The following is a 57,671-nucleotide window of genomic DNA, read 5'->3' as shown; positions in this document are numbered from 1 at the left end:
CCTGACCGGGGGAGTTGAAGTTGGCAGCCTGAACGGTTCCCTCCGGGGATGCTTCGGCCAGAAGCGCTTCGACGGCGCTGTCCTGCATGCCGATAAGCGCAGCCATGGAGCCGGGATTCTCCTCTCCGGCTTTCTGCATCAGTTCCCCTCTTCTGGCGACAATACGCATGGCATCCTCAAATGAGATGGCGCCGGCAAAACAGAGGGCGCTGTATTCTCCGAGGCTGTGTCCGGCAGCCATAGCTATGCCCTCGTTGCCGATCAATGCGGCTATAGCCATGCTATGGAGGAAAATGGCCGGCTGGGTATACCTTGTCTGGCGGAGATCCTCTTCGCTTCCATTGAACATGATGCCGGTCATGGAAAATCCGAGGATAGCATCGGCTTTTTTCATAAGCTCTTCCGCTGCAGGAAACGCTTCGAAAATATCCCTGCCCATGCCGCAATACTGGGACCCCTGCCCCGGAAATACGAATGCTTTCATTTATGGCTGGTTCTGATGTGTGAGTAAATGGATTACTGCCACCGGACGTACATGCCGCCCCAGGTATAGCCCGCTCCGAAACTGACAAGCACGAGATTCGATCCTTTGTGCAGTTTTCCCTGTTCTTCAAGCTCTGCCAGGCAGATCGGTATGGTGCCGGCCGTGGTATTGCCGTAATGAGCTATGTTAGACATGACCTTTTCGTCGCTTAGGCCCATGCGTTCGGCTGTGGCATGAATAATACGCTGATTTGCCTGATGAGGTACCAGCCATGCGATGTTTTCAGCATCGAGGTTGTTGCGGAGCATGATTTCGGCAGCGGTATCCGCCATGGCAGTTACTGCGGACTTGAATACCTGCCTGCCATCCTGATGGATGTAGTGCATCCGCTTGTCAACGGTTTCGTGCGTTGCGGGATGCAGGCTTCCTCCGCCGGTCATTAGAAGATGATCTTTTCCGTTTGTGCCGTCAGAGTAAAGTTTCGTATCGAGAATGCCGTAGCCGTCGTCGGCAGGCTCAAGAATCACACCGGCTGCGCCGTCGCCGAAAAGGATCGCCGTCGACCGGTCAGAATAATCGACGATCGAAGACATTTTATCGCCTCCGATTACCATGACCTTTTTATGTGCTCCCGATTCAATGAAGCTTGCACCTGTGCTGAGCGCGAAAATAAAACCTGAACAGGCTGCGTTCAGATCGAACGCCCATGCGTTCGATGCTCCGATAATGCTTTGTACGAGGCAGGCTGTTGACGGGAAGAGCATATCGGGGGTCATTGTAGCCACAATGACAAGTTCGATTTCTTCTGCTGAAATGCCACGCTTTTCGAGAAGCTGCTTTGCGACCTCTCCGCAGAGAAACGATGTCGCCCTGGCAGGATCTTTTTCGATTCGACGCTCGCTGATTCCTGTTCTGCTGCGGATCCAGTCGTCGTTTGTTTCAAGAAGCTTTTCGAGGTCGAGATTGGTGATAACGCCGGAGGGAAGGTATTTGGCGGTAGCCGTTATTGCAGCTTTCATGCGTTCTAAGAGGTTATTTCTGTACAGGGTTGTCATGTTCTTCCGCATGAATGCCGATCCATGCAGCAGTTGATGCGATGATGGGAAAGGTCGCTACTCTTCGGAGAGCATTTCCGCAATGTGGGCGTTGACCTTCTTTTCAATCATATGCTCAGCCATGAATATCATGTTTTTAATGGCGCGCGACGATGACCGGCCATGGCCGACAATCGAGATGCCGTCAACCCCCAGGAAGGGGACGCCTCCGAACTTCTCGACGTCGAAAGGTTCAAACATGCTTTTAAATACGGACGAAGCCAGAGTTGCGGCTGCCGTGTCAAGTTCTCCGGACGCGACAAGCTTCTGCAGGGCAGGTTTGAGCAGGGAACCGAGAAATTCGGGAATGCTTTCGCCGAACTTCAGGATGGTGTTTCCAACGAGGCCGTCACAGACAACGATACTGACATTTCCCTTGAGAATGTCGTGCCCTTCGATATTGCCGGCAAAAGAGATTTTTCCCTTACTGTCGGCTTCTTTCAGAAGCCTGTATGCCTGTTTGAGAACTTCCGGTCCTTTTCCTTCTTCTTCGCCGATATTGAGCAGCCCGGTAACCGGTTGTTCGATGCCTGCAGCGAAACGCTGATAGATGGTAAGCATTTCGGCAAACTGCACAAGATGCTCCGGTTTGCAGTCCATGTTCGCCCCGACATCGACAATGTTCGTGAGTCCTTCCTGGATTCTCGGGAAATAAGCGTAAATCGTAGGGCGCTGGACGCCCGGCAATCTGCCGAGCACAAAAAGGGATGCAGCCATCTGCGCTCCGGTGTTTCCGGCGCTTACATAGGCATCGGCTTCTTTGGCCTTACACATTTTAAGGCCCCTGACCAGAGATGATTCCTGTTTCGTTTTAACGGCAATGGCAGGAATGTCATCCATGGTAACCACTTCAGGAGCATGCACAAACCTGAGGTTCAATCCTTCAGTATCCTGTCCGGCAAGCAACGGTTCGACTTTTTCTGCCTGTCCGATCAGTACGACGGAAAACCGGTTGCCGCTTTCCCGAAGAGCCTGAATGGTTCCTTCAATTACGCAGGCTGGAGCGTTATCTCCGCCCATGGCATCAACGGCGATGGTCAGCATGACGGGTAATCCTGTATTTGTTTAATCAGCTGTTGGCGGATTTGGTCACGACAGCTCTGCCGCGGTAATGGCCGCAATGACGGCAGGCGCGGTGAGGCAGCGTCGGTTCGCCGCAGTTCGGGCAGACGACAGTCATCGCTGCTTTGGTGCGGGCATTGAACTGGGCACGTCTTTTATCCCTTCTGGATTTCGACATTTTGGCTTTCGGATTTGCCATGGTTGTCCTCTGATTTTATAGTCGGTTAACGATACTTGTTTTTCAGCTTTTCGAGAGAATCCTGCCAGGTACTTTTTTCATTTTCAGGCGGATCTTCCGGTTCCGTGTTTCCAACGAACAGTCTGCAGTCGGGATTATCCGTACAGGTAACTTTCATCGGCACAGAAAGCAGGAGGGTTTCCCGCACATCTTCGGTAAGATCGATCGATATGGCGTTCCTGTCGATCATGCGGTAATCTTCGTCGCTGTTTTCCGGATTTTCAGGTTCGGTGTCGAAAAGATAATCAATGCGATACTCTCCGGTGAGTTCCCGTTCAAGCGGAGCAAGACAGATATCGCAGGTGAAATCGGCTGTCGTTGCGGTTCTTATGATAACCGTGATTTCGTTTTCGGTTTTTTCTGCGATTACCTGTACCGATATGTCTCTCGAAAAAACCGCGTCGTTCAGCCCCTTATCCATGAAATCCTCAGCCCTGCAGGTAAAATCGAACGTATGGGATCCCTGCATAAGACCCGCTATCCGGATCTCTATCAGTGCTTTTTCTTTACGCATATGCCTTCTTTTCAATAAAAGAACACCAATGTACGAAAATTATTATGGAAAATGAAAGCGTCAGAATGCGCAATCGGGATCAAAAGGTGAAAAAAATGACGATTGATCTTTGGAAAAAAAGAAACGGATTGTATATTTACAGCCCATTCAGCGGGATATACTCCGCGATAGCTCAATGGTAGAGCATTCGGCTGTTAACCGAAGGGTTGTAGGTTCGAATCCTACTCGCGGAGCCGAAAAAAGGCAGAAGTACCTGAAAGCGCTTCTGCCTTTTCCTGTTTATCGGAAGTTCTGCAAATCAGGCGTGATCTCGATGTCCGAAGCAGTATCCGCCAGCCTGCTGCCTCTGTATTTTCTGCTTCGAACCAGGGGACTTCTTATTCCACATCATTATCACCCGATTCCGAGCACCGGATCCCGAACGAAGAGTTGTATGCCACAACAGCCGGAGAGCGTTTATACATCTTGTTGTCGCCAATGGATGCTGTTATTGGTAAGGCGCTATGCGCCACGCGATTCCGCTCCGTCCGCCTTGCACTCCGGGTGCTCACGACACTTTTTCGAGGTACCCTTGAGTGTGATATCGCCGAAACGCGTTGATGTCCGCCGCTTTGTTCCGTAATGAGCGAGTTCATGGCAATTTATGCGGCTTACTGTTTGCTGAATGGTATTACGTTTTTCTTATATTGGTAAGATTAACAAAGCCGGTCATTACGATTCCCGTGCTTTGTCGGTTATGCTTCCGTGGTGCCGTTATCAAGCAACTTGTAACCCCCAGGTGCCGTGCTTAGCGATATTCTTCTCATCAGCGAAAAACATAAAAAAGCCGCAGAGGCGATTTCTGAACGAGTCCTTGTCGAAAAGCAGGCGAAAGAGGAGGAGTTTCCGGGATATCGCTTCATTGTGGCTATTTCAGGGGAGTCCGGCGCAGGTAAATCCGAGCTTGCGCACTCCCTGGCTCTTGTCCTGAAAAAAGAAGGGATAAGGGTCAAGATTCTGCACACGGATAACTACTACAGGGTTGAGCCTCAGTTGCGTCGTGCCGAGCGTGAGCGGAACAATTTCGAGTCGGTAGGTCCTGACGAATATGACCATGCATGGCTGAATCGCAATATCGAGGATTTCAGGAGGGGCCGTAAGGCCAGCATGCCTTGTGTCGATATCATCACCGAAGATGTGGATCTGCTTATTACCGATTTTTCATCTATCGACATGCTAGTCATCGACGGTCTTTATGCAATTGCGACGGACGGTATCGATCTCGGCGTCTATATCGAACTGACGTACCACGAGACAAAAAAGAATCAGTTGCTCAGGGGAAAGGAGTCGACCGATGAGCATCGCTGGCAGGTGCTGGAAAAAGAACACCAGAGCGCACTGAAGCTCAGGCGTCTTGCCAATACATTTGTCAGCCGGGAATACAAGGTGCTTTTCTGTGATTGATCAGGACGGCTGACTGTTCCTGAAACAGAACTGTCGGTTCCGGCAGATCCGTTTCCCGTCGATAACCAAGGTATCGTTCAAGCCATCAATATACTCTCTTATGCCGAAAAAGGGTGACGGGACAACGGTTCTTATTGCCGATGACAGTGCGCTTGTCCGGCAGGAAATATCCAGGATCGTATCGAATCTCGGCTATCGCCCCGTTATGGTTTCTGAAGGCGACGAGGCAATTGCGCTTTTGCGTACTTCGTCTTTCAACGCGATGCTTCTTGATGTCCATATGCCGGGTAAAAGCGGGATGGATGTATTGCGTTTTCTCATGGAGAGCAACGATGTGATGCCGGTTATCATGATATCGGGTTCCGGCGATATCGATCTTGTTGTGCAGTGCATTAAAATGGGCGCATACGATTATCTCACAAAGCCGGTCGATTCCAACCGTCTGGCGGTTGTTCTGAAAAACGCATTTTCAGAATGCGCTCTCCGTCAGCAGGTCAGACTGCTGTCTGCGGCTGTTGACCAGAGCCCGGTAGCAGTTGTCATTACCGATGCCGGGGGAAACGTCGAATATGCCAACAGCGCCTTTTCTTCTGTGTTCGGCGCTCTTGCTCCTGATGCCGATACTGCGTTTGCCCGATGCGATTCGGCAGAACTTCCTTCAAATATCAGAAAAGCCATGGTTGCCGGAAAGGTCTGGCAGGGCGATTTCTGTAACAGAAATGCAGCCGGCGGTCATTGCTGGGCGCATGCCATAATCAGTCCTGTCGGCAATAAGGGCAGGATTCCGTCCCATGTTCTCGCGCTGATACAGGATATAACCGATGTCAGAAAGAATAAGGAGGCTCTGCTTCGAAGTACACGCCGTTTCAGGGATCTTGCCGATCTCCTGCCGCAGCCGGTTTTTGAAACGGACAGAAAAGGCTTCGTCACCTATTCTAACCGGGCAGGGTTCGTAACCTTCGGGTATAGCAGGGAAGAGATGAAAAAGGGGCTTCATGCGCTCAATTTTTTCGCTCAGGGCGACAGGTCCAGGGTGCTGCGGGGCCTGAATGCAAAAAAAATAACCGGCAGGCTGGGCAGTCATGAATTCAGGGTATTCAAAAGGGACGGCTCCTGTTTTCCGGCGCTTGTGTATGCTGCGCCCATATCCGACAGAAACGGGTTCTCAGGTTTTCGGGGTATCGTTGTCGATATTACCGAACTTAAAGAGGCCGAGCAGAAGCTTGACGAAAATCGGAAAAAATATCTGAATCTTTTTCGCGCTATTCCTGACGCCATTATTGTCGCCGACGCCGAAAGCGGAACTCTTGTCGAATGGAACACCCAGGCAGAGAGGTTTTTCGACTATTCTCCTGAAGATCTTTCCCGACTGCATGTCGGGGATCTTTACCCGGAGGAGCTGCGTGAAGAAGCTGCGGCATCGTTCGGCAGCGATGGCCTGAGCCAGCCAAGGATGCTTGAAACACAGATAGTGACCGGTCATGGACTCCGAATCGATGTTCACCTGACTTCGGCAATGTTCATGACAGAGGGGAACCTGTGGTTTGTCGGTATTTTCAGGGATATTACCGAACAAAAGCGTTCAGAGCGGCTTGTCAGAGAAAATATCAGGATGAAAAACGATTTTATTTCTACGGTATCCCATGAGTTGAGAACGCCGCTTTTCTCGATTCTCGGGTTTACCGGTACGTTACTCAGGGAGCAGGACGAACTCGATCGTGCGACAAGAATGGAATTTCTCTCCATTATTCATGATGAAAGTAAAAGGCTTTCCTCTCTTATAGAGGATGTTCTGATGATTTCACGCATAGATTCCGGAAGGGTATCCTATAAAAAAAGTGAAATCGATCCGTCTGTTACGATTTCGGAAGTTTGCAGGAACCTGAAAATCAGGGCCGATGAAAAAATGATCGAACTGCATTTGAAGGTACATGCTCCTTCAAAGCATCTCTATGCAGATCCGGATGCCCTGAAACAGGTTGCCATCAATATTATCGGCAATGCGCTGAAATTTACCCCTTCGGGCGGCAGGGTTGACGTCTTGCTCTCATATGATGATAATTCGATGTTTTTCAGCGTAAAGGATAACGGGCCGGGTATTCCCGAAGAGGATCTCGAAAAGGTTTTCGAAAAGTTTTACCGGGTCGAACATTCAGAAACCGCTGTCGATGGCACAGGTCTGGGTCTTTCTATAGCCAGGGAAATCGTCGAAGCCCATGGAGGTACTATAACGGTAAAGAGCAGAGTATCGGAAGGGGCGGAGTTTCTTGTTCGTCTTCCTTTGCCTGAGCAATCTGATAAACCCTGACAATCAAATCCTGACATGAAACGACACGTCATACTTATTGTCGATGATTCCGCAAACATACGGCGGCTTCTGGCGCATAACCTCGGACGGAAGTTCACCGTACTGACGGCGGGCGATGCCGCCGCGGCACTTGAGATACTCGAAAGCGGCGAAAAACCCGATCTCATCGTTGTGGATATCTCCATGCCAGGCATGGATGGATTTTCACTGACTTCTCTTATCAAGGGGAATCCGGATTATTGTGCGGTGCCCCTTGTTATGCTGACAGCAAAGGACAGCAGCGAAGACCGCGAGAAAGGATTGCAGCTCGGCGCCGTGGATTATATTACCAAACCCTTCAATCTCGAGGAGTTCGCAGACAGAATAGGGCTCCTGCTTCGATGATCTGCAAGCTGTTTTCATAAGGAAAAAAGAAACAGCGCCTTTAACTGGAGCTGTTTCTTTTTTTATCTGCGCTTATCTTCCGCGGCGCTCGTCGTAGGGTTCAAAAAGCGTTTTATCCACACCGCATACCGGGCAGACCCAGTCTTCGGGGAGATCCTCGAAAGGCGTTCCGGGTTCGATGCCGCTGTCGATATCTCCGACTTCGGGATCGTAAACATACCCGCAAGGAGTACAGACCCATTTTTGCATATTGTTACCTCCGTTTAAGTTGCTGTTTGTTGTTCCTGTGTTCAGATGTCATGCAGGTAATGCCTTCGGCATGACTATGTTCACGAACGGGAATCATAACGCAGAGTCGGTGCCAAAAAGTTCTTACGGGGATGCCCGAAAATTTTCCCGTCAATCGACTCTGCCGTCCGAAAAAGGGTTCCGCACCCTACCTGCCCTGCTTCGGGATTGCCTTATACCCATCCACGAAGCTTCATTGCTTCTACAACCCGTTCAATGGCGACGATATAAGCGGCAAGGCGATTGTGGATACTGTATTTTCCTGCAGTTTCATGAACTTTCAGGAATGCCGCTGTCATTTTTTTATCAAGCAGTTTATGAATCTCCTCCTCCTCCCAGTAGAATCCATAGGTATTCTGCACCATTTCGAAGTACGACACGGTTACGCCTCCTGCATTACAGAGAAAATCGGGAATGACGTATACTCCGTTATTGTAGAGGATGTTGTCGGCTTCGGGAGTTGTCGGGCCGTTGGCAAGTTCAGCTACGATGCGTGCTTTGATGTTTGCCGCATTCGTGCTCGTTATCACCGATTCGAGCGCCGAAGGAAAAAGAACGTCGACATCGAGTTCAAGCAGCTCTTCGTTCGAAATGGCCGAACTTCCGGGAAAATCGTTTACCGAGCCGGTTGCCTGTTTATGGGCGATGACCTCCGTGTAATCAAGGCCGTCAGGATTATGGATGCCGCCTTTTGAGTCCGAAACGGCAACGACCTTCATACCGAGGATATCTACGGCAAGTTTATGCGCATAATAACCTGCGTTTCCATATCCCTGTACCGCTGCTTTTTTTCCGGCAAGGTTCATACCGATAACTTCCGCCGCATCACGAACGCAGTAGATTCCTCCGCGGGCAGTGGCGTCAGTCCTTCCGGCAGAACCGCCAAGCGCGATAGGCTTGCCGGTAATGACTCCGAATTCGTTGTTTCCCTGCATAAAAGAGTACTCGTCCGCCATCCAGGCCATAATCTGGGGTGTTGTGTAGACGTCGGGAGCAGGAACGTCTTTTTCAAGACCGAGCATGCGGCCCACCTGGCGGATATAGGCTCGGGATAACCGTTCGAGTTCACCGCTCGACATGGATTTGGGGTCGCAGATCACCCCGCCTTTACCACCTCCGAGAGGAAGATCCAGTACCGCGGTTTTCCAGGTCATCCATGCAGCCAGAGCCCTTACGGTATCGATCGTTTCATCCGGATGAAAACGGATTCCTCCCTTGTTGGGTCCACGGGCATCGTTGTACTGAACACGGAAACCATGAAAGATTCTGGTGGTACCGTTATCCATTTTTACCGGCATAGCCACGTGCAGTTCCCGGAGCGGCCAGCGGAGGATTTCATGCGATGCATGGTCGAGGTTCATGATCGCGGCGGCTTCATCCAGCTGTTTTCGTGCAATCCGGAATGGATTGTTGTCTGAAAAGCCGTCTGTTTCGATGATCATGTCAGGACAGGTGCATTGCGACGATTCGTTTCTTTCATTCATTGTCGGCGTTATTTAATGAAAGGAAATAAGACGGAATAAGCTCATGAGAACAGAACGGGGGAGGATGCTGCTCAGATAAGTAATCGGAAATATACAGAAATGTAGAAATTATTTATCGGGTTTCTGACGGCCCGTTAAGGTCTTGTAAGCAGGGTCTTTATATGGTAAACCGGAGAGTGAGAAAATGAAGGGTTCTGTCGTGTTCGAAACGGAAGGGCGACGATTCCGTGCCGCGATTTCGAGAGCACGGAAATATGATCGTAATAAAGGAGGTGAGCTTATGGCTCATGTCTCGGACAAAGGCAGTTCCAGCGTGCCCCGATAGATGATTTTTGCCGGGCCTGTCAGCGTTACCGATGTAAGATTCTCGCTGAATGACACTGTAAGGGTATCGCCGCTCCTTACCCTGACGCTGACGGTCGGGCTCGATACTCTGCCGAGCCGATAACTCATGATCGCAGATGCCACCGCACCGGTTCCGCAGGCCAGGGTTTCGTCCTCAACCCCTCTTTCAAATGTTCTTACGTTTATGCTGTCCGGAGCGACGATTTCAAGAAAGTTGACATTGGTGCCGCCAGGAAAAATATCCGTTCTGTGTCTCACTGCGCGGCCTTCGCTGTAAACGTTGATCCTATCGAGTTCGCCATGGGGAGAAAATATGACGGCATGCGGAGATCCTGTGTCCACAAAGTGGCAGTCGAATCCTTCAACGGCAAGACTGTCGCGGAAATCATGCGGGTCAAGCATATGCAGTTTTACTATCTCCCGGTCTGTAACCGAGGCATCGTAACGGTTGCCGTTCGCTTCGAAAACGTAAACATTATGATCTGCCGAAGGAATTCCGATCGAGTGCGCGAAATAGACGGCGCACCGCCCGCCATTGCCGCACATGGAACCAGGCAGGCCGTCGGCGTTATGGTATTTCATGCGGAAATCGAACTGATCCGACTTTTCAATCAGGATAAGTCCGTCCGCGCCGATTCCCGTTCGTCTTGCGCAAAGCGACCGGATCTGTTCTGCAGAGAGCCTCAGCGATAAGCTTCTGTTGTCGATAACGATAAAGTCGTTTCCTGCTCCCGAGAGTTTTATGAAATCGATCTTCATGGCGAAAAGGTTCAGTTCTCTTATGATGTAGCAATAACGTATCCCTCGTTGACACATGAGGGAATACCATGGTTTTCAATGACTTAGATGGGCTAAAATACAGAGGTGCATGCGGAAAGCCGCGGCAAAAAAATTTATTATTAAATAATTTTTCTTATTTTATTTGCTACTGTGTCAAGTGATTTATAGGGCGTACGGCCTTTCGAAATCAGTAGATCTGTTCTGTATTCCTTGTTTGTTTTTCATGAGGAACATATGACGACTGCCTTCCAGACCGGCATTCATCATGCGTTTAATTATCTGAAAACGGACCGGTGAGTGCCGGTGACTCAAGGCATAACGCAAAGATTTTCTTTTCGGTTTCTTCAACCTGAAATACGACCAAACAAAGGAGAGAATACAATGGCTGAACAAGTGAATCCTGCAGGAGTCAAGCCAAAGGGATCTGTCCCACCTCCCAAGGGGAATGCTCCATCCCCCAAGGGAAATGGCGCACCAGGCAGTCCGTCCGTTATCAAGGAACAGGATGCCGCCAAAATGAGGAGATTTCTGTTCCAGAGGACAGAGACGAGAACTACGAAGTGGTATCAGGTTTTCGATACCGACAAACTCGATGACGAGCAGGTTGTCGGCGGTCATCTCGCCCTTCTCGGCGTCATGGGCTTTCTCATGGCAATTTATTACATCTCCGGTATCCAGGTATTTCCCTGGGGGTCGCCAGGTTTTCACGACAACTGGTTCTATCTGACCATCAAGCCAAGAATGGTATCTCTCGGGATCGATACCTACAGTACCAGTACCGCCGATCTTCAGCAGGCGGCCACCAATCTTCTCGGGTGGGCTCTTCTGCACGTCATTTCCGGTTCGATTCTGCTTTTCGGAGGCTGGCGTCACTGGACGCACAACCTGACGAATCCCTTTACGGGAAGGGCAGGCAACTTCCGTGACTTCCGTTTTCTCGGCAAGTTCGGCGATATGGTTTTCAACGGCACCAGCGCAAAGACCTACAAAGACGCTCTTGGACCGCACACCGTCTACATGTCTCTGCTTTTCCTCGGCTGGGGTCTGATGATGTGGTTTGCTCTCGGAATTCCTCCGATTCCCGATTTCCAGACGATCAATTCCGAAACGTTCATGTCCTTCGTCTTTGCCGTCATTTTCTTCGCGCTCGGCATCTACTGGTGGAACAACCCTCCCAATGCGGCCATTCATCTCAACGATGATATGAAGGCGGCTTTTTCTGTACACCTGACCGCGATAGGGTACATCAATATCGCTCTCGGCGTGATTGCTTTCGTGGCATTCCAGCAGCCTTCTTTCCATGCCTACTACAAGGAACTCGACAGTCTCGTTTTTTATCTCTATGGTGAGCCGTTCAACCGCGTCAGCTACGATTTTATTGAGGAAGGCGGCAGGATCATTTCCGGTAAAAAGGAGTTTGCCGAATTTGCGCCATACGCTATTCTTCCGAAAAACGGCGAAGCCTTCGGCATGTCGAGGGTTGTTATCAACCTTATCACATTCAACCACATCATCTGCGGCGTTCTCTATGTATTCGCCGGCGTCTATCATGGCGGTCAGTACCTGCTCAAGATTCAGCTGAACGGCCTCTACAGCCAGATCAAGTCCATCTGGATCACCAAAGGTCGCGATCAGGAAGTTCAGGTCAAGATTCTCGGTACCGTCATGGCGCTCTGCTTTGCCACAATGCTTTCCGTTTATGCGGTTATCGTATGGAATACCATTTGCGAGCTGAACATCTTCGGCACAAACATCATGATGTCGTTCTACTGGCTGAAGCCTCTTCCGATGTTCCAGTGGATGTTTGCCGATCCAAGCATCAACGACTGGGTAATGGCTCACGTCATAACCGCAGGTTCGCTGTTCTCGCTTATCGCTCTTGTACGCATAGCGTTTTTCTCTCATACATCGCCGCTGTGGGATGATCTCGGACTGAAGAAGAACTCCTACTCCTTCCCCTGCCTCGGCCCGGTTTACGGTGGTACCTGCGGTGTCTCCATCCAGGATCAGCTCTGGTTCGCCATGCTTTGGGGAGTCAAGGGTCTTTCGGCTGTCTGCTGGTACATCGACGGCGCATGGATCGCTTCGATGATGTACGGCGTACCTGTAGCCGATGCGAAGGCCTGGGATTCTGTAGCCGGTCTTGCTCATCACTATACCTCCGGAATCTTCTATTATTTCTGGACGGAAACGGTGACGATTTTCTCGAGCTCTCATCTTTCCGTGATTCTCATGATCGGTCACCTGGTATGGTTCATCAGCTTCGCTGTCTGGTTTGAAGATCGCGGATCCCGTCTTGAAGGTGCCGATATTCAGACCCGTACGATCCGCTGGCTCGGAAAGAAGTTCCTCAACAGGGATGTTTCGTTCCGCTTCCCGGTTCTGACGATTTCCGATTCGAAGCTTGCCGGAACCTTCCTTTATTTCGGCGGCACATTCATGCTGGTGTTCCTCTTTATCGGTAACGGATTCTATCAGACTGATAAGCCACTGCCTCCGCCTGTAGCTGATGCTACAGTGTCGGGACAGCAGATGCTGACCCAGGTCGTTGACTTCCTGATCAAGCTTGTCGCCTGAGTTGTCCATTCCGGAGGAGCCTCCGCTCCTCCGGGTTATTTTGGCCCGTTAACGCTTATTCCATTTGTCAATTTAAGAGGAGGGTTTTTATGGCCGAGCCTGTCAAACAGCCAGATATATCTCCAAAGCCTGCCGCGCCAGCAGCCAAAGCGGCGCCTGCCGCCCCAAAAACGCCCGCACCGGCAGCCAAGCAGCAGGTTCAGGCGAAACCAAAGGCTTCAGCACCAAAGCAGACTTCAGGAAAGCCGCGCCTTGATCCGTTGAATGTCAATCTCGGAAGAACCGGGCTCCCTCAGGAATCGGCGCTTCCGGTTAAAAAGGCCGCTCCCAAGCCGGCACCCAAACCTGCTTCCGGCGGGGCTAAACCTGCACCTGGAGCCAAACCGGCTGCTCCTGCGGCCAAAGGCGCGCCTGCAGGAGGCGCAGCACCTGCTCCCAAGGGCGCACCAGTAGCAAAAGCGGCACCAAGAGCAAAAAAGCATTATTTCATCATTGAAAATCTCTGCGTCGGCTGCGGTTTGTGTCTGGACAAATGCCCCCCGAAAGTCAATGCCATAGGTTACAAGTTCTACGGCGACGTTCAGGAGGGCGGATTCAGATGCTATATCGATCAGGATGCCTGCATATCATGCTCGGCATGTTTTTCCGGCGATGAGTGTCCTTCAGGCGCATTGATAGAGGTGCTTCCGGATGGAGCGGTACTTGATTTTTCCTATACCCCTCCGGAACGGCTCGATTTCGATCTTCGGTTTCTGCACCGGTTCCATCGAGAGGTTCGTTGATGAGGTCTGCCTGATACTGAATGAGAACATGAAAAGCATTGCCCCCTGGAAAGGGCAATGCTTTTTTATTTGAACAGGTACTATTGCCCTATGACGGAAACAAGAAATCAACCGGATGACCTGCCGGAAGTTAGCGAGATGATGCCTGCGGGCAGTATCCGTTCGGATGTGCTTGTTATCGTTCCTACCTATAACGAGTCGGAGAATATAAAGCGAGTTATCGAAAAGGTGTTTAACCTCTATCCCTCCGGCCTGGATGTGCTTGTTATCGACGACAATTCGCCAGATGGAACGGCTGGTATTGTAATGGATCTGCAGAAGAGTTATGCCGGTCTTGGCCTCATGCAGAGAGAGCGCAAGCAGGGACTTGGTACGGCTTATCTTGCGGGTTTCAGATATGCGCTGCAGAACCATTACGGCTATATAATAGAAATGGATGCCGATATGTCCCACGATCCCGAAATGATATCTTTATTGCTTGGTGCAGCAAAACATTCGGATCTGGTTATAGGATCGCGCTATATGAACAATACGGTTAACGTCGTCAACTGGCCGCTAAGCCGTCTTATACTGTCGAAGGTTGCAAGCCTCTACACTCGTCTGATAACCGGTATGCCGGTTTCAGATCCGACCAGCGGATTCAAATGCTTCAGGCGCAGAGTTCTTGAAGGGCTGGATCTTGATCGAATCAATTCGCAAGGGTATTCCTTTCAGATCGAGATGAATTTCAGGGCATGGAAAAAAGGCTTTCTGATCAGCGAAGTACCGATAGTCTTTACCGACAGGACTGTCGGCAAATCCAAAATGACGAAAAGAAACATTCGGGAAGCCGTATGGATAGTCTGGTGGCTTAAATTCAAGTCTGTTGCCGGTGTTCTCTGAGAATTGAACAAGTAAACGGGTTGGCTCGTGCTAACCCATTTACTTGTATTTTCAGGTATATCCCTTCCGGAAAGGGCGTCAATGTTGTTTGTTTTCAGCAATTACCTGTTGCATGATATCCTGTGGCGCTTCCTCATAATGACTGAAGCTGTAGGTGTATTTAGCTCTGCTTTGCGTCAGCCGCGTCAGTGACTGATGGAACGATGCAAGAGACGCCTGTGGTATCAGGGCTTTTACTACCTGAAAACGGGCATCGGTATCCATACCGAGAATTTTGCCTCTTCTGCTGGATATGTCACCGACAATTTCACCCGTATACTGTTCGGGAGCATGAACCGTAAGATCGAAGAACGGCTCGAGCAGAAGCGGTTTGGCTTTTTCGAATGCCGCTTTGAATGCCATGCTTGCCGCTATTTTAAAGGCGAATTCCGAACTGTCTACAGGGTGGTAGGAGCCATCGTAGGCGATTGCCTTGAGGTCGATAACCGGAAAACCCGCCAGCACACCAGATGCAATGGCTTCGCGGACGCCCTTTTCAACTGCCGGGAGGTAACGTGTGGGGACAACTCCACCCACTACCTCACTGGAGAAAACAAAACCACTGTCTCTTTCTGCAGGTTCGAGCCTGAGCCAGACATCTCCGTATTGCCCCCTGCCGCCTGATTGCTTTTTATACTTACCCTGTGCCGTCGCGCTAAGTCGGATGGTTTCGCGGTAAGGAATTCTTATGGGTGCTGTTTCGACCTGAACATTGAATTTATTCTGCAGTCGGCTGATGATGATTTCAAGATGCGTTTCGCCCAGAGTTTTGATGATGGTCTGATTGAACTCAATGTCGTGGGCAATGGCGAAACTCGGATCTTCTTCGTGGAGATGGTGCAGACCGGAAGAGATTTTTTCTTCGTCTCCCTGGGAAACAGGTATGATTGCTGACGCGAAAACGGGTTCCGGAAACGTGATAGGGGTGATTCGGCAATTGGAGCCCTTGTCTGCGAGAGTGTCATTGGTATGTGCATCCTTGAGCTTCACTACCATGCCGATGTCTCCGGCAAGCAGTTTTTCCACAGGGGTTTTTTTCTGCCCGAGCATGGTATAGACCTGACCGATCTTTTCTATCTGTCCTGTCTGGACGTCGATCAGCTCATGACCGGTTTCGATGTGTCCGGAGTATACCCGCAGATAGGATATTTCGCCTACTCTGGGTTCTGACATGGTTTTGAAGATAAATGCGACCGTCGGGCCGTCAGGATCGGGCTGCAGAAGTTTATCTGTTTCATCGACAGAACAGGTCGAATGCTCCGGGCCTCGTTCCATCGGAGACGGACAGAGGTTTACGATACCGTTCAAAAGCCGTTCAGTGCCGATGAGATGCAGCGGAGATGTGCAGAAAACAGGGAAAAACGTTCTGGTCAGCAATGCGGATTTAATGCCCGTACGCAGTTCGTCCTCGGTCAGCGTGCCGACTTCGAAGAACCTGTTCATCAGCTCCTCGTCGGTCTCGGCAACGGTTTCGACAAGCTGCTGATGGAGTTCTTCAGCACGTTTAAGATAAAGATCCGGTATGGGAGATATCTTCATGCTTCCGGGTGTGTCGGGACTGAACTCCAGTTGTTTCATCATCAGAACGTCGATCAGAATATGGTGGCCGAGTCCCTCTTCTGCAGGGAACTGTATCGGCGTTACCTGATGGCCGAAATGGTCTCTGAGTTCGTCAAGAGTATTATTGAAGCTTGTTCTGTCGGCATCGAGTTTTGTGAGCACGAACATTGTCGGCTTGTAGTACTCCCTGGTATATTCCCAGACCGAGTCCGTACCGACCTCAACGCCAGTCGATGCGTTAACGGCAATAATCACGGTATCGGCAACCCGCATTGCCGATTTGACGTCGCCATGGAAATCCAGCAGGCCGGGAGTATCGATGGTGTTGATTTTACAGTCATTCCAGAAGCCGTGTATGAGACTGGTGTTGAGACTGTGTTTTCTCTGGATTTCGTCTGCGGCATAATCGGAAAGCGTGTTTCCGTCGTCGATGCTTCCCAGTCGGTTGATGACGCCCATCGCGAGGGCAAGCGATTCACAAAGCATGGTTTTACCCGATCCGGCATGGCCGGTGATGACAATGTTGCGCAGTTGTTCTGGTCGGACTGCTTGCATGGCAGGACTCCTTGGTTGAATTGAATTGCGGTCTTGCGGGCCAGTATTAAAAGAGCGGCAGGCTGCTGCAGGATATACTCCGGTAGAAACAGCTCATTACTCCAATAAACAAAAAAAAGCATTATTAGGTGATGCGGTGGCAATGAAATCGCATGGAAATTGGATAAATTAGTTGAATTAACCCATATTTTCGAAGATGCCGTTGACTCCGGCCGGATATCGTCTCATCACAACCAAAACCATACTGAGCCATGCCTGTAATCAGTAAAATTCTTGCCCGCCAGATTCTTGATTCAAGAGGTAATCCTACCGTTGAAGTCGATGTGTATACCGAAAATTCGTTCGGCAGAGCAGCAGTGCCGAGCGGCGCATCCACCGGCGTTCATGAAGCGGTCGAGCTCAGGGATGGCGATGCGGGCGCGTACCTTGGCAAAGGGGTACTCAAGGCGGTAGATAATGTCAATACGGTTATCAACGAGGCGCTGAGAGGGATGCTTGTGACCGAACAGGAGGAGATCGATGAGGCGCTGCTCGAACTCGACGGTACGGCCAACAAATCGAAACTTGGCGCCAATGCCCTGCTCGGGGTTTCTCTTGCCTGCGCAAAAGCCGGCGCCGAATATTCAGGACTGCCTCTTTACCGATACATCGGCGGCACCATGGCAAATACGCTGCCGGTGCCGATGATGAATGTGCTGAATGGTGGCGCCCATGCCGACAATACCGTGGATTTTCAGGAGTTCATGATCATGCCTGCCGGATTTGCTACATACAGCGATGCTCTCCGTTGCGGTGCCGAGATTTTCCATGCCCTGAAAGCGCTGCTCAAAAGCAAGGGGCTCAGCACAGCAGTAGGCGACGAAGGCGGTTTCGCTCCGAATCTTTCATCGAATGAAGAAGCTATCGAACTGGTTATCGAGGCTATCGGCAAGGCCGGTTACCGGCCAGGTTCTCCGGCATTTTCGGGAGGACTCGGCGACGGCCAGGTCATGATTGCGCTTGATCCGGCGAGTTCTGAATTCTACGATGCACAAAAGAAGAAATATGTATTCAAGAAGTCTTCAGGAAGGGAGCTCGATTCCCTTGAGATGGCAGAATACTGGGAATCATGGGCAAACCGTTATCCGATCATCTCTATCGAAGACGGGATGGCCGAGGATGACTGGGAGGGATGGAAAATTCTTACCGACAAGATCGGGGGACGCGTACAGCTTGTAGGTGACGATCTTTTCGTAACCAACAGCAAACGGCTTGCATCGGGAATCGATCGCGGGGTCGGTAACTCGATACTCATCAAGGTCAATCAGATAGGGACACTCACAGAAACGCTGCAGGCGATCGATCTGGCGAAACGCAACGGATATACTTCGGTCATCAGCCACAGGAGCGGCGAAACCGAGGACAGTACCATAGCGCATATAGCCGTTGCGACTAATGCAGGTCAGATTAAAACCGGCAGCATGTCGCGTTCGGATCGAATGGCAAAGTACAATGAACTGCTTCGTATCGAAGAGGAACTCGGCAGACAGGCAAAGTACCCCGGAGCTGCCGCTTTCAGGGTATGATGCAGCGAGGGAATCCGGTGACACGGGTTCCTTCTGCATTTTCAGGAGATTTTCGCTTTTCCGGAAAATATCGTCAACTGTTTTTCACGTTATCGGGTCCAAAGCAATGCGGATTTTTCAGGGTTTATGGGATGTTATCAGTTCCAATCCAAAAAAATTTCTGTTTCTGATCGTGTCCGTTTTCATGATTATCTGGTTCATCTTCGATGACTACGGTCTTGTGAAGAGAATCAGGATGGAAGCTGAGCATCGAACGCTGCTTGAACGTCACCGGGAAGAACAGCAGCGCATTATCGAAAACGAGCAGCGTATCAGAAACGCTTTTCACAAAGACAGCATTGAAAAAGCTGCGAGGGAAAGGTACAATTTCCGAAGGGAGGGAGAGACTCTTTACATAATTCGCGGCAAAGAATGAATCAATAATCATATCATCGTTTCAATTTTTTCTTTTCCATGTATCATTACCGTCGCCGTTTTACCAGAGAGGTCAGTTTCGGTCCGATAGCGCTTGGAGGATATCAGCCTATCCGGGTGGAGTCGATGACCAATACCCATACTATGGATACCGCGGCTTCAGTCGAGCAATGCAGGAAGCTCTATGAAGCGGGCTGTGAAATTATAAGACTGACCGTTCCTACCGAGCGGGATGCTGAAAATCTTCGTGAAATCAGAGCGCAGCTTCGTCGCGACGGCATCGATACTCCGCTTGTCGCCGATATTCATTTTTCCGCACGGGCAGCCATGAAGGCCGTGGAGTATGTCGAGAACATACGTATCAATCCGGGTAATTATGCGAACCGGAAAAAATTCTCGAGCGAAGGGTATACCGAGGACGAGTACCGGATGGAGGTTGACAAAATCAGGAACGAGTTTCTTCCCCTTGTCAGGAGGGCGAAAGAGCTTGGCGTTTCCATGCGGATCGGCACCAACCATGGGTCGCTATCCGACAGGATAGTAAGCCGTTACGGTAATTCGCCGGAAGGAATGGTCGAAGCCGCGCTTGAATTTGCCCGGATTTGCGAAGAGAGCAGTTATTACGATCTGCTTTTTTCCATGAAGGCTTCCAATGTCCGGGTGATGATTCAGGCATACCGGCTGCTTGTCGAAAAAGCCGACGGCGAACTGCGCCACGCCTATCCGTTGCATCTTGGCGTGACCGAGGCCGGAGACGGCGATGAGGGGCGGGTCAAATCCGCAATGGGTATCGGAGCCCTGCTCGAAGACGGTTTGGGAGATACCATCAGGGTTTCCCTGACGGAAGATCCTGTCAACGAAGTGCCGGTCGGCTTTGCAATCGTAAAAAAATATAACGATTACCATCTTGTAAAAGGGGACAGGGGCCATCTGCCGGTCAAGCATGTTGTTGAGAGCCGATTGGGGACGACACCTGAACACGCCCCCCCATTCGATCCGTTCCGATACAACAGACGCCGGTCGAAAACAGTGGTTGTAGCCGATATCAACACCGGAGGAGATAACGTCCCAAGGATTGAAACTGCCCTGCGCGCCAATCCTGCAGATACTGACGAGGCTTGCAGGGAAGTGCTGCAGCGATTGGCTCCGGAAAAATCCATGGATGCGATTCGTTCGGAACTGGTAAGCCTTCAGCTTTGCAGTGCGGAAGAACTTGTTCTTCTCGATGCCCTGTTTACCCGACTCGGGGATGTTTCCCGGCATGTCGCGGTCTCTACGGAAAATGTCGAGCTGTTTTCTGTCTTGACCGAAAAGGCGTACAAGGTCAGGCTCGATATCCGGGAGGGAGAGTCGCTCGATCCTGGTTTTATTGCAAAGCTTGATCCGCATTCTCCAGCTGCCCTTGAATTCTGTTTCATTCATGAACAAACCGGAGAGAGGGTACCTGCAGCGGTTCTTGTCCGTCTTGCCGAAAAGCTTCTGGAGCGAGGTATCGATCGCATCTTTTTTTCCATACGTTCCTGTTCGACGGTTTATGTATACCGGCATCTTGTGCGTGAATTCAATGCGAAAGGCATCGACTATCCGCTTGTCGTCCGGTTCAGCAGCGCTGATGCAGACCGGTTGGGTACCATCATTGAAGCATCGATCCAGACCGGAACGCTTTTCTGCGACGGCATCGGCGATATTCTCGCCCTGGAAACCGCTCTGCCGCTTTCCGGGGAGGTCGATCTTTGCGCCAATATTCTGCAGGGGGCCAGAACCCGCATGTCGAAAACAGAATTCATTTCATGTCCGGGCTGCGGCAGAACCTATTTCGAACTTGAGAAGGCTACGGCCGCAATCAAGCAGAGGCTTTCGCATCTAAAGGGCTTGAAAATCGGCATCATGGGCTGTATCGTGAACGGTCCTGGCGAGATGGCCGATGCCGATTTCGGCTATGTCGGATCAGGAAAAGGACGCGTCAGTCTTTATGTCGGAAAGGATTGTGTCGAGGATAACATTCCCGAAGCCGGAGCTGTTGAAAGGCTTATCGGTCTCATAAAAGAGCGGGACAGATGGGTCGATCCGGAATAACCGGAAGACCGGAGCCTGTTATTACACGATGCATTCCGAAGAACTGAAACGGCGGCCGGTTACGCTTGTAACAGGAGCGTCGATGGGGATCGGCCGTGCGCTTGCCGAAGCATTTGCCGGAAAAGGTCATCATCTCCTGCTTGTTGCCCGATCCGGGGATCTGCTTGAGGCATTGGCGGAGGAACTTCGTGACGGTTACGGCGTCAGGGTGTTCTGCTGTGCGTCGGACCTCGCTGAACAGCATGGGCCGGAACGGGTCTTCAGCTATGCTGAGGAGCATGACCTTGCGATAAGACTTCTGGTCAATTGCGCAGGAATATCGCGTGCTGGAGTTTACAGCGATCTGCCTTTTCATGATCTCGATGCAATCATGGCGGTCAATGTAATTGCTTCCGCAAAACTGATTCGCCTGTTTCTTCCGGACATGCTCTCCGAGAGAAAAGGAACAGTAATCAGCATAGCTTCCCTTGGCGGCGCGCAGGGCGTTCCCGGACTTGCCCTCTACTCGGCGACGAAATCATTCATGATCACCCTGACCGAGGCGCTTCATGTCGAACTTGACGGAACCGGAATAAACGTTATCGCGGTCTGTCCGGGATTCGTCGATACCGGTTTTCTTGAAAAGGCAGGCCATAACCGTCAAGGCATAAGGTTGCCGGTATACGGTATTGCTATAGTCGTAAGAGCGGTTTTACGCAGCATCGAAAAGCCTCGAATGCTGGTTTATCCGACTTTCCTTGATTTCTTTCTGGTTTTTTCGCAGCGATTCACTCCTCGCGCAGTAGCGGCCAGGATATCGGGGTTTCTTGCGGCAGCAAAAGGGAAGCAGTAAAATGTTTCTTTTTTCTTTGTATTTAAAAAAACGAAGGGTATATTACCTGCCCTGTTTTTTACACGAGCTGCTGGTGTAGCTCAATTGGTAGAGCAGCTGATTTGTAATCAGCAGGTTGCGGGTTCGAGTCCCATCACCAGCTCTGATCATAATGGGTAGATAGCGAAGTGGCCAAACGCAACAGACTGTAAATCTGTCGACATATGTCTTCGGAGGTTCGAATCCTCCTCTACCCACAGATGTTTTATAGGTTGATTTCCGAGAGGCTGATGTAGCTCAGTCGGTAGAGCACTTCCTTGGTAAGGAAGAGGTCATCGGTTCAAGTCCGATCATCAGCTCCGCGCTGTTTTGCGTTGTTTGACAGACGTCAGTAGCTTAATTGGTAGAGCAGCGGTCTCCAAAACCGCAGGTTGGGGGTTCGAGTCCCTCCTGACGTGCCGGTTATCATGAATATTTTCACGATTCTTGTTGCGGGCTGTGTATATGAGTAAAATTACTGGAAAGATCGGTCAGTACTATCGTGATGTAGTGGGTGAGATGCGCAAGGTTACCTGGCCGACCAAGGACGAGACGAAAGATCTTACCATAGTGGTGTTGACGGTTTCGGGTATACTGGCCTTGTTTACCTTTGCTGTCGATTGGGTGATAAATTCAGTTATGAGCCGGTTATTATAATAACCACTGTTGAGGTATCGAGATGGGTGTGAGAAAAAAAAGTGCTGACGAGCAGATGATTCCGGTCCCGAGATGGTATGCACTCAGGATTTATTCCGGTCACGAGCGTAAGGTTAAGGAGGGAATTGAGGCTGAGGTGCTGCGGTGCGGTCTCGAGGATAAAATTCTTCAGGTTTATGTTCCTTACGAGCGGTTCGTCGAGGTCAAAAACGGCAAAAAGCGGAGTCTTACCAAAAACGCCTTTCCGGGTTATGTGCTCATAGAGGCAGTTCTTGACAAGCAGACGCGAAATCTTATCCTCGACATACCTTCTGTCATGGGGTTCCTTGGTGTCGATGATAATCCCACCCCGCTTCGTCCCGAAGAGGTTGAGAAAATACTTGTGCCTGAAAGTGCCGTTGAGCATCGCTCTGTTATCGAGGCGCCGTTCAGGGTCGGCGACTCGGTCAAGGTTATCGACGGTCCGTTCAGCTCTCTTACAGGCGTTGTTCACGATGTCTGTACGGAGCGCATGAAGGTTAAGGTCATGATCAGTTTTTTCGGTCGCAGCACTCCTACCGAATTGGATTTTTCACAGGTTAAGTCAGTTTCACAATAATAAAGGGGCTTGAGTTTCTTTAGGCTTCCGAATAGAAAGAGGTTATGGCAAAAAAGGTAATCGGTTTTATCAAGCTTCAGATTCCTGCCGGTGGAGCTAATCCTGCTCCTCCCGTTGGTCCCGCGCTCGGTCAGAAAGGCGTCAATATCATGGAGTTCTGCAAGCAGTTCAATGCGAAGACCCAGTCTGAAGCCGGTATGATCACTCCTGTCGTGATTACCGTTTATTCCGACAAATCATTCACGTTCGTCACCAAAACGCCGCCAGCCGCAGTGCTGCTTCTGAAAGAAGCAAAGCTTCAGAAAGGTTCCAGCGAGCCGAACCGGAACAAGGTCGGTACCGTTACGTCCGAACAGGTTCGTAAAATCGCCGAGCTCAAAATGCAGGATCTCAATGCGGTTGATCTTGCCGGTGCCGAACAGATGGTTATGGGTACAGCAAGAAGCATGGGGATTACTGTACAGGATTGATTGACTGTATGCGCTGGTGTGGGAGGCCTTTGGCCGCTTTTTTAACCACTATATCATAAATAAAAGAATGGCCGGAAAAAAATACAGGGAAGCTTTGGCAAAGCTCGACAGAACCCAGGAGTACGATCTTGCTGAAGCTGTCGGAAAAGTTGTTGAAATCACCAACGTAAAGTTCGATGCGACGGTTGATGTCGCCTTGAAGCTGGGCGTTGATCCTCGTCATGCCGATCAGGTTGTCCGCGGTACGGTAATGCTGCCTCACGGTACGGGTAAAACCGTCTCGGTTCTGGTTGTGTGCAAGGAAGCCAAGGCTGAAGAAGCAAAAGAAGCAGGCGCAGATTTTGTCGGTTTCGAGGATTATATCGAAAAGATCCAGTCAGGATGGACCGCCGTCGATGTTATCATCGCCACACCCGACGTGATGGGACAGCTTGGCAAGGTTGCCAAAATTCTTGGCCCTCGCGGCCTTATGCCGAACCCGAAATCCGGGACGGTAACCATGGATGTCGCTAAAGCCGTTAAAGAGGTGAAAGCCGGAAAGATCGAATTCAGGGTCGATAAAGCCGGAAACGTTCATGCTCCGGTAGGGAAAATTTCCTTCCAGCCCGAACATCTGGTGGAGAATATTACCAGTTTCGTCAGAGAGGTGGTACGTCTGAAGCCTTCTGCCGCCAAGGGACAGTACCTGCAGGGAATTGCGGTATCAAGTACGATGTCTCCGAGCGTTAAGGTCAGGAAAGAAAAATTTGTTGCCTAACATAAACGGTTTATACGATGAAAAGGGATAAAAAAGAGCAGATTGTCCAGGAGGTAGCCGAAAAGATCGGCAGGGCCCAGGGCATATATTTGACAGAGTACCAGGGTCTGAATGTCGCAAAGATGGCCGAGCTTCGCAATGAGTTCAGAAAAGCAGGCATCGAGTATAAGGTTATTAAAAACACCCTTGTCAAGAAAGCTCTTCAGGAGATTTCGCGAGGCGACAGGCTTGATGACGGATTGAAGAGCACCACTGCTGTGGCGTTCGGGTACGAGGATCCGATCGCTCCAGCGAAAATCATCAGGAAGTTCAGCAAAACAAATGATGCGCTGAAGTTCAAGATGGCTTCGATCGACGGCGTCGTTTACGGTGAGGATAAGCTCAATCTGCTTTCGGAGATGCTCGGAAAAACCGAGAACATCGGCCGCACCGCAGGGCTCATCAACAACGTTATTACTTCCGTACCGATGGTTGTCAATGCCGTTGCAAGGAATCTCGTTTCGGTTCTCGATCAGATCGCCAAACAGAAACAGTAGTCAGAAAAAAGTCTATTACGCACTCAAGTTTATACTTTATTACATAACAAACAGGAGAGGGAAATAATGTCCATCGAAACACTTGTAGAGGAAATTGGTAAGCTTACCCTTACAGAAGCATCTGAACTCGTAAAAGCCCTGGAAGAAAAATTCGGTGTCAGCGCTGCTCCAGCGATCGTGGCAGGCATCGCCGCTGCGGCTCCTGCCGGTGACGCGCCTGCAGTTGAAGAGAAAACCGAATTTGACGTTGTGCTGACCGCCGCAGGCGAGAGCAAAATCAACGTGATCAAGGTTGTTCGTGCCCTTACCGGTCTTGGACTGAAAGAAGCGAAGGATCTTGTCGACGGCGCTCCGAAGACGGTTAAAGAGGCCGTATCCAAGGATGAAGCGGAAAAAATCGCCAAAGAATTGAAAGATGCCGGGGCAGCTGTAGAGCTGAAGTGATCTTTCAAGCGAGTCATTTCCACAACAAGCTCCGTCTCCCAGAGAGACGGAGCTTTGTCCGTTTGTATTAGTTTCGCCCGGATGACAGTTTCCGTTGTGATGTGCGTGAGGCTCCGCCGGATGCTCTTCTCCGGCAAAGTCTTTACGGTTCTTTGTTATGATTTAAATCTGTAAGAAATTCATGCAATTGATAAAAGCGAGGTGCATGTGAAAGTGGCTGATGCAACAACTACACCGTCTATTGACTTTTCGAAAATTCAAAGCATTATCGATCCTCCCGATTTATTAAAAGTCCAGTTAGATTCATTCCATAATTTTATTCAAGACAGTGTTCCTCTCGCAAAGCGTCGCGATCAGGGTCTGGAAAGAGTGCTTCGCAGCGCTTTTCCGATAACCGACACGCGCGGCCTGTATCTGCTTGAATATATCTCATACAGTTTCGATAAACCCAAATATACCGTTGAGGATTGTATAGAGCGTGGACTCACCTACGATGTTTCGCTCAAGGTTAAGCTCAAGCTCTCCTACAAGGACGAGCCGGATGAAGCCGACTGGAAGGAGACCATCCAGCAGGAGGTCTATCTCGGCAGGATTCCCTATATGACCGAGCGAGGCACCTTTATTGTCAATGGTGCCGAGAGGGTCGTGGTTGCCCAGCTTCACCGTTCTCCGGGCGTCGTGTTCAGCGAAGCTATACATCCGAACGGCAAGAAGATGTACTCGGCCAAGATTGTTCCTACCAGAGGTTCATGGATCGAGTTTCAGACAGACATCAATAACCAGATTTTCGTCTATATCGACCAGAAAAAGAACTTTCTGGTCAGCGCTCTTCTTCGTGCGATCGGTTTTGCCAGGGACGAGGACATTCTCGCCCTTTTCGACCTCGTCGATGAGGTGAAGCTGAGCGCCGGAAAGAGAGAACAGCTGATCGGACAGTATCTTGCTTCCGACATTGTCGATATGCAGACCGGAGAGGTCGTCAGCGCAAGGACCGCCATTACCGAAGATATTTTCGAGCAGATCCTCGCGGCCGGCTACAAGACCGTCAAGGTCATGAAGAGTTACGCCGGCAACGACAAGGGGCAGGACAAGTCAATCATCATCAATACCATTCTCAACGACAGCTCGGCAACCGAAGAGGAAGCTCTTGAAATCGTTTACGAAGAGTTGCGTGCCAATGAGGCACCTGATATCGATGCAGCGAGAAGTTTCCTTGAAAGAACCTTTTTCAACCAGAAAAAGTATGATCTCGGAGATGTCGGACGTTACCGTATCCGCAAGAAGCTCGGTACGGAGTTCGAGGAGCTTCGGTCATATCTTGTCGGCAAATCCGAACTCAAAGAGCTTTCGGACAGAATCTACGAGAAAATCCTGCAGACCATCCAGTCTTTTTCCGAAGAGCCGCTGGGTGAGGATATCCTTGTACTGACGCACTATGACATCATTGCCGTCATCAACTACCTTATCAAGCTGGTCAACGGCCAGGCTGAGGTCGATGATGTCGATCACCTCGCAAACCGCCGCGTCCGTTCTGTGGGCGAGCAGCTCGCCGCCCAGTTCGTGGTCGGGCTTGCAAGGATGGGAAAAAATGTTCGCGAAAAGCTCAATTCACGCGATTCAGACAAGATCGCTCCTGCAGACCTGATCAACGCGCGCACGGTATCAAGCGTGGTGTCGAGCTTCTTTGCCACAAGCCAGCTTTCGCAGTTCATGGACCAGACCAATCCGCTTGCCGAAATGACAAACAAGCGCAGGGTTTCGGCGCTTGGCCCCGGCGGTCTTACCCGCGAGCGTGCCGGCTTCGAGGTTCGCGACGTCCACTATACCCATTACGGCAGGCTTTGTCCCATCGAGACGCCTGAAGGCCCGAATATCGGTCTGATCTCTTCGTTGTCGGTTTATGCGGAAATCAACGACAAAGGGTTCATACAGACTCCCTACAGGGTGGTGGAGAACGGGCAGGTTACCGATACGGTGCTGATGCTTTCCGCAGAGGATGAGGAGAACAAGATTACCGTACCGGTCAGCATTCCGCTCGACGAACAGAAGAAGATCGCTGTTGAGTCCGTGCAGGCGAGAACGAAGGGCGACTATCCGCTCGTGCCTGCCGAGGATGTTAACTACATGGACGTTTCTCCGGTACAGATCGTCAGCGCAGCGGCGGCGCTTATTCCCTTTCTTGAGCACGATGACGGCAACCGCGCGCTCATGGGCGCGAACATGCAGCGTCAGGCAGTACCGCTGCTTACCTCCGAGGCGCCTGTCGTTGGTACCGGCATGGAGGCTAAAGTAGCAAGGGATTCCCGTTCGGTCATTGTTGCCGAAGAGTCCGGTGTCGTTGAAGAAGTTACCGCAGACTGTATCATGGTCAGGTACGATATCGATGCTGAAAACGGGGGCCATATATCGATGCTCGATCCCGACGAGGGTCTGAAAGCCTACAAGCTCATCAAGTTCAAACGTTCGAACCAGGATACATGCATAACCCAGAAACCGCTCGTGCGGATTGGCCAGAGAGTGCAGAAAGGTGATGTGCTTGCCGACAGCTCATCGACGGAAGAAGGCGAACTGGCTCTCGGAAAAAACGTGCTGGTGGCATTCATGCCATGGCGGGGGTACAACTTCGAGGATGCAATTATCCTCAGCGAACGGCTTGTCTACGATGACGTGTTCACTTCGATCCATATTCACGAGTTCGAAGCCAATGTGCGCGACACCAAGCGAGGAGAAGAGCAGTTTACCCGTGACATATACAACGTCAGCGAGGATGCGCTCAGGAACCTCGACGAAAACGGTATCGTTCGTATCGGCGCCGAGGTCAAAGAGCGCGATATACTTGTCGGCAAGATCACGCCGAAAGGCGAGAGCGACCCCACGCCTGAAGAAAAGTTGCTTCGCGCGATTTTCGGCGATAAATCCAGCGACGTAAAGGATGCCTCGATGCATGTTCCTGCAGGCATGAAGGGTATCGTTATCAAAACAAAGCTGTTCAGCCGCAAGAAAAAGGTCGGCCTCGACGTCAGGGAACGCATCGAAGCTGTCGACAAGCGGTATGATCAGAAAGAGTACGATCTTCGCAAGCGGTTTGCAAAATGGCTCGGCCAGATTCTCGAAGGCAAGAAGAGTTCCGGTATCTACAGTGATAAAGGCAAGGTGCTGGTTCCTGAAGGCACGGTTTTCGATGAGAGTATTCTTGCCCGTTTCAGCGGCCTGCCGTTCCTCGAGTCGATCGATTTCTCCAAAGGTATTGTCGAGTCGAAGAAAGCGAACGACAATCTTATCCGTCTTGTCAAGGAGTTCCGTTTCAAGCTCAAAGACATTGCCGACGAGAGAGAAAACGAAAAATACAAACTCAATGTGGGAGACGAACTGCCTCCCGGCATCGAGGAGCTTGCAAAGGTCTATATTGCCCAGAAGCGCAAGATTCAGGTCGGCGACAAGATGGCCGGTCGTCACGGCAACAAGGGCGTTGTAGGCAAAATACTGCCCATCGAAGATATGCCGTTCATGGAAGACGGCACTCCGGTCGATATCGTGCTCAATCCGCTTGGCGTGCCGAGCCGTATGAACATCGGACAGTTGTATGAAACGTCGCTCGGATGGGCTGCCAAAAAACTCGGCGTCAAGTTCAAAACTCCGATTTTCAACGGTGCGACCTATGAAGAGGTGCAGCAGGAGCTTGAAAAGGCCGGACTGCCTGTACACGGAAAGGTTCGTCTGTTTGACGGACGTACCGGCGAGAAGTTCGATGACGAGGTGACGGTAGGCTACATCTATATGCTGAAGCTGAGCCACCTGGTCGACGACAAGATCCATGCCCGTTCAACGGGTCCCTACTCGCTCATTACCCAGCAGCCGCTTGGAGGAAAAGCCCAGTTCGGCGGCCAGAGGTTCGGTGAAATGGAGGTCTGGGCGCTCGAAGCCTACGGCGCGGCCAATATTCTCAGGGAGATGCTGACGGTCAAATCGGATGATGTGATCGGCCGCAACAAGACCTATGAAGCTATCGTCAAGGGTCAGAACCTGCCGGAACCCGGCACGCCCGAATCATTCAACGTGCTGGTTCGCGAGCTTCAGGGTCTCGGTCTTGAAATCCGTATCGATGACAGAGTTCCTTAGTAAGGTTGCTGTAAAACGGTATGATCATTAACGGGATATAAAAACGGTCGTTTAACGAAGGATATTGACTATGATTTTTTCACAGGGAGCATCACCGTTAAAAGGTGATTTTTCAAAGATAAAATTCAGCATAGCGTCTCCTGAAAGCATACTCGCCCATTCGCGGGGCGAGGTGCTCAAGCCGGAGACCATCAACTACCGTACGTTCAAGCCTGAGCGCGATGGCCTGATGTGCGAAAAAATATTCGGTCCGACAAAGGACTGGGAGTGTTACTGCGGTAAATACAAGCGAGTTCGCTACAAGGGCATCATTTGCGACCGCTGCGGCGTGGAGGTTACCACGAAAAGCGTCAGGCGCGAGCGTATGGGCCATATATCGCTGGCCGTACCGGTCGTGCACACCTGGTTTTTCCGATCCGTGCCCAGCAAGATAGGGGCACTGCTCGATCTTTCAACCAAGGAACTCGAGAGAATTATATACTATGAAGTCTATGTGGTCATCAATCCGGGAGAGCCCGGCGAAAAACAGGGCATCAAAAAACTTGACCGCCTGACCGAGGAACAGTATTTCCAGATCATCACCGAGTACGAAGACAATCAGGATCTTGATGATACCGATCCTGCAAAGTTTGTCGCAAAGATGGGAGGGGAGGCCATTCACCTGCTCCTGAGAAACATCGATCTGAACGAAACCGCCGTCACGCTGCGCAAAGTGCTCCGCGAGAGCAGTTCCGAGCAGAAACGGGCCGATGCGCTCAAACGCCTCAAGGTCGTCGAATCGTTCAGGAAAAGCTATGAACCCCAGAAGAAAACCCGCAGAAAGAGCGTTGCGCTCTTTCCCGAGGATGAACTTCCCGAACCCTATGTCTATGAAGGCAACAAGCCCGAGTACATGGTTATGGAGGTCGTTCCGGTCATCCCCCCCGAGCTGAGGCCGCTGGTGCCGCTTGAGGGAGGACGTTTTGCCACTTCGGATCTTAACGATCTTTACCGTCGGGTGATCATTCGCAACAACCGCCTGAAAAAGCTGATCGATATCCGTGCACCGGAGGTGATTCTCCGGAACGAAAAGCGAATGCTGCAGGAAGCGGTCGATGCGCTGTTCGATAATTCCAGGAAAGCAAATGCGGTCAAGACCGGCGAGTCGAACAGGCCGTTGAAGTCGCTTTCCGATGCCCTCAAGGGAAAACAGGGTCGTTTCCGACAGAACCTGCTCGGCAAAAGGGTGGATTACTCCGGCCGTTCGGTTATCGTTGTCGGTCCCGAGCTGAAGCTGCACGAATGCGGTCTTCCGAAAAGCATGGCCATCGAACTGTTTCAGCCATTCGTTATCCGCCGTCTTGTCGAACGCGGCATAGCAAAATCGGTTAAGTCAGCCAAAAAGCTTATCGACAAGAAAGATCCCGTTGTCTGGGATGTGCTCGAGAAGGTGATCGACGGACGTCCCGTCCTCCTGAACCGTGCTCCGACGCTGCACCGTCTCGGTATTCAGGCTTTCCAGCCGGTGCTTATCGAAGGCAAGGCTATCCAGATTCATCCGCTGGTCTGTACGGCGTTCAACGCCGACTTCGACGGTGACCAGATGGCTGTGCACGTTCCGCTCTCGCAGGAAGCGCAGCTCGAAGCGTCGCTGTTGATGCTGTCGTCGCACAACCTCATTCTGCCGCAGTCCGGCAAGCCGGTTACCGTTCCTTCGCAGGATATGGTTCTCGGCATGTACTACCTCACAAAATCGCGCTCCGGCGAAGAGGGCGAAGGCCGTATCTTCTACAGTACGGAAGACGTGCTGATCGCCTATAACGAACAGCGAGTGGGGCTCCATGCGCAGATTTTCGTAAGCTACAGCGGACTGATCGACCAGAAGTTCGATCCTCTCAGAGTGCTCGATACCATCGTCGATAACAAGAGCGAAAAATACGCATGGCTGCGTTCACAGCTCGAAGAAAAGAAGATGCTGCTCACAACGGTCGGCAGGGTCATTTACAACCAGCATGTTCCGGCATCCATCGGCTTCATCAATCGGGTGATCGATAAAAAGGTGGCCAAGGAGCTTATCGGCCGGTTGAGCAGCGAAGTCGGCAACGTGGAAACGGCGCGCTTCCTCGACAATATCAAGGAGGTAGGATTCCATTACGCAATGAAAGGAGGTCTTTCGGTCGGTCTTTCGGACGCAATTGTGCCAGAAACCAAAGTCAGACACATCAAGAGCGCCCAGAAGGACAGCACAAAGGTCGTCAAGGAGTACAACCGCGGTACGCTTACCGATAACGAGCGCTACAACCAGATTGTAGACGTCTGGCAGAAAACCTCCAACATCGTTGCCGAAGAGTCCTACCAGAAACTCAAGAGAGATCGCGAGGGATTCAATCCGCTCTACATGATGCTCGATTCCGGAGCCCGAGGCTCCAGGGAACAGGTGCGGCAGCTTACCGGTATGAGAGGTCTTATCGCCCGGCCGCAGAAATCCATGTCCGGCCAGCCCGGCGAGATCATCGAAAACCCGATTATCTCGAACCTCAAGGAGGGTCTTACCGTGCTCGAATACTTCATTTCGACCCACGGTGCACGTAAAGGTCTTTCCGATACTTCGCTGAAAACCGCAGACGCGGGTTACCTTACCAGAAGGCTGCACGATGTGGCTCAGGATGTCATCGTCACCATCGACGACTGCGGAACGACAAGGGGATTGCATGTGCATCGTAACATCGAGGAAGAAACCAGCGGGCAGATCAAATTCCGCGAGAAGATCCGCGGACGCGTAGCGGCTCGCGATATATACGATACCCTGAACAATGTCTCTGTCGTCAAGGCCGGAGAGATCATAACCGATGAGCTTGCCGATCTCATTCAGGAGACTGCGGGAGTCGAAGAGGCGGAAATACGTTCGGTGCTTACCTGCGAATCAAAAGTCGGCATCTGTTCGAAATGCTACGGTACGAACCTTGCCGTACACAAGCTTGTCGAAATCGGTGAAGCTGTCGGCGTCATTGCCGCCCAGTCCATCGGCGAGCCGGGTACCCAGCTGACGCTTCGTACCTTCCACCAGGGCGGTACGGCACAGGGTGGTATTTCCGAAACCGAAACCAAGGCATTCAACGAAGGCGTTGTCGAATTCGAGGACGTCAAGAGCGTCGAACACAGCAGCGTCAACGAGGACGGCATCGAAGAGATTCGCACTATCGTGATACAGAAGAACGGCAAGATCAATATCGTCGATCCCGATTCCGGCAAGATTCTGAAGCGCTACGTGATTCCTCATGGCGCCCATCTTGCCTGCAGGCACGGCGAGATGGTAAGAAAGGATCAGGTGCTTTTCAGCAGCGAGCCCAACAATACCCAGATCATTGCCGAAATTCCTGGAACGGTGCGGTTTGCCGATATTGAAAAAGGCGTTACCTACAAAGAGGAGGTCGATCCGCAGACCGGTTTCGCGCAGCATACCATCATCAACTGGCGTTCGAAGCTGCGTGCTAACGAGACGCGCGAACCGCGTATCATGATTATCGATACGGCAGGCGAGATCAGGAAGACCTATCCGGTTCCGATCAAGTCGAACCTCTATGTCGAGGACGGTCAGAAGGTTCTTCCGGGTGATGTTGTCGCGAAAGTTCCCAGAAACCTCGATCGCGTCGGCGGCGACATTACCGCGGGTCTCCCGAAAGTGACCGAGCTCTTCGAAGCTCGAATTCCGTCAGATCCCGCTATCGTTTCCGAGATCGACGGATACGTGAGTTTCGGTTCGCAGCGCAGGAGCAGCAAGGAGATCAAGGTTAAAAACGATTTTGGCGAAGAAAAGATTTATTATGTCCAGGTCGGCAAGCATGTACTCGCCAACGAGGGCGATGAGGTCAAGGCGGGTGATCCGATGACTGATGGAGCTGTGTCTCCACAGGATATTCTCAGGATTCAGGGTCCTAATGCCGTTCAGCAATATCTCGTCAACGAAATTCAGAAGGTCTACCAGATCAACGCCGGCGTCGAGATCAACGACAAGCACCTTGAGGTCATCGTCCGCCAGATGCTGCAGAAAGTTCGCATCGAAGAACCGGGCGACACCGAGCTGCTTCCCGGCGATCTTATCGACAGGAGCGTTTTCATGGAGGCTAACGAGAGCGTTGCAGAGAAGGTAAGGGTAACCGACAGGGGAGATGCTCCGGCAAGGATTCAGGATGGACAGCTGTACAAAATGCGCGATATTACCAAGCTCAATCGCGAACTTCGTAAAAACAGCAAGAAAATGGTTGTCTTCGAACCTGCGCTTCAGGCAACCTCTCACCCGGTGCTGCTTGGCATTACCAGTGCAGCTCTGCAGACCGAGAGCGTTATTTCTGCCGCGTCGTTCCAGGAGACCACAAAAGTTCTGACCGATGCCGCCGTTTCCGGAAAGATAGACAATCTTCTCGGACTCAAGGAGAACGTTATTGTCGGCAAGCTCATTCCTGCAGGTACGGGCCTGAAGCGTTACCGCAGTATCAGATTGAGCGGTGAAGCCCAGAAAGCCGCAGACCGCGTGGAAGAGCCAGTGACGACGACTGAAGGGGAAGGCGAGGAAACAGGAATGTAAACGCACTGTCCGGGTCCTGCGTAAAAAGCCGTAACCGTTGCTTATTAAAAAAGTTAAAGGGTGAATTGTCATGACGTCATGGCAGTTCACCCTTTAACTTTGTATTGATGCCGGAAACAGAAAGGGCTGCCCCGATTCAGGACAGCCCTTTCTGTTTCCGGGAAACGTTCTCTGTTTTCGTCGAATTACCCGTCAGGCTACTTTTTTTCGAACCTGAAAGAGTCGAGGAAAGAGGTATCGAAGTCGCCTCCGATAAAGACAGGAGAGTGCATGACCTGCTTATGGAAAGGAATGGTGGTTTTGACTCCGGTAACGATGAATTCGTCAAGGGCCCTTGACATTCTTGCAATAGCCTCGTCGCGGCTTTGTGCGGTTACGATGAGCTTTGCAACCATCGAGTCGTAGTTAGGCGGGACGACATAACCGGCATAGGCATGCGAATCCACTCTGACGCCATGTCCGCCCGGGGTATGGAATACCTGCAGTTTCCCTGGGGACGGCCTGAACAGATGTTCCGGGTCCTCGGCATTGATACGGCACTCGATGGAGTGCCCTTTCGGAGTAAAGGTGCGTCCGGCTATGGATCCGCCGGCAGCAATCATAATCTGTTCCTTCACGATATCGACATTGTACCGCTCCTCCGTAACCGGGTGCTCAACCTGGATACGGGTGTTCATCTCCATGAAATAAAAACGCTTGTGCTTGTCGAGCAGAAACTCTATGGTTCCTGCGCCTTCGTAATTGATTGCCTTTGCGGCGGCAACGGCAGCTTCTCCCATTTCCATGCGCAATGCATCGTCCACTGCTGGAGAAGGGGTCTCTTCGATGAGTTTCTGATGGCGTCGCTGTACCGTGCAATCCCGTTCACCAAGGTGTATGGTATTGCCATGCTGGTCCGAAAGTATCTGAATTTCTACATGGCGAGGTTTTTCAAGAAACTTTTCGATGTAGACGCCGCTATTGCCGAAAGCCTGCTCGGCTTCGTTTCTCGCAGTCAGCAGCGCCTTTTCAAGCTGCCCTTCTTCGTGTACTACCCGCATTCCCTTTCCTCCGCCTCCGGCAGTAGGCTTGATAATGACCGGGTAACCGATTTTTTTTGCGGTTTCAAGCGCTTCTTTCGGGTCGATGACGAGCCCCGGGCTTCCGGGAACTACCGGTACGCCAGCTGCGATCATGGTGGATTTCGCAGTGTTCTTGTCGCCCATAAGGTTGATCATGCGCGCTGTCGGTCCGATGAACTTTATGTTTAAAGACGAACAGACTTCGGCAAAGTCCGCGTTTTCAGCCAGAAAGCCGTATCCCGGATGGATTGCGTCTGCATTGGTCAGTTCGGCGGCGGCGATGATGCGCGATATGTTCAGGTAGCTCTCGCGCGATGAAGGAGGCCCGATGCAGACAGCTTCATCGGCATATTTTACATGAATGGAATCGGCATCTGCAGTAGAATAGACAGCAACGGTGCTGATGCCGAGTTCACGGCAGGTCTGCATGACACGCAATGCTATTTCGCCGCGATTGGCGACAAGTATTTTGTTAAACACGTTTTCTTAAGTGGCGAGACGTTATGGTTTTACTCGGAACAGCAGCTGGTTGTACTCGACAGGCTGTCCGTTTTCGACAAGAATTTCAACAACAGTACCCGACATCTCCGCCTCTATTTCGTTCATAAGCTTCATCGCTTCTATGATGCAGAGCACATCGCCTTTCTGGATGCTGTCGTTGACGTTGACGAAAGGAGCCGCATCGGGTGAAGCGGACCGGTAAAACGTGCCGACAATCGGAGAGCATATATCTATAAGTCCCGAAGCAGCCGCAGGGGATTGGTCCGATTCAGCCGGGAGACCGATTGCCGAAGCCTGGGCCGGAGCTGAGGTACCGGAAGCAGCTGCCTGTGCCGCCGGAACGGCCGGTATCATCTGGGTGGTCGTGCCTGTGGAATACTTGCGAAGGGTTATTTTAAAAGCCCCTTCTTCAATGATGGTTTCCTGCAGGTCCGAGCTGTTGACGATGTCAATCAGCTGTTTGATTTCATTCAGGTTCATGGCAATGTTTCCTTGGAATAGTGAACACTCGGGCTGGAAGTTGTTGAAATGCTATTTTTTGACACGTTCGATGTACTCTCCTGTGCGGGTATCGACGCGGATGATGCTGCCGATCTGGATGAACATGGGAACACTTACCTCGGCACCTGTTTCAATCGTTGCCGGTTTTGTTCCGCTTGTTGCCCGGTCATCCTTCGTGGCAGGACTTGTTTCAATGACCTCGACTTCCACGAAGGTCGGCAATTCGACATCGAGAATCGAGCCGTCATCGGAAAAAATAATGAACATCGTAATGCCGTCCTTGAGAAAGCGGGAGGATGAACCGATGGTGAGTTCCGGCACATTGATCTGATCGAAGGTATCGGTATCCATCATGACATAGTCATCTCCGTCACGGTAGAGGTACTGGTACTGCTTCCGTTCGGTCACAATCAGGTCGACCGATTCCGAAGCGCTGAACCGGTATTCTACGTTTCTGCCGCTTTTCAGGTTTTTCATGTTCGCCTGGTAAAATGCACGCAGGTTTCCCGGTGTACGATGGACAAGACTTTCGATAATATGGGGCTCCCCCTTGAAACGGATGATAGAGCCTTTCGAAATATTGCTGATGGACGTCATAAGCTCGATGAAGCGGATTACTGTTTGCAAAAAGAACTTGAAATATAACACCGGGCGGGGACGATTTCAAATGCAGCAGGAGTAATGAGGCTGTTTGCTGAAAAAGTCATTGCAACTTAATGGGTGGCTGTTTAAATTCACTCAATTAGTAGCTCTTGTAAAAGTTTTCTTTAACAATAACAACATGCCATATGTCAAAAGCTGAGTTAGTAGAAAAAATAGCCTCACAGGCAGGATTGACTAAAGCCGATGCGGAGCGTGCAGTGAATGCCTTTATCAATGCTGTTACAGCATCATTGAAAAGCGGTGAAGATGTGACGCTTGTCGGTTTCGGCACTTTTTCAACCGGTGACAGGGCTGAAAGACAGGGCAGAAATCCTCAGACAGGCGAGTCTATTACGATTGCGGCCAAGAAAGTCGTCAAGTTCAAGCCAGGCAAAGCCCTGAAAGACGAAGTCGGCGCCTGAGCGAAAAGAGCTGGAATCCTGAGTTCATGAAGAGTCCATCATCGGCTTCGGCATGATGGACTTTTTTTATCAATACTATTTTTCTGACATGGCATCCAAGGTTGTTCTTGATTTTGAAAAACCGCTGTTCGAACTCGAAGCCAAGCTCAATGAAATGCGGGTTTATCTCAGAGGCAGCGCGAAAGAGCAGAGCGGACAGGAGGCTGATACTCTCAACAGGGACATCGAGCTGCTCGAACAGAAGGTTGACGCGCTGAGACGATCGATATACCGCAATCTCACCCGTTGGCAGAAAGTCCAGCTTGCCCGGCATTCCGAACGTCCCTATACGCTCGACTACATCTATATGATGACCAGCGATTTTACAGAGCTTGCCGGTGACCGTCATTTCGGAGACGACAAGGCGATTGTCGGCGGTTTCGCACGTCTCGAAGAGAGCGTTTCGGGCTTTTCAGAAACAGTCATGATTATCGGGCATCAGAAAGGACGCGACACCAAGTCGAATCTCTACAGGAATTTCGGTATGGCCCAACCCGAAGGGTACCGAAAGGCGCTGCGCCTGATGAAGCTTGCCGAAAAATTCCGAAAACCGGTCATTACCCTGATCGATACTCCCGGGGCATTTCCAGGCATCGAAGCCGAAGAGCGCGGTCAGGCTGAAGCCATTGCAAGAAATCTCTTTGAAATGGCGCGACTTACCGTGCCTGTTATCTGCGTTATCATTGGTGAAGGGGCCAGCGGCGGCGCTATAGGTATCGGAGTCGGAGACAGGATTCTCATGGCCGAGAACGGCTGGTATTCGGTAATCTCGCCAGAGAGCTGTTCGTCGATTCTCTGGAGAAGCTGGAACTTCAAGGAACAGGCTGCCGAAGCGCTCAAACTCACAGCAGATGACCTTCTCCGCCAGGGAATCATCGACAGGATCATACCGGAACCGCTTGGCGGTGCGCATACCGATCCGGAAACAATGGCCGGAACCCTGAAGGCCATGCTTGTCGAGGAGCTGCGGACGCTTATGCCGAAACCGTCCGATCTGCTGGTCAGCGAAAGGATACAGAAGTTCTCGTCAATGGGCGAATGGATCGAGCAATAGCTCCGGAGAGATTGTACTCTGATTCGAGACATTCATGATTTGAAACGAAAAAAGCCGGCATTGCTGCCGGCTTTTTTCTCTCGTGTGTCAATGCCGGATATGAGCGATTCAGTTAATCGTCCAGGTGCTGCTCCCCGAGAGCAGTTCCTCGAATGAGCCTTCTCCCTTCTCCTGCGCTTTTTCGATCTGAGCATCGAGTGCTGCTTCGTAAGTGATTCGATCTTCCACATAAAAAATCCCGAACGGTCTTGGCAGAGCGTCTGGCGTTGTATCGGGATCGTCGAAGAAACGCGCGAGCATATTCGCCTTGATGAAATCCTTTTCGTCATGGATCCAGAGGTCATCCTTCGAAACCGACGGATCGCTGAGATCGACAATGACCGGAGTGAACCCATCGAGTTTGATTCCCTTCCGGTTGTCGTTGCCGAAAACCAGCGGCTTTCCCTGCTCGAGATAAAGGGTGGTGTCGGCCTTCCGATCCTTGTTGCTGAACGCGTCGAATGCGCCGTCGTTGAAAATGGGACAATTCTGGTAAATTTCCACAACCGATGTACCCTTGTGCTCCGCAGCGCGTTTGAAAATATCGCGCATGAACTTGCCGTCGCGATCCATGACTCGCGCCACAAAGGATCCGCCTGCGCCGAGGGTCAGTGCGACGGTATTGATGGGGTGATCAACCACGCCGTTCGGGGAGGTTACGGTCTTGAGCCCTACTTTCGAAGTCGGAGAGTACTGCCCCTTGGTCAGTCCATAAATTTCGTTGTTAAAGAGGATGACATTCATATCCAGGTTTCTCCGAACGGTATGAATGTAATGGTTGCCGCCGATGGAGAGCGCATCGCCGTCGCCGGTTCCGACCCATACGCTGAGATCCGGGCGTGCGGTCTTGATGCCGGAAGCCATGGCCATGGCCCTTCCGTGGATGCCGTGAACGCCGTAGGTCGCCACGTAGTAGGGAAGTCTCGAAGAGCAGCCGATACCTGAAACCACGACAACTTCTTCAGTTTTCAGGCCGAGGTCGGCCATCGCGTTCTTCAGTTGCTGCAGGACGGCGAAGTCGCCGCATCCGGGACACCATTTCGGCTCCTGGTGGGAAGTGAAATCCTTTGCAGTCAGTTGTGCAAGTGTATCGGTCATGATTAAAGCTCCTTTAAGATATCGGTGATTTTTGCTTCGATTTCCATTTCATTGAACGGCAGGCCCTGTACCTTGCTGAACCCGACAGGCTCGATAAGGTATTTGTCCCTTATCAGCGAGAGCATCTGTCCGGAATTGTTCTCCGGAATCAGCACCTTTTTGTAATTGCCCATGAGCTGGCCAAGATTTTTCGGGAATGGATTGATATAGCGCAAGTGGGCGTGGGCGACGCTGCAGCCTCCTTCAAGCACCTGCTCCACGGCTTTTTTGATGGCGCCGTAGGTCGAACCCCAGCCAAGCACAAGCAGATCGCCCTGTTCCGGGCCGTTGTCGATGGTAAGGTCGGGAACGATCTCCGCTACTCGCGCGACTTTTTCGGCGCGCATTTTCGTCATGAGCGCATGGTTTTCCGGATCGTGCGAAACGTTGCCGGTTTCGTGGTGCTTTTCAAGTCCGCCGATACGGTGCTCGAGCCCTTTGGTGCCGGGAATAGCCCACTGACGGACTCCTTTTTCATCCCGCTTGTAGGGGAGATAGGGCGGATCATCGGCGTTCCTTGCAGGAGAAAAGACCGGAGTGATCGATGCCAGGGCGTCGGGCGAAGGCACCAGCATCGGTTCGGAGCTGAGCGCAAGATAGCCGTCTGTCAGGCAGAGAACGGGGGTCATGTACTCAACCGCTATTTTTGCAGCTTCGTAAGCGGCGTAGAAGCAGTCGACCGGCGATTTCGCCGCGATGACCGGCATCGGCGCATCTCCATGCCGTCCGTACATGGCCATCAGCAGATCGGACTGTTCAGGCTTTGTGGGCAGACCGGTTGATGGACCGCCTCTCATGACGTTTATGACGACCAGCGGAATTTCAAGAATGACGGCCAGTCCGAGACCTTCGGATTTCAGGGCGAGTCCGGGTCCGGAGGTGTTGGTGGCTGCAAGCGCTCCGGCATATGCCGCGCCGATGCTGGTAAGCACGCCGGCAATTTCATCTTCAGCCTGGAAGGTCTTGACGCCAAACTTTTTCATATCGGCAAGGGTCTGCAGTATCTCCGATGCCGGGGTGATGGGGTAAGAACCGAGGAAAAGCTCAAGACCGGCTTTTTTCGCAGCGGCTGCAAGCCCGATAGCCGATGCCTCGTTGCCGGTAACGCGGCGGTAGACGCCTGGTTTTTTATCCGCAGGGGCAACGGAGAAACGCCCGTGCTGCGAAAACATCTCGGTTTCGTCGCCGAAGTTGTACCCGGCCTGAACCGCCTTGATATTTGCATCGGCAATATCCTGTTTGTTGCGGAATTTCGTCTGCAGGGTTTCGATCGTGGTTTCGATAGGCAGGCTGTAAAGCCAGTAAAGAACGCCGAGCACGAACATGTTCTTGCATCGGTCGATGAATTTCGTGCTCAGGCCGGTGTCGGCCAGCGCCTTGCGGGTCAGGCTTACTACCGGGATCTTGAAAACGGTATAGTCTTTCAGGGTGCCGTCTTCGAGCGGATTGTTTGCCTCTCCGTATCCGGAAAGGTTAAGGTTTTTCGCATCGAAACCGTCCGTATCGGCGAGAATGATGCCGCCGTAATGCAGGTTTTTCAGGTTTGCCTTGAGCGCAGCCGCGTTCATGGCGATCATGACGTCGAATTTCGCTCCGGGCGTGTAAACGCCGGCGGTGCCGAACTGCAGCTGGAATCCCGAGACGCCTGAAATGGTGCCTGCCGGTGGACGGATTTCGGAGGGGAAGTTCGGAAACGTATTGAGATCCGAGCCGTAAACGGCGACCGTATTTGCAAACTGGGTTCCCGTTAGCTGCATGCCGTCGCCTGAATCTCCGGCGAAAAGTACGGACACGCTGGTTTTAGCTGTTACCATATCTTTTTTGTTTAAGATTGTTGTTTCGTTCATTCGTTCGTTTTCCTGCTGCGTTAAAAAAAACACAAACCAATAAAAACCCCATGTGAACGAACCATTGGTTCATTGCCTTGTGGAGATATTGGCTGTCTGTGAAAAGAAAAAATAGATACGGAGGGCTGGAAACGGTCAGAAAGATCTAACGACGGTTTTCCACAAAGGAGTAAAGATATGTTGGTCGGAACCGAAAACCAAATACTAAAAAAATTAATTTTCGTCGTCCTTTACTATGACGATATTGTTTACCCTGAGATATTCCTGCCACTCATACTCTTCCCTGACCGGACAGTCTGGCGAGAGGTCGCAGAAATCGCATCGCATCATGCCGTACATCTGCTCCATCCAGCAGCCGCTCGCGCTTTTGCTGACCTCATTGACGTAGTTGGGATTCTCCTTGACGATTTTTTCGGATATTTTCATGAGTTCCAGAATATCCTTGCGTCTTTTTTCATCTTCAACGCCCCAGCTCATAGACGGATTCCTTTTTGTTAAGCCGATAAAAAGAAAAGCGGACAATAACCTCATTTTAATATAAATCTTTTTCATAAAGATCCTGCGAAATCAGCTTGACGGGCACCGCACACAATGCTGCCTGCCGTGCCGGCGCGGGGAAAATTAAGTTGGAATCGAGCTTGAAAAAAGGTTAACTTTGAGCCCGAAAGAGGCACTCCCGATGTATCGTCGCAGTATCGGGGAGACCACCGCAACAAGACTACAAGCTCTATGAAATCCAGTGCAATCAGGCAGTCCTTTTTAGATTTTTTTGCCGCAAAAGGCCATAACATCGTGCGTTCGGCTCCGGTAATCCCTGCAGACGACCCGACACTGCTCTTCACCAATGCAGGCATGAACCAGTTCAAGGACGTTTTTCTCGGAAAAGGAACACGCCCTTACAACAGGGCGGCCGATACCCAGAAATGCATAAGGGCTTCAGGAAAACACAACGACCTCGAAGACGTGGGCCGCGATACCTACCATCACACGTTTTTCGAGATGCTCGGCAACTGGTCGTTCGGCGACTACTACAAAAAAGAAGCCATCTCCTGGGCCTGGGAACTCCTGACCACGGTATGGAAGCTGCCGAAAGATCGTCTGTACGCCACGGTCTACAAGGACGACGACGAAAGCTGTCATCTCTGGCAGCAGGAGACCGACATTGAGCACGACCACATCCTGCGTTTCGGAGAAAAAGACAATTTCTGGGAGATGGGCGAAACCGGTCCCTGCGGACCCTGCTCGGAAATCCATATCGATCTTACCGCGGACGGTTCCGGAAAAACGCTCGTCAATGCCGGCGACTACCGGGTCATGGAGCTCTGGAACCTTGTTTTCATCCAGTACAACAGGCAGGGCGACGGCAGGCTCGAACCGTTGCCGCAGAAGCATGTCGATACCGGCATGGGTTTCGAGCGCGTTGCAGCCGTATTGCAGGGCAAAGGCTCGAACTACGATAGCGACGTATTCCTTCCGATTTTCGATCGGATAACCGAAATTACAGGCGTTACGTATAAGGGAACTCTTGACGGCCAGGAAGATATCGCCATGCGGGTACTGGCCGATCATTCGAGAACGCTGACCTTCGCGCTCGCCGATGGAGCCATGCCCTCCAACGAAGGACGCGGCTACGTGCTTCGGCGGATTCTTCGCCGCGCGTTGCGCTATGCCAGGACGCTCGGCAGCCACGAACCAATTCTCTACAGGATTGTCGAAACGCTTGCCGGCGCGATGGGCGATGTTTTTCCCGAACTCAGGAGCAGGCAGGATACCGTTGCGAAAATCATCAGGGCGGAAGAGGAGAGTTTTCTTGGCACTCTGGACCGCGGAATAGAAATTTTCAACGAGGTTGTCGCATCAATCAGGCAGGCAGGCGGATCGGCCATTGCCGGCCAGGATGCATTCAGGCTTTACGATACCTACGGGTTTCCGCTCGATCTCACCAGGCTCATGGCATCGGAAGCCGGGCTGCTGGTGGACGAAGAGGGCTTCGAACACTGCATGCAGGAACAGAAATCCAGAGCGCGTCAGGACCGCAAGGAGAAACAGCAGATCCAGGAGGGCGAGGGCGAGTGGGTCTGGTTCTCCTCCGACCGGGCAACGCGGTTCACCGGATACCTGTCGCTCGAGGAGGATTCCGTTATCGTCGGGTACTGCCGGATGCCTGACAGGTTGCTCGTCGTGCTCGATCGTACCCCGTTTTATGCCGAGAGCGGAGGGCAGGCCGGAGATTGTGGATGGATCGGGACCGGAGAGTACCGTCTGCAGGTAACCGACACCCGAAAAGATGGCGACGTCATCGTCCACGTCGTAACCGCAGCTCGCGATGTCGTACGCGACTGCGCTGTCGATCCGTTCGATGTAGAACCCGACAGCGCAAAACGCGCCTGCAGGGCATCGGTCGATCGCGTAAACCGCGAGGGAACTGAACGCAACCATACCGCAACCCACCTTCTTCATGCAGCACTGCGCAGGATTCTCGGCGAACATGTGCAGCAGAAAGGCTCGTTCGTGTGTGCCGATCGGCTCCGGTTCGATTTCAGCCACTTTTCAAAGCTAAGCCCTGAAGAACTCGATCGTGTCGAATCCGAGGTGAACGCCGCTGTCAGAAGCGCTGAACTGGTGGTGAAACACGAGGATCTGCCGTATGAGGAAGCCATCGAAAAAGGCGCGCTTGCCTTTTTTGGCGACAAGTATGCCGACCGCGTCAGAATGGTTGAAATACCCGGAGTTTCAATGGAACTGTGCGGAGGAACCCACGTAGACAGCATCGGCCAGATAGGCCTGTTCAAGATCGTCGGCGAATCGTCGGTCGCATCCGGCGTGCGTCGTATCGAGGCCTTAACGGGCAGGGCTGCCGAGCAGCTCATGTGGAAAGAGTACCGCGAGTTGCAGGAAATCCGCCAGATGCTCAAACTGAAGGCGGACGAAGAGGTCAAGCCGAAAGTCGCCGAACTGGCCGAGTCGAAAAAAGAGCTTGAAAAACAGCTGCAGGAATACCGCATCGCAGCGCTTGCCGATACGCTTCTTTATGCGCTTGAGTCATCCGAAGAGGTCAAGGGCATTCGTATTATGTCGCGGACTCTTGAAAACGTCGATACCGAAGCTCTTCGTCAGGCAGCCCTCTCGTTGCGCGAACATGTGCCGGCATCGGCAGGGATGCTTTGCACGGTCGAGTACGGAAAGGTGTCGCTTATCGCATTTGCCGGAGAACTTGCCGTCAGGGATTTCGGCATCGATGCCGCAAAGCTTGTTCGTGAAGCGGCAAAACAGGTGCAGGGCGGCGGCGGCGGGAAGCCTGAGTTCGCCACAGCCGGCGGCAAAGATCCTGCAGGAGTTCAGAACGCGCTCGATTTCTTTATTACCGCAGTCAGAAACAGGGTTACAGCGGTATAGTTACAATCATATCCATCCATGAAAAAAACAGTCGATGTTCTCGTTATAGGCGGAAGCGCCGCAGGAATTGTAGCCGCTTCAACCGGGAAGGCGTTTTACCCTTCCAAAAGTTTTCTTATCGTCCGCAAGGAGCCCGAAGCCGTCGTTCCATGCGGTATCCCATATATTTACGGCACGCTGGAGAGCATCAGTCAGAACATTATACCCAGTGCACATATCCAACAGGCCGGCGTCGAGCTGATGATCGATGAAGTGGTTTCGGTCGATACGGCGGCGAAGCTTGCCATTACGGCGAGCGGCACCGAAATCGCCTTCGACAAGCTCGTTTTTGCAACCGGTTCGCTCCCCAAGGTTCCCGCATGGCTCAAGGGAACGGAACTCGGCAACGTCTTTACCATTCCCAAAGATCGCGACTACCTTGAAAACCTTCGCCTGAAACTCGAAGGGTGCGATTCGGTTGTCATTATCGGCGGCGGTTTCATCGGTGTGGAGCTTGCCGACGAACTGCACAAAAAGGGTAAACGGATCACTCTTGTAGAGGTGTTCCCTCATATTCTGCAGGCGGCTTTCGATTCCGACCTGTCGATGAAAGCCGAGGAAATTCTCGCCAAAGAGGGAGTTACCCTGAGGACCGGTGAAAAAGTACAGGAACTGGCAGGCGAAACAACGGTTTCCGAAGTGCTGCTCGAAAGCGGCGAACGTCTCGCTGCAGATGCGGTGATTCTTGCAACAGGTTATGCGCCGAATGTCGAACTTGCGCGCAATGCCGGCGTTAAAATCAACGAGCTTGGCGCCATCAGGGTTGACGAATACATGCGCACCGAAAACAAGGACATTTTCGCAATCGGCGACTGTGCCGAAAAATTCTCGTTCATCACCCGTATCAGTAAAGGGCTGATGCTTGCCTCGACAGCCTGTTCCGAAGCACGCATAGCCGGCATGAACCTCTACGGACTTTCGCGGCTCAGAACCTTCAGCGGCACTCTCTCGATTTTTTCGACGGCTATCGGCGGCATAACCTTCGCCGCTGCGGGCGTCACCGAACAGCTGGCCATCGAAAGAGGATTCGACGTCATTTCGGCATCCGCCGAAGGCATTGACAAGCATCCCGGAACGCTGCCCGGCACCGCCAAACAGTTCGTCAAGCTGATCGTCAACCGCGAATCGGGCCTTGTGCTGGGCGGAGCCGTTGTCGGCGGTCCCAGCGCCGGCGAGCTCATCAATGTGATCGGAGTCATCATCGAAAACAAGATGACCATCCACGAAGTGCTCTCGCTTCAGGTAGGAACCCATCCCCTGCTGACCGGCCCGCCAACCGGATATCCGCTCATAAAAGCCGCTGAAGCAGTGGTGAAAAAGATCAGGGCCGATCGCTGATGCTTGTACTCGACTGTTTTTTCGGGCGATGCGAAAAGCCCTCCTGCGACGGCTGCCTCTGCAGGCCCGTCCGATCGTTGCGCCTGACGCTGAAGTCCCGCGCCATGCAGAAATGCCAGGACGAATCGGTCGATACCGAAGGAGTATGGAAAAAAGAGGTGGAAAGCGTGCTTGCCCACCACAAGGCGCCCGAAAAGAGCCAGCAGCCGCCTGCGCTCAAACGAAAAAAACGGCTGCTTGCGCCGCGCGAAGAGATTCCGTGGTTTCCCACCATCAATCCCGACCTCTGCAACGGCTGCGCCGACTGCAAGGTACTCTGCAAGCCGGGCGTTTTCGAGCCCGGCCCGCCGGATCCGGAGGGCATTCACCGGCCCAAGTTCCTCGTGGCCCATCCCTACAAATGCCTTGTGCTCTGCGACCGATGCGTGCCCATCTGCACCTCCGGCGCCATAAAACTTCCGCCGAAAGAGGATTTCGAGAAATACGTGGAATATGTGGATTGATAGAACGAATACTGAACGGAGCGAACCATGAGCGGTACACCACCCCCTGCAAAGAAAAAAAAGCGCCTGCTTGCGCCGCGCGATGAGATAGCCTGGTTTCCCGTCATCGATGCGGAACTCTGCAACGGATGCGAAGCCTGCGCAGACCTCTGCCGGCCCGGCGTGTTCGAGCCCGGACCGGTCGATGAGGGTGACGACGTGGTGCGCCGTCCGAAAATGACCGTCGCCAATCCTTATAATTGCATCGTGCTCTGTACCCGCTGCGAGCCGGTCTGCCCTTCCGGCGCGATCACCCTGCCCCGACCGGAAGATTTCGAGCGGTTCGTCGAGTATGTCGATTGAGCGGCAGATCAGACTGGCGTGATTCTGTCGTCAATGTGGGTTCCATTTCAGCTGTTCACGCATCCAGCCGGATCTGGTGACATTTTTTCCTGATCAGCTCCTTGTAGGCCGCCTGATTTTCATGGTCAAGAAAACTCTTTTCTATCAACAGATCCCACAGAGGCAGAACATTTCTGAACTTCCTGAACATTCGTTCCTGAACCACCTCGTCAATCGTCAAGACGCCGAAAGCCGCTCTGAAATCGTTCAGCGTGATCTTTTTTTTCTTTCCGTCAAGCGTCAAGGCCAGGTCTTCCTTATCGGAAGGCATAACCAGTCCTGTCGAGACGAGATCATAGGCCGGGGCAAGGCTGTAGCCACCTTTTGCTTCGATATCGATCAGTGAAAAATTCTTCAGATGCATATCCGCATTTCCGGAAAGAAAGCAGAACAGCACCACCTCAAAAAAATTGATGACATCGAGACCCGGATTTGCAGAGTAACGATGTATGGCTTTCGCTATCTGTTCATATGAACCGTGATATTTATTCTCCGTGAGACGTCCGGTGATCTGGCACATATCCTCCATGTGCAGCTTGCCTTTCCCTGTACGATCAATACGGCGCGTCACGTATGCAAGGGCTCCCGACCGCATGCGAATCAGGGTGTGCGGAACCGTATCGATACGCGCCGCTTCAGCCATGCGCATCGTCAGGTCCTCTATTTCCGGCAACTGCCGAAATCGATGCGAAGGGGGCTTGAGTATGTACCCTCCCCACAGGCCAACAATGGTGAATCGCTGCGGAGCATGAGCCTTTCCTGCCGGTTCCAGATGCAGCGACAGTTTCGGCTGCACCCCCGTAATGGCGGTCTGGCTCCGGATGACCTCCAGAGCGAGTTCGTCGAGCTGGTTTTCATCATAGGGTAACTGTGGAGGGAGAGACGTTCCGAACATTTTCCGGCTGCACTTCCGATGGAAATCACCCTCCCCGGAGGCCAGCGGCTCATAGCAATAAAGACAGCGACGATCCATCGGCTCACTCCATGATTACAGGATGTACACTCACCGCCCCGATGCAATCCCTGCAGCAGTTCAGCAAGAGACCCATACGATCTCGCGGATCGAGCTTCCAGTTCCTTTCGGCAACGGCAAGCAGCCACCCTTCGGGTATCAATCCGTCAAAAAAAGGAAACATGGTTCTGCTCGAATATGCATCAGTCCGCAACGGGAGCGTCAGACTTACCGGTCTGGCATCCTTCGAATCCAGGTATGCCTGATCATACAGAAAATGATAGCCCTCTTCATCCTGAATGAACCAGCCCGCGATTCGGTCACGGTATCGTATTTCGGCTTTTTGCATACGCTATGCCTCCCTTTCCGGCCTGACAGGCGCAAGTACAAACCCGAACAGGGCAAGCACCTGGTTCACCTTGTCCATCCGCAATGTTTTTTTTCCCTGTTCAAGATCACGGATAAAACGAAGACCCGTACCGGCTTTTTCTGCCAGTTCCGGCTGGGTCATGCCCAGGGCCTTTCGCCTGTTGCGGACAAATTCAGCTATATCCTTCATGATTTCTGTGATACCTTATCGGGTATACCGTGTATGGTTTATAGTCAATCTATACCTTTTCGGGTATAATAACAAGCAAAAACTATAAATCTATACCCTTTCAGGTATAAATCCTCCGGCGCGATCACCCTTCCCCCCAGCGAGGATTTCGAAAGGTTCGTCGAGTACGTCGATTGAGCGTTCCGTCATATTGAGCAGGCACGATTTGGCGCAAGCAGGCTCACATCGTTTTTAGCAGCATCAACTTCTCCTGCGTTTTTTGCCATGCATCTCCTGGCATCAGAGGTGCAAGTACCTCAAGCACATAGAGCCCAGCTGCCTTTGCATCCCATGATGTCGTACTGGTCAGAAGCGGTGCCATGTCATCGAGAAAACGGGGGTCATCAAGTTTCTCGAACAGGTTTATTTCGAATCCAGCCCGGCTGATCCTGTGCTGTTCATGTTCCAGATATTGCAGAAAACAGGAAACAACTGATTCGGGGTTTATGGGAATTGTTCCTGCAGCATGCCAAAGATCGAACAGATCCCTGCCTTTCTTGCGCTGATAGAGTGCCCGCAGCTTCGTTCCAGGCAACTCGTTTTTGCTATAACTGGTAATGGAAGCACTCCCGGAGTACCATCTTGATGTCATCGAAAAATGACTCTGCTGATATCCAAGTACGGTAAAGTGTTCTCTCGAATTGATCTCCACTTTCAATCGTAAGGGCAATCCCTCTTCTGATTCGACCCGCCAGATACCACCCGGCATTCCGATTGCTTGCGTTTGGGCTCCCCAAGCCAGGGATTCAGTTTTTCCTGGACCGCATCCATGATCGGCCCGATCGGGCCGGGCTCCTTTTGCACCAGATCGATATCCTCTGAATATCTCGCTGGTGGAAGATGAAGCTTAAAGAGAGCGGTGCCACCTCGAAAAACCAGATTGGCCGCCGCAACAGGATGGCTGTAGATATCAACCAGCGCCCGACAGATTATCAGATCCTGCTCAACTTGTGGGAACCTCTAAAAAGTGTGATGAGCGATCAAAGTGCAAGGCGGACGGAGCGGAGAAACCGGAGTGTACACGTAGTACATGAGGATTTCGAGCACCGACCAACACAGCAATTTAGGTGCGCAATAACTTTTTAGAGGTTCCCTTGTGATATCTGCTGCCAGGCAGCACGGGAGCGCCACTGGGTGATATAATCAAGAGGGATCATAGGTCAGGGCTGATCTTTTCGTTCGGCAGGAGACGCCATCTAAGGTTCTGCCGGATGCCATGAAATGGCCGTGACGGGGACAGCGGTGCTGGAACCGGTTTCCGTTCCGCGACATATACCGCCAATCCTTGCGCCAGCTTCTCCTCTCCGATCATTTCAAGCAAGTAGCCTAAACGCTGAGTCCAGGTAATCGGTGACAGCCCGGTTATGGAGATCAGTTTTTCGGCATCAAGGGATTCGGCCAATTCCGCCAGAACGGTCACGGCATTGTCAAGCCCTCCTGCATGATGGGGATAACCAACCACATCGAAAGCGGTTACCTCTGGAGTAGACACCTTCAGATAGCCTCGCGGGGTCTTGAAATCTCGGGTCGGCATCAAGGCTGCATTGTTACGCTTGATGAAAACCACCTTGACCGTGCCACAGACAATTCCTGTGCGCGATTCCTCCGTCACAACCTGAAAGGTCTGAGGTCGTTGATGGGCGGCCCCATAGAACTCGCCGGCGGAAAGGATACCTGTATAATAGGGCTCTTTCAGATGCTCCATCAAAGCGGGAATGAACTGGTTGGCCGGAAGACACCCCATCTGTCGGTATTCCGGCGGTACAATCACATAATACCCCCGGAAAGGCATGGCAAGCGCACCCTTATGCCGCAGCCGCCTCAAGGCTGCACGAGTTGCATCAACCCCCGAACCAAGGGCTGAAGCTGCCTCCGCACCGCTGAAACAGAACAGTCCTTTTTCCTGCAAGCCGTCAATGTATCGGATGAGATTCATGCTTATAAATACATGAATCAATCGACAAAAGCAACGTTTCCTGTCACTTTTATAAATCGATTCATGATAATCGCCAAGCCGAAAAACCTGTTCGAGGCACCGTTAATCGTGTCATGAGCCGTAAGGAGGATGGCGATCCTACTCCGCCAGCTCGTCGCGGTCCCTGAATCCCATCAGGTAGAGGATTGCGTCGAGGCCGAGGGTCGAGATCGCCTGTTTTGCCCGTTCGCGCACGATGGGCTTCGCCCTGAAGGCGATGCCGAGACCGGCCTTGCCGAGCATCGGCAGGTCGTTTGCGCCGTCCCCGACCGCAACGGTCTGTTCAAGGCTGATGTTCTCCTTTTCGGCAAGCAGTTCGAGCAGCTCGGCCTTTCTCGCTCCGTCCACAACCCTGCCGAGCACCCTTCCGGTCAGGCAGCCGTTCTCGATTTCGAGGGTGTTGGCATAGACATAGTCGATCGAGAGCTTTTTCTGCAGATAGTGGCCGAAATAGGTGAATCCTCCCGAAAGAATCGCGGTTTTATAGCCGAGCCGCTTCAGGTTGCTGAACAACCGTTCTGCGCCCTCGGTAAGCTGCAACCGTGCGGCGATGCTCTCCATCACATGTTCGTCAAGCCCCTTGAGCTGCGCCACCCGCCGCTGCAGGCTCTCGTTGAAATCCAGTTCCCCCCGCATGGCCTGTTCGGTAATTGCCGAAACCTCCTCGCCGACCCCCGCTTCAAGGGCAAGTTCGTCGATCACCTCCGAGGTGATCAGTGTCGAATCCATATCGAACACCACCATCCGCCGGTTCCGCCGGAAAATATTGTCCTCCTGGAAGGCGATGTCGATGCCGAGGCTGTCGGTAATGGCCAGAAGCTGTTCGCGAAAAAGGTTTTCGTCGGAGAGGGTTCCCCTCAGCGAGAACTCCACGCAGGCGCGGGTGTGGTTGTCGCCGTTATCGAGCGGGATTCGGCCTGAAAGGCGGCTGATGGTGTCGATATTGAGATGATGAGCGGCAACGATCGACGATACCCGCTTAAGCTGTTCGGCTGAAATTTTTCTCGACAGCAGCGAGAGCAGGTATCGGGGCTTGCCCTGTTCGCCTACCCACCGGTCGTACTCCTCGTCGGCTACCGGCGTAAAGGAAATCTGTATGCCGAGCGTATGGGCGCAGAAGAGCAGGTCCTTGAGAACGGGCGACGAAGCCGACTCTTTGGGCACCTCAACCAGCATGCCGAGGCTGAGATGGTTATGGATCACCGCCTGCCCGATATCGAGCACCGGTACCCTCGCGTCAGCAAGAATCGCCGTTATTTTCGACGTCAGACCCGGTTTGTCCAGGCCGGTAATATTGATAAGGAGAAGCTCGCTCATATCAGGGAGGTTAACGGTTAGCTCTACGCAACAGGCGCTATCGACAAGCCATTTCGCAGTACTCTCATGGAACCGTTTATTGCGGTCATCTCCCATGACAATCCCGCTCGACTGTTGAACAACAACATCGCATTGCAAAGCATCAAGATAGTGTTGTTTCAGGAACCTTCAAAAACGGGGGCAGGGAAGATAACCGAATGGCAGACATCGGGTGCAGGCAGAATGTCAGTGGTTTACAGTGTAGTTATTGGTTGGTTGGTGCTGTATTATTTTGATGACTCGACATTATTTTGCTATACTTTCAGTAAGCTGTTGTTACGATGTGAGTAAGCATGCCGGTCGCTGCTCACTTGCTGTGAAGCTGATATGATATTCGAACCGTTCAGGATTGATGGGATATAAAGATGTAAGTACCACAATGGTTAACAAGGGCGGTTATGGAGTAAAAAGCCCTTTTGACCTGTTTATTGCCGGTTTAGCCTGACCTGTATAAACCGATGGGTTTGAATAATTGTTGATTTCATTAATTCATTTATAATTAAATAATTAGTTGGTCTGTGAATGTGAAATTGAAATTGTCTTATACAGAAAGAAGCTTTCTGCTTTTCCTGAATTAGGCAGATCAGTCTAAACATTGTTAGGCGATAAAAATGAACGAAAAGACTGACATAAATGATGATCTTCCGCGATTGATTTCCGAGCATGCTGATCAGTTGAACCCTGAAAGCGAACGAGGAACGGTAATCGTTAGCGCAGCTTTGATGGATGAAGCGCTCGAAGATTTGATAAAAGCGAGGTTAGTTTCATCGCCAGGGCATGAGGATGAACTGTTTGCCGGGCCTTATGCCCCGTTAGGGAGTTTCTCGGCAAAAACTGATTTCGCTTATCGCTTGGGTCTAATTGGACTTTCTACCAGAAACAGCCTCCATCAAATTCGCAAACTAAGGAACGATTTTGCTCATTCATCTGTCATCGAATCTTTTGACTCGAGCAAAGTCAAGAACAGAGTTAGAGAACTCTTTAAGCTGAACCAAAACATGCTTGATATTATCTGGGCAGTAGCCAAAGAACGGGAACATCCAGAAGTCAAGCGACTCACAAAAGACCTGGACCCAAGCCACAGCATTGACAATTTAGTTGCCATAGCTGGGTGGCGCGGCATGTTTGAGATACTCGTGTCGTTGATTGCTGCAGCACTAAAAATATGGCGTGCTGAAATTGAACCTCTAACATCGTGGGCCGACAGACCAACGGACAAGGACGTTTAACCATGGCTTCCAGCTGATTGCTTAATGCTCCCGCTGAAGCCTATGTTATCTGTGAAATCATATGAGACCAAACATAACTCCAGACGAATTTGTTAAATGGCTTAAAAGCCAACCTCCAGAAGTCTTGGAAAAAGAAAACGAAATTACTCATCTGGAAGCTGTAAAGGATTATGAAGAGTTTGTAAGATTGTTTAAAGAAGGACAATGTAGTCTTTGTGGAAATCCATTAAAAACTTTTAGTACCAACAGGCCATGCCTGCATTGGCTATTGCGTCCTAACAAGTTCAAGAAGAAACACTTCCCTACTATATTTCAAGAATTCACATATTTTAGAATTTCAACTTATATCAGGTGGGTTGCATCGATAGACAAGCCAATTCAAAACATAAATGACATACAAGAAGAACACCCTGGAGAAAAGGTAATTGACTTCACAGCAAAGCATAAACACTTAACCTGGTCATTTTCATGCAGTAAATCAGACTTCGAAGGGCACATGACAACCAAGTCTGGAAATTACCCTCACTACCACATGCAAATGAAATTAAATGGACAATCTTTTATTCGTTACAGCGACTTCCACGTCCCATTTCACAAAGACGATCTTTTCGATATTGAGTTATTTTCAAAACATAAAGATTTTGCCGTACACAGTTATGGCCCCGGTTCTGGTATGCAGGAATTAATGGGAAGCAAAGAAGGTCTTGAATTTATTGTTGAACATTCCACCCCAATAAATAATCCAGACGATGCCGCATATAATCTCAGTACCATGATCATGGCTCCTTTGGGAGGGACTATCTCGGGAGATCTAATTGCAAATGCAGCAAAAGAGGCAAAAGAAACCCAGAGAACCCTAGCTTCTGTTATCAGGGATAAGTTAAAAGATTCAGGGGCAAATATTACTACTATAGTTTCACCCGGTGACGGCGTTCCTGAACCGCAACAGCGTGAAGGTGGCAGGAAGAAAAAGAATAGCAGATAACCAGTCAATCTGAAGGAATAAATCTCCGGGACGTTGATCCGTACCCTCAAATGCAAGACGAATGGCTGATGGTGGGAGTCGTTTGCAACTACGTAAACAGATCGAAAAGAAAATATTGCGGGGAATAAATCTCCGGGACGTTGATCCGTTCCCTCAAATGCAAGACGAATGGCTGATGGTGGGAGTCGTTTGCAACTACGTAAACAGATCGAAAAGAAAATATTGCGGTGCTTCCAGAGTGGTTCTTTAATTGACTGAAATATTCTGTACCTTTTTCGTAATACAGTAATCGACCGGTTTTCCCTTGCTACTATACGGAAATTAGCTATGAGCAATCAGGAGATCGACTGAATTCAGCGTTACAGACATTACGTACACCCGTTCGGGCAGCTCGACAGGGCTGTTGATCTTGCCAGGCAGCGTCCTTTGACCGAACTTGAACAGCAGGGCTTGATCCAGTCTTTCGAGGTTAAGAAGACGGGACGCTCGCAACTACGTAAACTAATTGCTTGGGAGACCCGGTTAATTCTGGCAATGAAGCATTCGTCCCTATAACTGATCACTGTTGTATTCGGAACTGATCGAGAGGTTTAGCCCGGAAAGAATTCGAGTATTGCATATTTTGTACTGACTGATATGGACCAATGTCACAGAGTCGTTTGCAAGCCTTCCTTCAGGTGGGCGAACAAGCGGCTGGGCAGATATACATTTTCGTCATTCAGGATGAGAGAATTAGGCGCAATGTGGCGAAGTCAAGAAAAGTATACATAGTTGCGACCGTCACGTTACAAGTTCATGATTTCAGGAACGTCCCGCCTGTCCTGTGCTTTTTTCTGGGTGTTTATGTGTTTATCTGCGTTTTTTTGAAATCTTACTATTTCAAGATTATGACTTATTTGAAGGTACTGTTATGTGTGCAGTTACTGGTTATAAGTGTTTATTGTTGCTTTCCTGTATCTGCGGAAGAAGTTGAGGGAAATAATGGAAGATTGTTGGATACAACAGAAAAAGCTATTAACAAATTGTTGTTACAAATTGAGCGACAGCGTTACGGATATGATACAAAATGGCAAAAGTCAAATAAAGATTCATTGCTTGCTATTGGGAGCTCAATGTATTTGGGGAAAAAGGTGTCTCCGGTTACTTTTGAATATGTTAAAAATATACTTACCGGTATTCCAAAAATAAAGAATGAATATGAGACAACAATGTCTTTTCAAAGTAGATTATTAGAAGTCTTGAGTCATGTTCCAAAGAGCTATGTTTTACAGGTGCCTCTTGATAAAAGCCATATTAAGTATAATGCAGACGATCAGTTGTTGATCATTGATACATATGCTGTAGATAATACGAATACAAGATATGAAGGTGTTTTTGGTTATGGAACACCTTTCTATGAAAAAATTGATTATATTAATAACAGTAATATGGATGTTGTTGTTTCATCAAAAAAATCTTTTACTGGTAGTTATTGGGCAAGCAATGCTTTTGGAATTAAGGCCAAAGTTAATCGATCTAAAAGAAATACAAGTGCGGTTTTTGATGGTGTAGGGGCATTATTTGATAACAATGGTGAGCTTGCCAAGTTAATAGTAAGTCGAACACAGGCGCCATCATTAAAGGCATCATTGAAGGCGGCATTGGTTGTTGTTCCAAAGTACCCGTATTTTCTTCGTGGAAAAGTGCTATGGGATGATCCAACTATCTATTCACTTGTAGACATCGATGAAGATCTCAACGTTATAATAGCAGATATTCAGTTTGTTTTAATTACTGATAGTATGAATAATGTTTTGGCGGTGTATGTGACTAATTAATTTCTATTTTTTTGCTGTATTCACGTATTGCTTTATTGATATTATGTCCCTATTATGCAACTGGGTAAGGGATCCGTTTCGTTTTTTCTGATTAAGCGCGGTATTTTTAATACAAGAAATTTGTGGTAGGAAGGGGTGAGCGCTCGCAACTACGTAAACTAATCGCCTGGGAGACTCGGTTAACTCTTATTCGTCATTGTGACTATTCTCTCTTGTATTCGGAACTGATCGAGCTGATTCACCCGGAAAAAATTCGCGTATTGCTTGTTTTGTCTTAAGAGTATGGCTTATTGTCTAGGAGTCTTTTTCACTTTGCACCGCCAAATAAATTTTCCGCAACGTAGCACTGCTCACCCGCGGCCACGTTAGATGTATGAAGGAGAATATGAAATGCATGAGAACTCAGAAACATCTATACACTCAGCAAAAGCGCTCTGGGAGCATTCTCAAAAGAATGCTAATGATGCCAAGAAAAAAGAGATAGCTGCTAATAAAACATCTCACCTAGCCTCTGAACAAGTGGCTTTACTAAGAGAATCAAATGAGTTAGCTACAAAAGCACTTCTTGAAGCACAAAAAGCAAGTGCTGACAGCAAAAGAACATCAAAAAAAGCTTTCTGGTCAAATGTAATTGCATTCGTATCATTAATAGCAGCTGTTGCATCATTAGTATTTACTGTTTTATCAAGTAGCACCTAACAACGCAAGCAAATCGACGCCTAAAAGTAAGTCTCCGGGACGTTGATCCATTCCCTCAAATGCAGGATGAATGGCTGATAGAGTGATGAGGGAGATCGTTCGCAACTACGTAAACAAAACGGAAAAGAGATATCACGGTCGTTTCTTGACCGGTTTTTCAATTGAGATGGCAAAAACAGTTGGTGCACGGCCGTCAGAAATAAAGCGGATGGAGAGCGCTTTTGAGGATGACGACCTGTCCCGTGCGTTACGCTTGTGAGCCGCGATGTAGTCGGAAATTAAAAATCAGCCAATTTCGGAAATTAGCAGTCGCCCAGTAGTCGGGAGAATCGACGTTGACATGCAGCATGGATACAAGGTATGGCTTATGCTGGAACGGTCCGTCAGCTCAGGATTTAAGCAGCAGCGGGGAACCTTGTTGTGGTATCGGTGTGAGTTGTAAATTTACGCCGTTGTGAGCGTAACGTCACAAGTTCATGATTTCAGGAACGTCCCGCCTGTCCTTCCAAGCCGGTAAGATTGATAAGGAGAAGCTCGCTCATAACAGGGAGATTAACGATTAGCTCTACACAACAGGCGGTATCGACAAGCCATTTTGCAGTACTCTCATGGGGCCGTTTATTGCGGTCATTTCCCATGACAATCCCGCTCGACTGTTGAACAACAACATCGCATTGCAAAACATCAAGATAGTGTTGTTTGGACATGCTATATTTTGATAGACAGGTAAAGAAGCCATACCTTACCAACCAAAAGGAGGTATGAATTATGGCGAATCAACAAACACGCCGTCAATACGACAAACAGTTTAAAATCGATGCCGTCAAGCTCACGCTTAAAGGCGACAAAACCGCAAGGGATATTGCTGATGCCCTCGGGATCAGCCCAAATGTGCTGTACCGTTGGAGGCTCAAGTACCTGGCATCAAAGGAAAAAGCTTTTCCTGGAACCGGTAATCCAAAGGATGCTGAGGCCGATAAAATACGGCAACTCGAACGGGAGCTACGGTTAGTAACTGAAGAGCGCGAAATATTAAAAAAGGCCTGTGCTGTGTTCGCGAAGGAAAATCACTGATGTATCGCTTTATCAGTGATCATAAGAAGCTGTTTGCTGTCAGGACGATGTGCCGAGTGCTCGGCATCTCTGTCAGCAGCTATTATGCGTGGAGTGCGACGCGAAGTCGCGTATTTGAACTGTTCTTTGTAGAACCAGTTGTGCCGTCAACTGCCCCCACCGGCACATGCAGGATGAGTAATCGCCCTGTGTGAAGCTGCCGGAAACGTACCCGCGG

General features: G+C 50.9%; 50 protein-coding genes, 5 tRNA genes and 2 pseudogenes (1 of these 57 running past the window's edge). 35 read left to right on the top strand and 22 right to left on the bottom strand.

Annotated elements, in window-relative coordinates; all coding sequences use genetic code 11:
- From fabD to K4305_RS06295, 5 genes are all read right to left on the bottom strand, one after another.
- On the bottom strand, positions 1-484 hold the 5' portion of the coding sequence (gene fabD, locus K4305_RS06315) for an ACP S-malonyltransferase (protein WP_331561543.1). 431 nt of this gene lie to the left of the window's left edge; 484 of the gene's 915 nt are visible here — the first part of the coding sequence; the start codon lies at positions 482-484; its stop codon lies beyond the left edge, outside the window.
- Between the two features lie 32 nt (positions 485-516).
- Positions 517-1,503 carry a beta-ketoacyl-ACP synthase III gene (locus K4305_RS06310; RefSeq protein WP_331561542.1) on the bottom strand — a complete coding sequence of 329 codons (987 nt, stop codon included), beginning with the start codon at positions 1,501-1,503 and terminating at the stop codon, positions 517-519.
- Between the two features lie 93 nt (positions 1,504-1,596).
- Positions 1,597-2,622 carry a phosphate acyltransferase PlsX gene (gene plsX, locus K4305_RS06305; RefSeq protein ID WP_331561541.1) on the bottom strand — a complete coding sequence of 342 codons (1,026 nt, stop codon included), beginning with the start codon at positions 2,620-2,622 and terminating at the stop codon, positions 1,597-1,599.
- Between the two features lie 25 nt (positions 2,623-2,647).
- Positions 2,648-2,839, bottom strand: a complete 192-nt coding sequence (gene rpmF, locus K4305_RS06300; RefSeq protein ID WP_331561540.1) for a 50S ribosomal protein L32 — start codon at positions 2,837-2,839, stop codon at positions 2,648-2,650.
- Between the two features lie 25 nt (positions 2,840-2,864).
- The gene (locus K4305_RS06295) at positions 2,865-3,392 is read right to left on the bottom strand and encodes a YceD family protein (protein ID WP_331561539.1); all 528 of its coding nucleotides are present in this window, start codon (positions 3,390-3,392) and stop codon (positions 2,865-2,867) included.
- 161 nt (positions 3,393-3,553) lie between these two features.
- Here K4305_RS06295 and K4305_RS06290 point away from each other — a divergent pair.
- From K4305_RS06290 to K4305_RS06275, 4 genes are all read left to right on the top strand, one after another.
- A tRNA-Asn gene (locus K4305_RS06290) sits at positions 3,554-3,625 on the top strand.
- A gap of 550 nt (positions 3,626-4,175) precedes the next feature.
- Positions 4,176-4,835, top strand: a complete 660-nt coding sequence (locus K4305_RS06285; protein ID WP_331561537.1) for a uridine kinase family protein — start codon at positions 4,176-4,178, stop codon at positions 4,833-4,835.
- 100 nt (positions 4,836-4,935) lie between these two features.
- On the top strand, positions 4,936-7,143 hold the full coding sequence (locus K4305_RS06280) for a hybrid sensor histidine kinase/response regulator (RefSeq protein WP_331561536.1): 2,208 nt from the start codon (positions 4,936-4,938) through the stop codon (positions 7,141-7,143).
- A gap of 15 nt (positions 7,144-7,158) precedes the next feature.
- Positions 7,159-7,527, top strand: a complete 369-nt coding sequence (locus tag K4305_RS06275) for a response regulator transcription factor (RefSeq protein ID WP_331561535.1) — start codon at positions 7,159-7,161, stop codon at positions 7,525-7,527.
- A 72-nt stretch (positions 7,528-7,599) separates the two neighbouring features.
- Here K4305_RS06275 and rd read toward each other — a convergent pair whose 3' ends face one another.
- The 3 genes from rd to dapF all read right to left on the bottom strand — a co-directional run bounded on the left by rd (position 7,600) and on the right by dapF (position 10,403).
- Positions 7,600-7,776 carry a rubredoxin gene (gene rd, locus K4305_RS06270; protein ID WP_331561534.1) on the bottom strand — a complete coding sequence of 59 codons (177 nt, stop codon included), beginning with the start codon at positions 7,774-7,776 and terminating at the stop codon, positions 7,600-7,602.
- Between the two features lie 212 nt (positions 7,777-7,988).
- Positions 7,989-9,299: a Glu/Leu/Phe/Val family dehydrogenase gene (locus tag K4305_RS06265; RefSeq protein ID WP_331561533.1), complete on the bottom strand. Its 1,311-nt coding sequence runs from the start codon at positions 9,297-9,299 to the stop codon at positions 7,989-7,991.
- A 285-nt stretch (positions 9,300-9,584) separates the two neighbouring features.
- Positions 9,585-10,403 (bottom strand): diaminopimelate epimerase, encoded by an 819-nt coding sequence (gene dapF / locus K4305_RS06260; RefSeq protein ID WP_331561577.1) that lies wholly within the window; start codon positions 10,401-10,403, stop codon positions 9,585-9,587.
- Positions 10,404-10,805: 402 nt separating this feature from the next.
- On the opposite strand from dapF, the gene K4305_RS06255 reads away from it, so the two are divergent.
- From K4305_RS06255 to K4305_RS06245, 3 genes are all read left to right on the top strand, one after another.
- On the top strand, positions 10,806-13,001 hold the full coding sequence (locus K4305_RS06255) for a photosystem I reaction center subunit IX (protein WP_331561532.1): 2,196 nt from the start codon (positions 10,806-10,808) through the stop codon (positions 12,999-13,001).
- An 89-nt stretch (positions 13,002-13,090) separates the two neighbouring features.
- On the top strand, positions 13,091-13,783 hold the full coding sequence (locus K4305_RS06250; RefSeq protein WP_331561531.1) for an indolepyruvate ferredoxin oxidoreductase subunit alpha: 693 nt from the start codon (positions 13,091-13,093) through the stop codon (positions 13,781-13,783).
- A gap of 138 nt (positions 13,784-13,921) precedes the next feature.
- Positions 13,922-14,665, top strand: coding sequence for a polyprenol monophosphomannose synthase (locus K4305_RS06245; protein WP_331561576.1), 744 nt, complete (start codon positions 13,922-13,924; stop codon positions 14,663-14,665).
- Between the two features lie 78 nt (positions 14,666-14,743).
- Here K4305_RS06245 and fusA read toward each other — a convergent pair whose 3' ends face one another.
- Entirely contained in the window at positions 14,744-16,819 is a 2,076-nt protein-coding gene (gene fusA, locus K4305_RS06240; protein ID WP_331561530.1) for an elongation factor G, read from the bottom strand.
- Positions 16,820-17,070: 251 nt separating this feature from the next.
- Here fusA and eno point away from each other — a divergent pair, with 251 nt between their 5' ends.
- From eno to rpoC, 16 genes are all read left to right on the top strand, one after another.
- Positions 17,071-18,384: a phosphopyruvate hydratase gene (gene eno, locus K4305_RS06235; RefSeq protein ID WP_331561529.1), complete on the top strand. Its 1,314-nt coding sequence runs from the start codon at positions 17,071-17,073 to the stop codon at positions 18,382-18,384.
- Positions 18,311-18,799, top strand: coding sequence for an FtsB family cell division protein (locus K4305_RS06230; RefSeq protein WP_331561528.1), 489 nt, complete (start codon positions 18,311-18,313; stop codon positions 18,797-18,799). The genes eno and K4305_RS06230 overlap by 74 nt, the downstream gene beginning before the upstream one ends.
- Positions 18,800-18,837: 38 nt before the next feature.
- Entirely contained in the window at positions 18,838-20,874 is a 2,037-nt protein-coding gene (gene ispG / locus K4305_RS06225; RefSeq protein WP_331561527.1) for a (E)-4-hydroxy-3-methylbut-2-enyl-diphosphate synthase, read from the top strand.
- Between the two features lie 28 nt (positions 20,875-20,902).
- Positions 20,903-21,706 (top strand): SDR family NAD(P)-dependent oxidoreductase, encoded by an 804-nt coding sequence (locus K4305_RS06220; protein WP_331561526.1) that lies wholly within the window; start codon positions 20,903-20,905, stop codon positions 21,704-21,706.
- A gap of 69 nt (positions 21,707-21,775) precedes the next feature.
- Positions 21,776-21,848: transfer RNA gene (locus K4305_RS06215), tRNA-Thr, on the top strand.
- Positions 21,849-21,859: 11 nt separating this feature from the next.
- Positions 21,860-21,942: transfer RNA gene (locus K4305_RS06210), tRNA-Tyr, on the top strand.
- A 29-nt stretch (positions 21,943-21,971) separates the two neighbouring features.
- Positions 21,972-22,044 (top strand) — tRNA-Thr (locus K4305_RS06205).
- Between the two features lie 26 nt (positions 22,045-22,070).
- A tRNA-Trp gene (locus tag K4305_RS06200) sits at positions 22,071-22,143 on the top strand.
- Between the two features lie 46 nt (positions 22,144-22,189).
- A complete protein-coding gene (gene secE, locus K4305_RS06195; protein ID WP_331561525.1) occupies positions 22,190-22,381 on the top strand; it encodes a preprotein translocase subunit SecE in 192 nt (63 codons plus the stop codon).
- 22 nt (positions 22,382-22,403) lie between these two features.
- On the top strand, positions 22,404-22,979 hold the full coding sequence (gene nusG / locus K4305_RS06190) for a transcription termination/antitermination protein NusG (protein WP_331561523.1): 576 nt from the start codon (positions 22,404-22,406) through the stop codon (positions 22,977-22,979).
- A gap of 44 nt (positions 22,980-23,023) precedes the next feature.
- Positions 23,024-23,449: a 50S ribosomal protein L11 gene (rplK, locus tag K4305_RS06185; RefSeq protein ID WP_331561522.1), complete on the top strand. Its 426-nt coding sequence runs from the start codon at positions 23,024-23,026 to the stop codon at positions 23,447-23,449.
- A 67-nt stretch (positions 23,450-23,516) separates the two neighbouring features.
- A complete protein-coding gene (rplA, locus tag K4305_RS06180) occupies positions 23,517-24,206 on the top strand; it encodes a 50S ribosomal protein L1 (RefSeq protein ID WP_331561521.1) in 690 nt (229 codons plus the stop codon).
- A 17-nt stretch (positions 24,207-24,223) separates the two neighbouring features.
- The gene (rplJ, locus tag K4305_RS06175; RefSeq protein ID WP_331561520.1) at positions 24,224-24,742 is read left to right on the top strand and encodes a 50S ribosomal protein L10; all 519 of its coding nucleotides are present in this window, start codon (positions 24,224-24,226) and stop codon (positions 24,740-24,742) included.
- 66 nt (positions 24,743-24,808) lie between these two features.
- Positions 24,809-25,186 (top strand): 50S ribosomal protein L7/L12, encoded by a 378-nt coding sequence (gene rplL, locus K4305_RS06170; protein ID WP_331561519.1) that lies wholly within the window; start codon positions 24,809-24,811, stop codon positions 25,184-25,186.
- Positions 25,187-25,399: 213 nt separating this feature from the next.
- Positions 25,400-29,305, top strand: coding sequence for a DNA-directed RNA polymerase subunit beta (gene rpoB / locus K4305_RS06165; RefSeq protein WP_331561575.1), 3,906 nt, complete (start codon positions 25,400-25,402; stop codon positions 29,303-29,305).
- 70 nt (positions 29,306-29,375) lie between these two features.
- Positions 29,376-33,869 (top strand): DNA-directed RNA polymerase subunit beta', encoded by a 4,494-nt coding sequence (gene rpoC, locus K4305_RS06160; protein WP_331561518.1) that lies wholly within the window; start codon positions 29,376-29,378, stop codon positions 33,867-33,869.
- Positions 33,870-34,066: 197 nt separating this feature from the next.
- On the opposite strand, the gene accC is transcribed toward rpoC, so the two are convergent.
- From accC to efp, 3 genes are read right to left on the bottom strand one after another with little or no spacing between them, the layout of a single operon-like run.
- The gene (accC, locus tag K4305_RS06155; protein WP_331561517.1) at positions 34,067-35,410 is read right to left on the bottom strand and encodes an acetyl-CoA carboxylase biotin carboxylase subunit; all 1,344 of its coding nucleotides are present in this window, start codon (positions 35,408-35,410) and stop codon (positions 34,067-34,069) included.
- 21 nt (positions 35,411-35,431) lie between these two features.
- On the bottom strand, positions 35,432-35,911 hold the full coding sequence (accB, locus tag K4305_RS06150) for an acetyl-CoA carboxylase biotin carboxyl carrier protein (RefSeq protein WP_331561516.1): 480 nt from the start codon (positions 35,909-35,911) through the stop codon (positions 35,432-35,434).
- A 51-nt stretch (positions 35,912-35,962) separates the two neighbouring features.
- Complete coding sequence (efp, locus tag K4305_RS06145) at positions 35,963-36,529, bottom strand: elongation factor P (RefSeq protein ID WP_331561574.1); 567 nt, start codon at positions 36,527-36,529, stop codon at positions 35,963-35,965.
- A 191-nt stretch (positions 36,530-36,720) separates the two neighbouring features.
- On the opposite strand from efp, the gene K4305_RS06140 reads away from it, so the two are divergent.
- Together K4305_RS06140 and K4305_RS06135 are read left to right on the top strand one after the other, a co-directional pair.
- On the top strand, positions 36,721-36,996 hold the full coding sequence (locus K4305_RS06140; RefSeq protein WP_331561515.1) for an HU family DNA-binding protein: 276 nt from the start codon (positions 36,721-36,723) through the stop codon (positions 36,994-36,996).
- Between the two features lie 88 nt (positions 36,997-37,084).
- Positions 37,085-38,089 (top strand): acetyl-CoA carboxylase carboxyltransferase subunit alpha, encoded by a 1,005-nt coding sequence (locus K4305_RS06135; RefSeq protein WP_331561514.1) that lies wholly within the window; start codon positions 37,085-37,087, stop codon positions 38,087-38,089.
- Positions 38,090-38,197: 108 nt separating this feature from the next.
- Here K4305_RS06135 and K4305_RS06130 read toward each other — a convergent pair whose 3' ends face one another.
- The 3 genes from K4305_RS06130 to K4305_RS06120 form a co-directional block, all read right to left on the bottom strand.
- The gene (locus K4305_RS06130) at positions 38,198-39,226 is read right to left on the bottom strand and encodes a 2-oxoacid:ferredoxin oxidoreductase subunit beta (protein WP_331561513.1); all 1,029 of its coding nucleotides are present in this window, start codon (positions 39,224-39,226) and stop codon (positions 38,198-38,200) included.
- A 2-nt stretch (positions 39,227-39,228) separates the two neighbouring features.
- Positions 39,229-41,112 carry a 2-oxoacid:acceptor oxidoreductase subunit alpha gene (locus K4305_RS06125; RefSeq protein ID WP_331561512.1) on the bottom strand — a complete coding sequence of 628 codons (1,884 nt, stop codon included), beginning with the start codon at positions 41,110-41,112 and terminating at the stop codon, positions 39,229-39,231.
- A gap of 213 nt (positions 41,113-41,325) precedes the next feature.
- Positions 41,326-41,589 (bottom strand): hypothetical protein, encoded by a 264-nt coding sequence (locus K4305_RS06120; RefSeq protein ID WP_331561511.1) that lies wholly within the window; start codon positions 41,587-41,589, stop codon positions 41,326-41,328.
- A 252-nt stretch (positions 41,590-41,841) separates the two neighbouring features.
- Between K4305_RS06120 and alaS the strand changes: the two genes are divergently transcribed.
- Genes alaS through K4305_RS06100 form a run of 4 tightly spaced genes read left to right on the top strand, consistent with a single transcriptional unit; the run spans position 41,842 to position 46,730 of the window.
- Positions 41,842-44,508, top strand: a complete 2,667-nt coding sequence (gene alaS, locus K4305_RS06115; protein ID WP_331561510.1) for an alanine--tRNA ligase — start codon at positions 41,842-41,844, stop codon at positions 44,506-44,508.
- Positions 44,509-44,526: 18 nt separating this feature from the next.
- Entirely contained in the window at positions 44,527-45,885 is a 1,359-nt protein-coding gene (locus tag K4305_RS06110; protein ID WP_331561509.1) for an FAD-dependent oxidoreductase, read from the top strand.
- Complete coding sequence (locus tag K4305_RS06105) at positions 45,885-46,388, top strand: 4Fe-4S dicluster domain-containing protein (protein WP_331561508.1); 504 nt, start codon at positions 45,885-45,887, stop codon at positions 46,386-46,388. Before K4305_RS06110 ends, K4305_RS06105 begins: the two co-directional genes overlap by 1 nt.
- Before the next feature lie 27 nt (positions 46,389-46,415).
- Positions 46,416-46,730 (top strand): 4Fe-4S dicluster domain-containing protein, encoded by a 315-nt coding sequence (locus tag K4305_RS06100; protein WP_331561507.1) that lies wholly within the window; start codon positions 46,416-46,418, stop codon positions 46,728-46,730.
- Positions 46,731-46,785: 55 nt separating this feature from the next.
- On the opposite strand, the gene K4305_RS06095 is transcribed toward K4305_RS06100, so the two are convergent.
- From K4305_RS06095 to serB, 6 genes and pseudogenes are all read right to left on the bottom strand, one after another.
- Positions 46,786-47,742: a HipA domain-containing protein gene (locus K4305_RS06095; RefSeq protein WP_331561506.1), complete on the bottom strand. Its 957-nt coding sequence runs from the start codon at positions 47,740-47,742 to the stop codon at positions 46,786-46,788.
- A gap of 4 nt (positions 47,743-47,746) precedes the next feature.
- Complete coding sequence (locus tag K4305_RS06090) at positions 47,747-48,070, bottom strand: HipA N-terminal domain-containing protein (RefSeq protein ID WP_331561505.1); 324 nt, start codon at positions 48,068-48,070, stop codon at positions 47,747-47,749.
- 3 nt (positions 48,071-48,073) lie between these two features.
- Positions 48,074-48,280, bottom strand: a complete 207-nt coding sequence (locus tag K4305_RS06085; protein WP_331561504.1) for a helix-turn-helix transcriptional regulator — start codon at positions 48,278-48,280, stop codon at positions 48,074-48,076.
- A 220-nt stretch (positions 48,281-48,500) separates the two neighbouring features.
- Positions 48,501-49,255 (bottom strand): annotated as a pseudogene (locus K4305_RS06080) (nucleotidyl transferase AbiEii/AbiGii toxin family protein).
- Positions 49,256-49,472: 217 nt separating this feature from the next.
- Entirely contained in the window at positions 49,473-50,255 is a 783-nt protein-coding gene (locus K4305_RS06075; protein ID WP_331561503.1) for a type IV toxin-antitoxin system AbiEi family antitoxin, read from the bottom strand.
- Positions 50,256-50,393: 138 nt separating this feature from the next.
- Positions 50,394-51,611: a phosphoserine phosphatase SerB gene (gene serB / locus K4305_RS06070; protein WP_331561502.1), complete on the bottom strand. Its 1,218-nt coding sequence runs from the start codon at positions 51,609-51,611 to the stop codon at positions 50,394-50,396.
- 650 nt (positions 51,612-52,261) lie between these two features.
- Here serB and K4305_RS06065 point away from each other — a divergent pair.
- The 5 genes and pseudogenes from K4305_RS06065 (at position 52,262) to K4305_RS06050 (ending at position 56,380) form a co-directional block, all read left to right on the top strand.
- Positions 52,262-52,879, top strand: coding sequence for a hypothetical protein (locus tag K4305_RS06065; protein ID WP_331561501.1), 618 nt, complete (start codon positions 52,262-52,264; stop codon positions 52,877-52,879).
- Between the two features lie 61 nt (positions 52,880-52,940).
- Positions 52,941-53,864, top strand: a complete 924-nt coding sequence (locus K4305_RS06060) for a hypothetical protein (RefSeq protein WP_331561500.1) — start codon at positions 52,941-52,943, stop codon at positions 53,862-53,864.
- Positions 53,865-54,215: 351 nt separating this feature from the next.
- Positions 54,216-54,332, top strand: a pseudogene (locus tag K4305_RS12290) (nucleotidyltransferase); the annotation flags it as partial.
- Between the two features lie 446 nt (positions 54,333-54,778).
- Positions 54,779-55,681 (top strand): hypothetical protein, encoded by a 903-nt coding sequence (locus K4305_RS06055; RefSeq protein WP_331561499.1) that lies wholly within the window; start codon positions 54,779-54,781, stop codon positions 55,679-55,681.
- Between the two features lie 369 nt (positions 55,682-56,050).
- Positions 56,051-56,380 (top strand): hypothetical protein, encoded by a 330-nt coding sequence (locus tag K4305_RS06050; RefSeq protein WP_331561498.1) that lies wholly within the window; start codon positions 56,051-56,053, stop codon positions 56,378-56,380.
- Positions 56,381-56,862: 482 nt separating this feature from the next.
- Here K4305_RS06050 and K4305_RS06045 read toward each other — a convergent pair whose 3' ends face one another.
- The gene (locus tag K4305_RS06045; protein WP_331561497.1) at positions 56,863-57,087 is read right to left on the bottom strand and encodes a hypothetical protein; all 225 of its coding nucleotides are present in this window, start codon (positions 57,085-57,087) and stop codon (positions 56,863-56,865) included.
- Positions 57,088-57,148: 61 nt separating this feature from the next.
- Between K4305_RS06045 and K4305_RS06040 the strand changes: the two genes are divergently transcribed.
- A complete protein-coding gene (locus K4305_RS06040) occupies positions 57,149-57,454 on the top strand; it encodes a transposase (protein ID WP_331561496.1) in 306 nt (101 codons plus the stop codon).
- Positions 57,455-57,671: the final 217 nt, after the last annotated feature.

The organism is Chlorobium sp. (assembly GCF_036528655.1).
GTDB lineage: Bacteria > Bacteroidota > Chlorobiia > Chlorobiales > Chlorobiaceae > Chlorobium.
Note: the sequence above shows the minus strand (reverse complement) of the source record. Positions and strands in the feature narration are given on the sequence as shown.

Coding starts and splice junctions, on each gene's coding strand:
- K4305_RS06245 (WP_331561576.1), top strand. CDS start 13,922: ATGATGCCTGCGGGCAGTATCCGTTCGGATGTGCTTGTTATCGTTCCT.
- serB (WP_331561502.1), bottom strand. CDS start 51,611: ATGAGCGAGCTTCTCCTTATCAATATTACCGGCCTGGACAAACCGGGT.
- nusG (WP_331561523.1), top strand. CDS start 22,404: ATGGGTGTGAGAAAAAAAAGTGCTGACGAGCAGATGATTCCGGTCCCG.
- K4305_RS06075 (WP_331561503.1), bottom strand. CDS start 50,255: ATGAATCTCATCCGATACATTGACGGCTTGCAGGAAAAAGGACTGTTC.
- K4305_RS06120 (WP_331561511.1), bottom strand. CDS start 41,589: ATGAGCTGGGGCGTTGAAGATGAAAAAAGACGCAAGGATATTCTGGAA.
- K4305_RS06105 (WP_331561508.1), top strand. CDS start 45,885: ATGCTTGTACTCGACTGTTTTTTCGGGCGATGCGAAAAGCCCTCCTGC.
- K4305_RS06265 (WP_331561533.1), bottom strand. CDS start 9,299: ATGAATGAAAGAAACGAATCGTCGCAATGCACCTGTCCTGACATGATC.
- secE (WP_331561525.1), top strand. CDS start 22,190: ATGAGTAAAATTACTGGAAAGATCGGTCAGTACTATCGTGATGTAGTG.
- K4305_RS06130 (WP_331561513.1), bottom strand. CDS start 39,226: ATGACCGATACACTTGCACAACTGACTGCAAAGGATTTCACTTCCCAC.
- efp (WP_331561574.1), bottom strand. CDS start 36,529: ATGACGTCCATCAGCAATATTTCGAAAGGCTCTATCATCCGTTTCAAG.
- dapF (WP_331561577.1), bottom strand. CDS start 10,403: ATGAAGATCGATTTCATAAAACTCTCGGGAGCAGGAAACGACTTTATC.
- K4305_RS06090 (WP_331561505.1), bottom strand. CDS start 48,070: ATGCAAAAAGCCGAAATACGATACCGTGACCGAATCGCGGGCTGGTTC.
- rplK (WP_331561522.1), top strand. CDS start 23,024: ATGGCAAAAAAGGTAATCGGTTTTATCAAGCTTCAGATTCCTGCCGGT.
- K4305_RS06280 (WP_331561536.1), top strand. CDS start 4,936: ATGCCGAAAAAGGGTGACGGGACAACGGTTCTTATTGCCGATGACAGT.
- K4305_RS06250 (WP_331561531.1), top strand. CDS start 13,091: ATGGCCGAGCCTGTCAAACAGCCAGATATATCTCCAAAGCCTGCCGCG.
- K4305_RS06060 (WP_331561500.1), top strand. CDS start 52,941: ATGAGACCAAACATAACTCCAGACGAATTTGTTAAATGGCTTAAAAGC.
- eno (WP_331561529.1), top strand. CDS start 17,071: ATGCCTGTAATCAGTAAAATTCTTGCCCGCCAGATTCTTGATTCAAGA.
- K4305_RS06040 (WP_331561496.1), top strand. CDS start 57,149: ATGGCGAATCAACAAACACGCCGTCAATACGACAAACAGTTTAAAATC.
- rplA (WP_331561521.1), top strand. CDS start 23,517: ATGGCCGGAAAAAAATACAGGGAAGCTTTGGCAAAGCTCGACAGAACC.
- K4305_RS06230 (WP_331561528.1), top strand. CDS start 18,311: ATGAACTGCTTCGTATCGAAGAGGAACTCGGCAGACAGGCAAAGTACC.
- K4305_RS06125 (WP_331561512.1), bottom strand. CDS start 41,112: ATGAACGAAACAACAATCTTAAACAAAAAAGATATGGTAACAGCTAAA.
- alaS (WP_331561510.1), top strand. CDS start 41,842: ATGAAATCCAGTGCAATCAGGCAGTCCTTTTTAGATTTTTTTGCCGCA.
- rpmF (WP_331561540.1), bottom strand. CDS start 2,839: ATGGCAAATCCGAAAGCCAAAATGTCGAAATCCAGAAGGGATAAAAGA.
- K4305_RS06085 (WP_331561504.1), bottom strand. CDS start 48,280: ATGAAGGATATAGCTGAATTTGTCCGCAACAGGCGAAAGGCCCTGGGC.
- K4305_RS06310 (WP_331561542.1), bottom strand. CDS start 1,503: ATGAAAGCTGCAATAACGGCTACCGCCAAATACCTTCCCTCCGGCGTT.
- rplJ (WP_331561520.1), top strand. CDS start 24,224: ATGAAAAGGGATAAAAAAGAGCAGATTGTCCAGGAGGTAGCCGAAAAG.
- rplL (WP_331561519.1), top strand. CDS start 24,809: ATGTCCATCGAAACACTTGTAGAGGAAATTGGTAAGCTTACCCTTACA.
- K4305_RS06255 (WP_331561532.1), top strand. CDS start 10,806: ATGGCTGAACAAGTGAATCCTGCAGGAGTCAAGCCAAAGGGATCTGTC.
- K4305_RS06100 (WP_331561507.1), top strand. CDS start 46,416: ATGAGCGGTACACCACCCCCTGCAAAGAAAAAAAAGCGCCTGCTTGCG.
- K4305_RS06045 (WP_331561497.1), bottom strand. CDS start 57,087: ATGTCCAAACAACACTATCTTGATGTTTTGCAATGCGATGTTGTTGTT.
- ispG (WP_331561527.1), top strand. CDS start 18,838: ATGTATCATTACCGTCGCCGTTTTACCAGAGAGGTCAGTTTCGGTCCG.
- fusA (WP_331561530.1), bottom strand. CDS start 16,819: ATGCAAGCAGTCCGACCAGAACAACTGCGCAACATTGTCATCACCGGC.
- rd (WP_331561534.1), bottom strand. CDS start 7,776: ATGCAAAAATGGGTCTGTACTCCTTGCGGGTATGTTTACGATCCCGAA.
- accB (WP_331561516.1), bottom strand. CDS start 35,911: ATGAACCTGAATGAAATCAAACAGCTGATTGACATCGTCAACAGCTCG.
- K4305_RS06140 (WP_331561515.1), top strand. CDS start 36,721: ATGTCAAAAGCTGAGTTAGTAGAAAAAATAGCCTCACAGGCAGGATTG.
- plsX (WP_331561541.1), bottom strand. CDS start 2,622: ATGCTGACCATCGCCGTTGATGCCATGGGCGGAGATAACGCTCCAGCC.
- K4305_RS06275 (WP_331561535.1), top strand. CDS start 7,159: ATGAAACGACACGTCATACTTATTGTCGATGATTCCGCAAACATACGG.
- K4305_RS06295 (WP_331561539.1), bottom strand. CDS start 3,392: ATGCGTAAAGAAAAAGCACTGATAGAGATCCGGATAGCGGGTCTTATG.
- rpoC (WP_331561518.1), top strand. CDS start 29,376: ATGATTTTTTCACAGGGAGCATCACCGTTAAAAGGTGATTTTTCAAAG.
- K4305_RS06135 (WP_331561514.1), top strand. CDS start 37,085: ATGGCATCCAAGGTTGTTCTTGATTTTGAAAAACCGCTGTTCGAACTC.
- K4305_RS06220 (WP_331561526.1), top strand. CDS start 20,903: ATGCATTCCGAAGAACTGAAACGGCGGCCGGTTACGCTTGTAACAGGA.
- K4305_RS06065 (WP_331561501.1), top strand. CDS start 52,262: ATGAACGAAAAGACTGACATAAATGATGATCTTCCGCGATTGATTTCC.
- K4305_RS06095 (WP_331561506.1), bottom strand. CDS start 47,742: ATGGATCGTCGCTGTCTTTATTGCTATGAGCCGCTGGCCTCCGGGGAG.
- K4305_RS06050 (WP_331561498.1), top strand. CDS start 56,051: ATGTATGAAGGAGAATATGAAATGCATGAGAACTCAGAAACATCTATA.
- K4305_RS06110 (WP_331561509.1), top strand. CDS start 44,527: ATGAAAAAAACAGTCGATGTTCTCGTTATAGGCGGAAGCGCCGCAGGA.